This window comes from Streptomyces sp. ISL-100 (assembly GCF_018614615.1).
GTDB lineage: Bacteria > Actinomycetota > Actinomycetes > Streptomycetales > Streptomycetaceae > Streptomyces.
In genome coordinates this window covers 1-56,211 of record NZ_JAGGOK010000031.1, presented here as the reverse complement: position 1 = coordinate 56,211, position 56,211 = coordinate 1, and the positions used below count along the sequence as shown (strand labels likewise).

50 protein-coding genes (1 of these 50 only partly in view) are annotated in these 56,211 nt (G+C 70.8%); 20 read left to right on the top strand and 30 right to left on the bottom strand.

What is annotated here, in order from left to right; translation table 11 throughout:
- Positions 1-351, top strand: the end of a protein-coding gene (locus J7E89_RS14275; protein ID WP_214973450.1) for a class I SAM-dependent methyltransferase. 459 nt of this gene lie to the left of the window's left edge; only the last 351 of its 810 coding nucleotides appear in the window; its start codon lies off the left edge, out of view; it ends in the stop codon at positions 349-351.
- 287 nt (positions 352-638) lie between these two features.
- Positions 639-992: a VOC family protein gene (locus J7E89_RS14270; RefSeq protein WP_214973448.1), complete on the top strand. Its 354-nt coding sequence runs from the start codon at positions 639-641 to the stop codon at positions 990-992.
- Between the two features lie 15 nt (positions 993-1,007).
- Here the strand turns inward: J7E89_RS14270 and J7E89_RS14265 are convergent, their stop codons facing one another.
- The 3 genes from J7E89_RS14265 to J7E89_RS14255 form a co-directional block, all read right to left on the bottom strand.
- Entirely contained in the window at positions 1,008-2,993 is a 1,986-nt protein-coding gene (locus J7E89_RS14265) for a DUF5107 domain-containing protein (RefSeq protein WP_214973446.1), read from the bottom strand.
- 189 nt (positions 2,994-3,182) lie between these two features.
- Positions 3,183-3,725: a GNAT family N-acetyltransferase gene (locus J7E89_RS14260; RefSeq protein ID WP_214973444.1), complete on the bottom strand. Its 543-nt coding sequence runs from the start codon at positions 3,723-3,725 to the stop codon at positions 3,183-3,185.
- 51 nt (positions 3,726-3,776) lie between these two features.
- The gene (locus J7E89_RS14255; protein WP_214973442.1) at positions 3,777-5,591 is read right to left on the bottom strand and encodes an alpha/beta fold hydrolase; all 1,815 of its coding nucleotides are present in this window, start codon (positions 5,589-5,591) and stop codon (positions 3,777-3,779) included.
- 194 nt (positions 5,592-5,785) lie between these two features.
- On the opposite strand from J7E89_RS14255, the gene J7E89_RS14250 reads away from it, so the two are divergent.
- Complete coding sequence (locus J7E89_RS14250) at positions 5,786-6,280, top strand: DinB family protein (protein ID WP_374196819.1); 495 nt, start codon at positions 5,786-5,788, stop codon at positions 6,278-6,280.
- Positions 6,281-6,302: 22 nt separating this feature from the next.
- On the opposite strand, the gene J7E89_RS14245 is transcribed toward J7E89_RS14250, so the two are convergent.
- The 10 genes from J7E89_RS14245 to J7E89_RS14200 all read right to left on the bottom strand — a co-directional run bounded on the left by J7E89_RS14245 (position 6,303) and on the right by J7E89_RS14200 (position 19,498).
- Positions 6,303-7,247, bottom strand: coding sequence for an LD-carboxypeptidase (locus J7E89_RS14245; protein WP_214973438.1), 945 nt, complete (start codon positions 7,245-7,247; stop codon positions 6,303-6,305).
- On the bottom strand, positions 7,244-9,244 hold the full coding sequence (locus J7E89_RS14240; RefSeq protein WP_214973436.1) for an LpqB family beta-propeller domain-containing protein: 2,001 nt from the start codon (positions 9,242-9,244) through the stop codon (positions 7,244-7,246). The genes J7E89_RS14245 and J7E89_RS14240 overlap by 4 nt, the downstream gene beginning before the upstream one ends.
- 37 nt (positions 9,245-9,281) lie before the next feature.
- Complete coding sequence (locus J7E89_RS14235) at positions 9,282-10,646, bottom strand: M20/M25/M40 family metallo-hydrolase (protein WP_214973434.1); 1,365 nt, start codon at positions 10,644-10,646, stop codon at positions 9,282-9,284.
- A complete protein-coding gene (locus J7E89_RS14230; protein ID WP_214973432.1) occupies positions 10,639-11,472 on the bottom strand; it encodes a M55 family metallopeptidase in 834 nt (277 codons plus the stop codon). Before J7E89_RS14230 ends, J7E89_RS14235 begins: the two co-directional genes overlap by 8 nt.
- Before the next feature lie 126 nt (positions 11,473-11,598).
- The gene (locus tag J7E89_RS14225; RefSeq protein ID WP_214973430.1) at positions 11,599-12,273 is read right to left on the bottom strand and encodes a 4'-phosphopantetheinyl transferase superfamily protein; all 675 of its coding nucleotides are present in this window, start codon (positions 12,271-12,273) and stop codon (positions 11,599-11,601) included.
- A gap of 51 nt (positions 12,274-12,324) precedes the next feature.
- The gene (locus J7E89_RS14220; protein ID WP_214973427.1) at positions 12,325-13,002 is read right to left on the bottom strand and encodes a class I SAM-dependent methyltransferase; all 678 of its coding nucleotides are present in this window, start codon (positions 13,000-13,002) and stop codon (positions 12,325-12,327) included.
- Positions 13,003-13,115: 113 nt separating this feature from the next.
- Positions 13,116-13,841, bottom strand: a complete 726-nt coding sequence (locus tag J7E89_RS14215; RefSeq protein WP_214973425.1) for a class I SAM-dependent methyltransferase — start codon at positions 13,839-13,841, stop codon at positions 13,116-13,118.
- A gap of 28 nt (positions 13,842-13,869) precedes the next feature.
- On the bottom strand, positions 13,870-16,320 hold the full coding sequence (locus J7E89_RS14210; protein WP_214973424.1) for a SpoIIE family protein phosphatase: 2,451 nt from the start codon (positions 16,318-16,320) through the stop codon (positions 13,870-13,872).
- 137 nt (positions 16,321-16,457) lie between these two features.
- On the bottom strand, positions 16,458-18,857 hold the full coding sequence (locus J7E89_RS14205; protein ID WP_374196816.1) for an MFS transporter: 2,400 nt from the start codon (positions 18,855-18,857) through the stop codon (positions 16,458-16,460).
- Positions 18,858-19,054: 197 nt separating this feature from the next.
- Complete coding sequence (locus J7E89_RS14200) at positions 19,055-19,498, bottom strand: SRPBCC family protein (protein ID WP_214973423.1); 444 nt, start codon at positions 19,496-19,498, stop codon at positions 19,055-19,057.
- Between the two features lie 154 nt (positions 19,499-19,652).
- Here J7E89_RS14200 and J7E89_RS14195 point away from each other — a divergent pair, with 154 nt between their 5' ends.
- Entirely contained in the window at positions 19,653-20,681 is a 1,029-nt protein-coding gene (locus tag J7E89_RS14195) for an Rv2578c family radical SAM protein (RefSeq protein ID WP_214973422.1), read from the top strand.
- Between the two features lie 33 nt (positions 20,682-20,714).
- On the opposite strand, the gene J7E89_RS14190 is transcribed toward J7E89_RS14195, so the two are convergent.
- Together J7E89_RS14190 and J7E89_RS14185 are read right to left on the bottom strand one after the other, a co-directional pair.
- A complete protein-coding gene (locus tag J7E89_RS14190; protein ID WP_251060538.1) occupies positions 20,715-21,356 on the bottom strand; it encodes a class I SAM-dependent methyltransferase in 642 nt (213 codons plus the stop codon).
- 24 nt (positions 21,357-21,380) lie between these two features.
- Positions 21,381-21,998 (bottom strand): TetR/AcrR family transcriptional regulator, encoded by a 618-nt coding sequence (locus J7E89_RS14185; RefSeq protein WP_214973419.1) that lies wholly within the window; start codon positions 21,996-21,998, stop codon positions 21,381-21,383.
- Between the two features lie 131 nt (positions 21,999-22,129).
- Here J7E89_RS14185 and J7E89_RS14180 point away from each other — a divergent pair, with 131 nt between their 5' ends.
- On the top strand, positions 22,130-22,561 hold the full coding sequence (locus tag J7E89_RS14180) for a GNAT family N-acetyltransferase (protein ID WP_214973418.1): 432 nt from the start codon (positions 22,130-22,132) through the stop codon (positions 22,559-22,561).
- Here the strand turns inward: J7E89_RS14180 and J7E89_RS14175 are convergent.
- Complete coding sequence (locus tag J7E89_RS14175) at positions 22,510-23,076, bottom strand: adenylosuccinate lyase (protein ID WP_214973417.1); 567 nt, start codon at positions 23,074-23,076, stop codon at positions 22,510-22,512. The two genes, J7E89_RS14180 and J7E89_RS14175, sit on opposite strands and share 52 nt — an antisense overlap.
- Before the next feature lie 312 nt (positions 23,077-23,388).
- Here J7E89_RS14175 and J7E89_RS14170 point away from each other — a divergent pair, with 312 nt between their 5' ends.
- From J7E89_RS14170 to pssA, 9 genes are all read left to right on the top strand, one after another.
- Positions 23,389-25,170 carry a 3-hydroxyacyl-CoA dehydrogenase family protein gene (locus J7E89_RS14170; RefSeq protein WP_214973416.1) on the top strand — a complete coding sequence of 594 codons (1,782 nt, stop codon included), beginning with the start codon at positions 23,389-23,391 and terminating at the stop codon, positions 25,168-25,170.
- Positions 25,171-25,249: 79 nt separating this feature from the next.
- The gene (locus tag J7E89_RS14165; protein ID WP_214973652.1) at positions 25,250-26,110 is read left to right on the top strand and encodes a TetR family transcriptional regulator; all 861 of its coding nucleotides are present in this window, start codon (positions 25,250-25,252) and stop codon (positions 26,108-26,110) included.
- A 411-nt stretch (positions 26,111-26,521) separates the two neighbouring features.
- Entirely contained in the window at positions 26,522-27,859 is a 1,338-nt protein-coding gene (gene ccrA, locus J7E89_RS14160; protein WP_214973415.1) for a crotonyl-CoA carboxylase/reductase, read from the top strand.
- Positions 27,859-29,880 (top strand): protein meaA, encoded by a 2,022-nt coding sequence (locus J7E89_RS14155; protein ID WP_214973414.1) that lies wholly within the window; start codon positions 27,859-27,861, stop codon positions 29,878-29,880. The genes ccrA and J7E89_RS14155 overlap by 1 nt, the downstream gene beginning before the upstream one ends.
- Positions 29,877-30,851 carry a CoA ester lyase gene (locus tag J7E89_RS14150; protein ID WP_214973412.1) on the top strand — a complete coding sequence of 325 codons (975 nt, stop codon included), beginning with the start codon at positions 29,877-29,879 and terminating at the stop codon, positions 30,849-30,851. Before J7E89_RS14155 ends, J7E89_RS14150 begins: the two co-directional genes overlap by 4 nt.
- A 2-nt stretch (positions 30,852-30,853) precedes the next feature.
- Positions 30,854-31,366 (top strand): MaoC family dehydratase, encoded by a 513-nt coding sequence (locus J7E89_RS14145; RefSeq protein WP_214973410.1) that lies wholly within the window; start codon positions 30,854-30,856, stop codon positions 31,364-31,366.
- Between the two features lie 2 nt (positions 31,367-31,368).
- Positions 31,369-32,574, top strand: coding sequence for an acyl-CoA dehydrogenase family protein (locus J7E89_RS14140; RefSeq protein WP_214973408.1), 1,206 nt, complete (start codon positions 31,369-31,371; stop codon positions 32,572-32,574).
- Positions 32,575-32,755: 181 nt separating this feature from the next.
- The gene (locus tag J7E89_RS14135) at positions 32,756-33,412 is read left to right on the top strand and encodes a phosphatidylserine decarboxylase (RefSeq protein WP_214973406.1); all 657 of its coding nucleotides are present in this window, start codon (positions 32,756-32,758) and stop codon (positions 33,410-33,412) included.
- Positions 33,399-34,253, top strand: a complete 855-nt coding sequence (pssA, locus tag J7E89_RS14130; RefSeq protein WP_251060537.1) for a CDP-diacylglycerol--serine O-phosphatidyltransferase — start codon at positions 33,399-33,401, stop codon at positions 34,251-34,253. Before J7E89_RS14135 ends, pssA begins: the two co-directional genes overlap by 14 nt.
- 77 nt (positions 34,254-34,330) lie before the next feature.
- Here pssA and J7E89_RS14125 read toward each other — a convergent pair whose 3' ends face one another.
- The 5 genes from J7E89_RS14125 to J7E89_RS14105 are packed head-to-tail and all read right to left on the bottom strand — an operon-like array spanning position 34,331 to position 39,128.
- Positions 34,331-35,602: an ABC transporter substrate-binding protein gene (locus J7E89_RS14125; protein ID WP_214973404.1), complete on the bottom strand. Its 1,272-nt coding sequence runs from the start codon at positions 35,600-35,602 to the stop codon at positions 34,331-34,333.
- Positions 35,603-35,604: 2 nt separating this feature from the next.
- Complete coding sequence (locus J7E89_RS14120) at positions 35,605-36,663, bottom strand: branched-chain amino acid ABC transporter permease (protein WP_308315470.1); 1,059 nt, start codon at positions 36,661-36,663, stop codon at positions 35,605-35,607.
- On the bottom strand, positions 36,656-37,546 hold the full coding sequence (locus tag J7E89_RS14115) for a branched-chain amino acid ABC transporter permease (RefSeq protein WP_214973403.1): 891 nt from the start codon (positions 37,544-37,546) through the stop codon (positions 36,656-36,658). Before J7E89_RS14115 ends, J7E89_RS14120 begins: the two co-directional genes overlap by 8 nt.
- Positions 37,543-38,322, bottom strand: a complete 780-nt coding sequence (locus tag J7E89_RS14110; RefSeq protein WP_214973402.1) for an ABC transporter ATP-binding protein — start codon at positions 38,320-38,322, stop codon at positions 37,543-37,545. The genes J7E89_RS14115 and J7E89_RS14110 overlap by 4 nt, the downstream gene beginning before the upstream one ends.
- The gene (locus tag J7E89_RS14105) at positions 38,319-39,128 is read right to left on the bottom strand and encodes an ABC transporter ATP-binding protein (protein ID WP_214973401.1); all 810 of its coding nucleotides are present in this window, start codon (positions 39,126-39,128) and stop codon (positions 38,319-38,321) included. The genes J7E89_RS14110 and J7E89_RS14105 overlap by 4 nt, the downstream gene beginning before the upstream one ends.
- A gap of 181 nt (positions 39,129-39,309) precedes the next feature.
- Between J7E89_RS14105 and J7E89_RS14100 the strand changes: the two genes are divergently transcribed.
- Complete coding sequence (locus J7E89_RS14100) at positions 39,310-40,539, top strand: CdaR family transcriptional regulator (RefSeq protein ID WP_214973400.1); 1,230 nt, start codon at positions 39,310-39,312, stop codon at positions 40,537-40,539.
- A gap of 381 nt (positions 40,540-40,920) precedes the next feature.
- Here the strand turns inward: J7E89_RS14100 and J7E89_RS14095 are convergent, their stop codons facing one another.
- Entirely contained in the window at positions 40,921-42,054 is a 1,134-nt protein-coding gene (locus J7E89_RS14095; protein WP_308315469.1) for a glycerate kinase, read from the bottom strand.
- Between the two features lie 348 nt (positions 42,055-42,402).
- On the opposite strand from J7E89_RS14095, the gene J7E89_RS14090 reads away from it, so the two are divergent.
- Together J7E89_RS14090 and J7E89_RS14085 are read left to right on the top strand one after the other, a co-directional pair.
- Entirely contained in the window at positions 42,403-43,464 is a 1,062-nt protein-coding gene (locus tag J7E89_RS14090) for an ADP-ribosylglycohydrolase family protein (RefSeq protein WP_214973392.1), read from the top strand.
- Positions 43,465-43,650: 186 nt separating this feature from the next.
- Complete coding sequence (locus tag J7E89_RS14085; RefSeq protein WP_214973390.1) at positions 43,651-44,826, top strand: hypothetical protein; 1,176 nt, start codon at positions 43,651-43,653, stop codon at positions 44,824-44,826.
- 262 nt (positions 44,827-45,088) lie between these two features.
- Here J7E89_RS14085 and J7E89_RS14080 read toward each other — a convergent pair whose 3' ends face one another.
- The 3 genes from J7E89_RS14080 to J7E89_RS14070 are packed head-to-tail and all read right to left on the bottom strand — an operon-like array spanning position 45,089 to position 47,617.
- A complete protein-coding gene (locus J7E89_RS14080; protein ID WP_214973388.1) occupies positions 45,089-45,571 on the bottom strand; it encodes a methylated-DNA--[protein]-cysteine S-methyltransferase in 483 nt (160 codons plus the stop codon).
- A 10-nt stretch (positions 45,572-45,581) separates the two neighbouring features.
- Positions 45,582-47,045: a DNA-3-methyladenine glycosylase 2 gene (locus tag J7E89_RS14075; protein ID WP_214973386.1), complete on the bottom strand. Its 1,464-nt coding sequence runs from the start codon at positions 47,043-47,045 to the stop codon at positions 45,582-45,584.
- Positions 47,046-47,095: 50 nt separating this feature from the next.
- Positions 47,096-47,617: an O-acetyl-ADP-ribose deacetylase gene (locus J7E89_RS14070; RefSeq protein WP_214973384.1), complete on the bottom strand. Its 522-nt coding sequence runs from the start codon at positions 47,615-47,617 to the stop codon at positions 47,096-47,098.
- Between J7E89_RS14070 and J7E89_RS14065 the strand changes: the two genes are divergently transcribed.
- Entirely contained in the window at positions 47,616-47,753 is a 138-nt protein-coding gene (locus J7E89_RS14065; RefSeq protein ID WP_214973382.1) for a hypothetical protein, read from the top strand. The genes J7E89_RS14070 and J7E89_RS14065 overlap by 2 nt on opposite strands.
- Positions 47,754-47,863: 110 nt before the next feature.
- On the opposite strand, the gene J7E89_RS14060 is transcribed toward J7E89_RS14065, so the two are convergent.
- From J7E89_RS14060 to J7E89_RS14040, 5 genes are all read right to left on the bottom strand, one after another.
- Positions 47,864-49,279: an NAD(P)/FAD-dependent oxidoreductase gene (locus J7E89_RS14060; RefSeq protein ID WP_214973380.1), complete on the bottom strand. Its 1,416-nt coding sequence runs from the start codon at positions 49,277-49,279 to the stop codon at positions 47,864-47,866.
- 135 nt (positions 49,280-49,414) lie between these two features.
- Entirely contained in the window at positions 49,415-50,233 is an 819-nt protein-coding gene (locus J7E89_RS14055) for an inositol monophosphatase family protein (RefSeq protein ID WP_214973378.1), read from the bottom strand.
- A 50-nt stretch (positions 50,234-50,283) separates the two neighbouring features.
- Entirely contained in the window at positions 50,284-52,098 is a 1,815-nt protein-coding gene (locus tag J7E89_RS14050) for a gamma-glutamyltransferase family protein (protein WP_214973376.1), read from the bottom strand.
- Positions 52,099-52,150: 52 nt separating this feature from the next.
- Positions 52,151-52,831 carry a response regulator gene (locus J7E89_RS14045; protein WP_374196818.1) on the bottom strand — a complete coding sequence of 227 codons (681 nt, stop codon included), beginning with the start codon at positions 52,829-52,831 and terminating at the stop codon, positions 52,151-52,153.
- A gap of 14 nt (positions 52,832-52,845) precedes the next feature.
- Positions 52,846-53,994 carry a sensor histidine kinase gene (locus tag J7E89_RS14040; protein ID WP_214973368.1) on the bottom strand — a complete coding sequence of 383 codons (1,149 nt, stop codon included), beginning with the start codon at positions 53,992-53,994 and terminating at the stop codon, positions 52,846-52,848.
- A 167-nt stretch (positions 53,995-54,161) separates the two neighbouring features.
- On the opposite strand from J7E89_RS14040, the gene J7E89_RS14035 reads away from it, so the two are divergent.
- Together J7E89_RS14035 and J7E89_RS14030 are read left to right on the top strand one after the other, a co-directional pair.
- Positions 54,162-55,133 carry a carboxymuconolactone decarboxylase family protein gene (locus J7E89_RS14035; protein ID WP_214973366.1) on the top strand — a complete coding sequence of 324 codons (972 nt, stop codon included), beginning with the start codon at positions 54,162-54,164 and terminating at the stop codon, positions 55,131-55,133.
- Positions 55,130-56,211 (top strand): class I SAM-dependent methyltransferase (locus tag J7E89_RS14030; protein WP_308315468.1); only part of this gene is annotated, 1,082 nt, incomplete at its 3' end. The genes J7E89_RS14035 and J7E89_RS14030, both read left to right, overlap by 4 nt.

Genomic DNA, 56,211 nt, shown 5'->3' with positions numbered 1-56,211 from the left:
GAGGTACCGCTCATGGAGCAGTGGCAGCAGCTGTACGGCCGGGTGGCCCGCGCGAACGGCGGGGAACCGGACGCGGGCCGCAGGCTCCTGTCCTGGGCGCGGCGGGCCGGCTTCACGGATGTGCGGGCGTCGGCGGCGGCGTGGTGTTTCGCGACGCCGGACGAGCGGGCGTGGTGGAGCGGCCTCTGGGCGGACCGTACGACGGCATCCGTGTACGCCGAACTGGCAGTGGCCGGCGGCCACGCGACGCCGGACGACCTGTCGGCGATCGCCGGGGCGTGGCGGGAGTGGGGCAGCCGGGAGGACGCGTGGTTCATGGTGCCGCACGGGGAGGTGCTGTGCCGCGCGTGAGGGCGCGGGGTGCGTGACTTTTGCCCTGCGGGGCTGTTCCCCTACCCGCCCCTTCCCGAAGCTGGGGGCAAGCCCCATACCCCGGGACGCCCTTCGGGCGTGGTCCTCAAACGCCGGACGGGCTGAAAGTTGCCGTAACGCGGCACTATCCAGCCGCTCCGGCGTTTGAGGAGCGGGGCCTGGAGCAGCGCCCCTCACGCGGCGCAGCCGCAAAATGTCACAGCGGGAAGGGGCGGGGAGGGGAAAGCCCCGCAGGGCCCGACCGCGCACCAACTACCCTGATCACCATGGAGATCCTCGGAACCACGCTGCGCATCTGCGTCGAAGACCTGGAGGCCACGGTGGCCTTCTACGAAAGCCTCACCGGAACCCGCGCCCTGCGCTTCGAGCGCGGCGGCGTCTCCGTCGCCGCAGTCGGCTGCTTCCTCCTCATGAGCGGCCCCGAGTCCGAACTCGAAGTGCTGCGCAAGGTATCGGCGACCATCGCCGTCAAGGACGTCGACGAGGCCGGCGCAGCCCTGACCGGCGCCGGCGCCCGCATCATCGCCGGCCCCGTCCCGACCCCGGTCGGCCGCAACCTGATCGCCGCGCACCCCGACGGCTCGGTCTTCGAGTACGTCGACCGGCGCGCGGCAACCTGATCAGGCATCAGCGCCCTACTCCACCCCCGGCCGCATCCGGTAGTCGTACGCGTCAGGCAACGGCTCGTCACTGACCGCCGCCCACACCTCGCCCAGAACTTCCGCGCCCTCCCGCAGGTCCGGCACCTCGAACCCGGCGTCGAAGAGGGCGCGGGCGCCCTCCTTGTCGCCCTCGGCGACGAGGAGCTGAGCCTCGACGAGCCGGAAGCGGCCACTCCCCCGCAGGGCGGGAGGCAGCGCGTCCCAGACCGTGCGCGCCGCATCCGCCCGCCCCGCCGCCAGCAGCGCGGCGATCGCCTCGCGCCCCAGAGCAGCCGTCGCCGCCGCCCACGCCTCGCCGTCACGGTCGCGCCGCACCCGGCAGAGCTCTTCGAACGCCTCGGCATAGTGATCGGCGGCGCGCCCCACGTTGCCCGCGTCCCGGTCGGCGACAGCGAGGCAGCGCAGCAACGGCCAGCGCGACCGGCTCACTTGAAGGCCACGCTCCCAACTCCGCACCGCCTGCGCCAGATCACCCGCGTGCCACTGGGCGACGCCCAGGTGGTACTCGGTGAGGGGCTCCGCCGGCGCCGTCTCCAGCATGTCGCGCCAGTGCGGCGCCACCAGGGACGGCCCGGGCGGGGCCGCCTCGCCCGAGGCGTCCGGAAACGTACCGCTGCGCAGCAACTCCACCCAGGGCTCCTGCTGTTCCCCGAGCGTCGCCTCGCCGAAGGGCGTGCCGGGAAGCTTGAATCCGGCGCGCAGAACCTCCAGCGCGCCCCACCCGGAGCCGGTCGCGAGCGACTCCCCCGGCTCGTGGTCGGCGTACGGCCGCCACGCCTCGTACGCCGCGTCCACCCGCGCCCGCGGCAGCGCGTCCTCCAGCCGGCCGTCGGCCTCCGCGCGGGCAGCGGCCCAGTCCTCACCGTGGACCACCCCGGGGTCGGCGGCCATCGGACCGTACGCCTCCAGCCAGCTGAACTCGGCTCCCGCCTCCAGCGGTACGTGCTCAAGCTGCGTACGGGCGAGGCCGGCCTGGATCTCGGCGTACCCCGGGGTGCCCGGCTCGGTCAGCCACTGCTGCCAGCGCCGCCCGCCGCGCCCCGCGCCCCACAGGAACAGCTTGCGGCCGCGCAGTTGGTCGGTGGAGGTCTGGACGAGTCCCCGGCCGTCGGCGTCGAACGCCGCGATCCACTTGCGGGCGTCCTCCGGCACCTCGTAGAAGTAGTCCGCCGGGTAGTCACCGCGCAACGGGTACGTACGGTCGACACCGTCGCCGCCCGACTCCGGGACAGGGACGCGCCGCAGGCTGCGCTCGTACCCGAAGTGCCAGGCTTCGTCAGCCGGGGCGAGGACACGGGTCCCTTCGTCCTCGGGAACCGCGATGTTGGACCACCAGTAAGCAGGGACGGTCCGCTCGTGCGGGTTGCGTATCCGTACGCCGACGTACAGGAAGTCGGAGTCGGCCGGCAGCCACAGGTCGACCTGGAAGGGCAGGTCGCGCAGCCGCTCCCATTCCCAGAGCCTGACCATGTCGCCGCCGTCGGGGGCGGGGACGATCGCGGCGTGCAGCGGGGCGCAGGACAGCGTCGTATGCCCGGTGGCGCCGATGTTCCACTCCAGTCCGCCGGAGAACCAGGCACCGTTGAGCGCGAAGTCGGCGGGCTGGAAGACCGGGTTGCGGTAGAGGAGTTCGCGTCCGGTCGGCTTGTGGAACAGCGAATGCACGCGCCCGCCGAGTCCCGGCAGCACGGTGGCTCGCAGGCGGTCGTTCTCGATGACGATCGCGTCGAGGTCCGTCTGCGTGCGCTCGCGTCCGTAGCCGTCCAGGACGCGTACCGGCAGGAGGGTGCGCAGCGGTTCGTATCCGACCTGACGGGCCATGTCGCGCGGGAGACCTGCGCGGGAGCGCTCGTCGATGAAGTGCTGCTCGTCGAGGGGGCGGAGCCCTGGAAGGGGGTTCTCCGGCCCCAATGGGGCGGCGGGCAGGGTCAGTACGGCACGTCGCACGGTCGTGGCCAAGGCAGCCTCACTCCCTCACAGGGGCCGCCGTCCACCGGCGCCCGATCCCCATCGGATCACGCCGGACGCCACCCTGACCAGGGGGTCCTGCACTGGCCGCGCCCTGCGGGCATGTCCTCAAACTCCGGAGGGGCTGGATTCGGCCGCACCATCCAGCCCCGCAGGGCACGGCCAGAAGGTCGCAGAGGCTCAGTCGCGCATCTCCACCGTGATCGCCCACCGCTCGTGGTCACGCCACGCCCCGTTGATGTGGATGAAGTCCGGCGAGAACCCCTCCAGCCGAAACCCGGCCCTGCGGACGAGCGCAATGGACGCCTCGTTCCCGGGCTGAATGTTGGCCTCCAGCCTGTGCAGCCCCAGGGGCCCGAACGCCTGGTCCAGGACCAGCCCGAGCCCCTCGCTCATCAGCCCCCGCCCCGCCGCGTGCGCGAACGCGCCGTAACCCAGCGCACCGCACAGGAAACCGCCCCCGACGATGTTGTTGATGTTGATGAAGCCCGCGATGCTGCCGTCGGAGCGCTCGCACACCAGGTAGCCGACCCTCGTCGGGTCCTCGATGAGCGGACCCGCGTAGGCGGCGTACGCCGACGGCTGGTCCGGCGGAAAGAGCCACGGGTGGTGCAGGCTCCTGCTCTCGCGCGCCCGCGCGGTGAACTCGTCGGCGTCGGCGTAGCCGAAGTGCCGCAGGGCGACACGCGGCCCCTGGGCAAGGTGGACGACGCTCTCAGACATGCGGCCAGGCTACTTCCGGGCGACGCCCCATGAAGCAGCCGCCGCGCGGCGTCAGCCGAGCGAGCCCCTGATCACCGGGAGCTCCAGGACGCCGGTGTCCTCCGGGGCGCTGGTGACCGTCACCGGCTTGATGCCGCGGTTGCCGTAGTACGCGTCGTCGCTCGCCGCGACGACGAACTCCAGCCGGTGCCCCGCCTCGTACCGGTGCACGATGCCGGGGAGCGAGACCGTGAAGGGGCGGGTCACATCCGGCACCCTGACCGGCGCGACCAGACGCTGCACGAGCGTCTTCGTGCCGTCGGGAGCGACGTCGTACAGCTTGGCGAAGAGGACGAGCTTGTCGGCGGCGTCACCGGAGTTCTGCACGCGCTCGGTCTTCGGCGAGACGACCTTGAGCGTCGCCTTTGGCGCACCGACCACGTCCACCGGGGCCTTGAGCGGCTTCGTGGACCAGCCCAGGTAGGTGCCGGGCGTGTCGCTGGGCTTGCGGTCGGGCAGGCCGAACAGGCCGGACAGGGAGTTATCGGAGTGGCTGGTGGGGTGCGGGTGGTTGCGGTACTCACGCGTACCGCGCACGACCTTCGACCGGTTGTCGACGAGCTTGCCGTCGCCGGAGAGGTAGACCTTCTGCGACAGGGCCGGCGGCGCGGCGGCCGTGCCGTAACCGCTCTGCCAGTCGCGGTAGTACGCGAAGGCGGGGCCGGTGTCGGTGCCCTTCTTGCCGTGCAGGTAGCGGTCGAACCAGGCGAGGATGCGCTTGCCGACGTAACTCGTCTCCAGGTTGCCCTTGGCGAGGTTGAGTTCGCCGGCGGCGGGGTTGGTGAGACCGCCGCTGTGGCCCCAGGACTGCCAGATCATGCGGGTTTCGGTGCCCTGGGCCTTGAGGGTCTTGTACGTCGCCTCCGCCTCGTTGAGGTTGAAGAGGGTGTCGGCCTGGCCCTGGACGATCAGCGTGGGCGCCTTGACCCTGTGGAGGTACGAGGCCGGGGAGACGCTGCGCGCGTAGGCCATCATCGCGGCGGTGCGGTCGGCGGGGTAGCGGCCGGTTGCCAGAAGCCGGGTGGTCTCGCACGCCTTGGCGACGAAGTGCAGGCAGCCTCCGCCGCCGATCCGGGACGGGTCGAGACCGGGGTTGAGCAGGCCCTGCGCCTCGCCCATGAGGAAGAAGCCGGATGTCCACTGGTACTTGTACGCGCCGGGAACGGACCCGTCGTTCGTCGCGTTGTTGGGGCTGAGGGAGTAGGCGAGGTCGTTCCAGGTGATCAGGGGCACGAGGGCGTCGAAGCGGCGGTCGTTCGCGGCCGTGGCCATTTGAATCGTGCCGCCGTACGAGCCGCCGATCATCCCGAGGCGCGGATCGCCCGCGCCGTCCTTGACGACGTAGTCGGCCCGCGTGCCGTCGTCGGCCGCGCGGGTGCCGCCCAGGAAGTCGACCAGGCCCGACGCTGCCCTGCCGTCGATCTCCCGGTCGTTGAGCGAGATGGGACAGCCGGACATGCCGAAGCCGAGGCCGGAGTAGGCGAGGGCGACGTAGCCGCGGGTGGCGAAGGCCTTGGCGATGCCGTCGGTGGAGCCGTCGGCCTTGCTGCCGCCGAAGCCGTTGGTGGTGAGGACGGCGGGCGCGGGGCGGGCCTTGTCGACCCCGGCGGGGCGGTAGAGGTCGGCGTCGACGGTGCACTTCCTGTCGCCCGCCTGCACCGTGAACTTCAGTGGGGTGACGGTGTATTCGCCGGTCGCGGCCGCCTGCCCGGGAGCGGTGAGGGCGAGTGGCGCGGCGAGTGCGGCACCGGCCGCCAGGACGAACGGTCTGCGGGACAAGGACACGGACACGGACACAGGGCGGCGACGGCGACAGCGACGGGACATGCGGACCTCCACACTGAGGGCACCTTACCGACCGGTAAGTATTTGCGCCGGACATGCTGTGACACGTGTCACACCGCTGTCAACCATTCATACACGGGTGGTTGATGGAGAGTCAGTAAAGATGACGGCGGCTGGGCCGGACGGCGGAGCGCAGAAGTGGTGTCAGACCCGGCTGTTAGGTTCCGGGCATGACGATGAAGCGAGTGCCGTTCACCGGCGGCGAGAAGGAAAGTCTCCAGGTCAGCCTGGACCGGCACCGTGATGCCGTGCTGTGGAAGCTGAACGGCCTGGACGACGAGCAGCTGCGCCGGCCCATGACCCCGTCGGGGACGAATCTGCTCGGTCTGGTGAAGCATCTGGCGAGCGTCGAGTACGGGTGGTTCTGTACGACGTTCGGACGCGAGAGCGAACCGCTCTGGTTCGATCCGTTCAAGGAAGAAGACATGACCGTCGCCGACACCGAGTCCACCACGGACATCGTGGAGTTCTACGGCCGTGCGCGCGCCGCCGCAGACCTGGCCATAGCCGAGCTCGACCTCGACACACTGGGCACCTCGTGGTCGGGCAACACCGTGTCGATGCGCTGGGTGCTCATCCACATGCTGGAGGACACCGTGCGGCACGCGGGCCACATGGACATCCTCCGCGAGCTCATCGACGGGGCGACGGGAGACCACCCGCCGGCCTGACCATCCGGCGGCCAGGTGTGTCTCAACGCAGCGCGGGCTCGTCGAGGGTGAGGGTGCGCGTGTCCGTGTCGAGTACGGCCGGCACGCCAAGCGGCACGGTCAGTGCGGTCGCGCAGTGCCCGAAGCCCAGTTCCTCGACGACCGGCACCCCCAGGGCGCCCAGCCGGTCGTACAGCAGCGTCCGCACCTCCTGCTCGTACGGGCCGCACTCCTCCCAGGAGCCGAGGGCGACGCCCGCCACGCCGTCCAGCCAGCCGGACCGCAGCAGCTGGGTCAGGATCCGGTCCAGCCGGTACGCCTCCTCGCCGATGTCCTCGATGAGCAGTAGACCACCGCGGGCGCCGGCCCGTGCGTCCGGCGTGCCCAGGCCTGCGGCGAGCAGGCTGACGCAGCCGCCGAGCGTGACGCCGCGCGCCCGGCCCGGGACCATGACGCGAGCCGTCGCCAGCCCGAGGGTCGTGACCGACTCGGGCTCGAAGAGGGTGGCGCGCAGCGAGTCCTGGGTGCGGGCGTCCTTGAGGAAGGACATGGTGGCGACCATCGGACCGTGCAGGGTGGACAGGCCGAGCCGTACGGCGAACGCCTCGTGCAGTGCGGTGATGTCGCTGTACCCGACGAAGACCTTGGGCCCGGCCGCGCGCATCGCCGCCCAGTCGAGCAGGTCCACCATGCGCTGCACGCCGTAGCCGCCCCGCGCGCAGATCACCGCGTCGACCGACGGGTCGCACCAGGCTTCCTCCAGGTCCCGGGCCCGCGCCTCGTCCGAGCCGGCGAGGTAACCGAACTCCGGGTGTGTGTCCCGCACATGGGCGCCCACCACCGGATCGAGGTCCCAGCCCCGCAGGATGTCGAGTCCCGCTTCGAGCCGCTCCCCGGGTACGGGTCCGCTGGGAGCCACGACGGCGACTCGTGCCCCCGGTCGCAGTCGCGCGGGGCGAGTCAGCGATCCGAGGGGCGCAGAAGTCATTTGGTGAACTCCAGACGGCGCACATCGTCGCGGTCAATGCCGAACACCTGTGCGTACAGCGACAGTTCGGCCTCCAGTGCGCGGGCCACCGTCTCGGCCCTGCGGAAGCCGTGCCCCTCCCCCTCGAAGGCGATGTACGCGTGCGGGATGCCGCGCCCCGCCATGCGCTCCAGGAACCGCTCGCACTGAACGGGCGGGCAGATCACGTCGTCGAGTCCCTGGAGCAGCAGGAAGGGCGCGGTGATCCGCTCGGCCTGGTGGGCGGGCGAACGGTCGCGGTAGCGGTCGGGGTACGCCGCGAGCGGCCCGACGAGGCTCTCCAGGTACCGCGACTCGAAGTCGTGGGTCTCGCCCGTCGCCCAGGCCGCCAGGTCGAGGATCGGGTACATGACGGTGCCGCAGGCGTACACGTCGGTGGCGGTGAGCGAGGCGGCCGCGGTCCAGCCGCCCGCGCTGCCGCCGCGGACCGCGAGCCTGCGCGGATCGGCGGTGCCCTCCTCGGCCAGGGCGACGGCGACCGCGGCGCAGTCCTCGACGTCCACGACGCCCCACTGCTCGCGCAGCCGGTCGCGGTACTCGCGCCCGTACCCCGCCGATCCGCCGTAGTTGACCTCGGCGACCCCGATGCCGCGCGAGGTGAAGTAGGCGATCTCCAGGTCGAGTACGAGCGGGGCGCGCCCGGTCGGTCCGCCGTGCGCCCAGATCACGTACGGCGGCAGTTCGTCGGCGGGCGCGATATGGCCGGGGTTGTGCGGCGGGTAGATGTGGGCGTGGGTGTCGCGGCCGTCGGGCCCGGTGAAGACGCGGATCTGCGGCTCGGGATAGAAGGCGGGGTCCACCGGGTCGTCGTGCGCGGATCCGATGACCCGGGTGTGCCCGGTTCCGGTGTCGAGCTCCATCACCTCGTACGCGCTGCGCGGGCTGGCGGCGACTCCGACGACCCTGTCGCCGTGCACGGCGAGGGTGGGCGCCCATTCGGTCCAGGGACCCGCGGAGTCGACGACCTCGCCCATCTCCGGGTCGAGGATGCCCAGCGCGGTGGTGCCGCTGCCGTGAATGACGGCGACCAGGCCGTTGTCCAGCGGGTGGAACCAGCGCAGTCCGATCTTCCAGAGCGGCCCGCCGAACTCCTCGGGGCGGGAACACAGCGACGCCGCCACGGTCTCCCCGCGCGGGTCCGCGCGGTAGAGGTTCCACCACCCGCTGCGGTCGCCGGCGAAGAGCAGCTGTCCGTCGGCCGTCCAGTCGACTTGGGCGACCGCCTCGTCGACCTCGCCGGCCAGGCGCGAGGGCGCCCGGAAGGTGCCGTCCTCGGCGTCGATGTCCGCGAGGATCACTTCCGTGCCGTCCCAGGGCATCCGGGGATGGTCCCAGGCGATCCAGGCCACCCGCCGCCCGTCGGGTGAGACCTGCGGCCCGGTGACGAAACGGTGCGCGCCGTCGGAGAGTTCGCGTACTGCGGCGCGGTCGCCGGCGGCTGAGCCGTCGAGCGGTACGGCCACGATGACGCGCCGTACGTCGGTGGGGTCCGCGCCCGTGAACTCCTCCAGTACGCACCACACTTCGCCGGCCGCGCCCCGGTCCATGCACAGCTGCGGGTCGACCCAGCGCAGCCCGCCGCCGACCGCCGACACGGGGGTGAGCGGCCGGGGTTCGGCGCCGGGCACGTCGGGTTCGTACGCGTAGAGCCGTTGGTCGGCAAAGTGGACGAAGACGACAAGCGGCCCGCCGGTCTCCCGCTCCGCCCCGGCCCAGGGCTGGCCGCCGTACTCGATCACCCTGCTGCGTACGTTCCAGGGAGCCGGCAGCACCGATTCCTCGCCGCCGTCCGCCCGCCGGCGCATCAGCGCGCGCCGGCCGCCCTCGGCCGGGCGCGGCGCCGTCCACCACACTTCGTCGCCGATCACGCCGACGTACTCCGGGTGCCCGTCGTGCGAGGCGGCGAGGTCGGCGTCGATCGGTGACGGCCAGCTTCCGTACGTCCCTGTGGGCACCATGCCTTCCAACTCCCCTGCTAGGGCCTGCTGGTCACTGCTAGGCGGTCTTCAGGTAATGATCGAGCACCCGCACGCCGAAGTGGAGGGCCTCGACCGGTACACGTTCGTCCACGCCGTGGAAGAGCGCCTGGTAGTCGAAGTCGACGGGCAGCTTGAGCGGGGAGAAGCCGTAGCCGGTGATGCCGAGCCGGGAGAACTGCTTGGCGTCCGTGCCGCCCGACATGCAGTACGGCACGACATGCCCGCCGGGGGCGAAGTGTTCCACCGCCGCCCGCAGTTTCGCGTACGTCGGGGAGTCGGTCGGCGCCTCGAGGGCGGTCTCCCTGTGGTGGAACTCCCAGTCCACCTGGTCCCCGGTGAGCAGGTCCAGGGTCTGCCGGAACTCCTCCTCGCCGCCGGGCAGGAACCGCCCGTCGACGTAGGCGGTTGCCCGGCCCGGAATGACGTTGACCTTGTAACCGGCGTCCAGCATGGTCGGGTTGGCGCTGCCGCGTACGGTCGCCTCGACCAGCGCGGCGGCGGGGCCCAGCTTGTTGAGGAGGGCGTCCACGTCGAAGCCGGGCGCGTCGAAGTCCGGTGCGTCGAGGTGGTGCAGGGCGGCGAGTTCGGTGAGGCTGGCCCGGACGGTCGGGGTGAGCCGCACCGGCCATTCGTACTCGCCGATCCGCGCGATGGCGGCAGCCAGCCTGCTCACCGCGTTGTCCCGGTTGACCTTGGAGCCGTGGCCCGCCGTGCCGATGCCGGTGAGCTTGAGCCAGCCGGTGCCCCGCTCACCGGCGGCGATCGGGTAGATCTCCAGGCCGGGGCCCGCGTGGAAGGTGTAGGCGCCGGATTCGCTGATTCCTTCCGTACAGCCCTCGAAGAGCTCCGGATGGTCTGCGGCGAGGAAGCCCGATCCGTCGACCGCGCTGGCCTCTTCGTCTGCGGTGAAGGCGAGCACGATGTCGCGGCGGGGCCTGGTGCCGGTGCGCGCCCAGGCCCGTACGACCGCGAGGACCATCGCGTCCATGTTCTTCATGTCGATCGCGCCACGGCCCCAGACCACTCCGTCGCGGACCTCCCCGGAGAAGGGGTGCACGCTCCAGTCGGCGGGCTCGGCGGGTACGACGTCGAGGTGACCGTGGACGAGGAGCGCGTCGGCGGACGGGTCGGTGCCGGCGATCCTGGCGACGACGTTGGTCCGGCCGGGGGTACGTTCGAGCAGCACGGGCTCCAGGCCCGCGTCGGTGAGCCGCTCGGCGACGTACTCGGCGGCCGGGCGCTCGCGGCAGTCGCCGCCGCCGCGGTTGGTGGTGTCGATCCGGATGAGATCGGACGTGAAACTCACGACCTCGTCGAGCGCGAGCGCGTCGATCGTTCCCCCGTTGACCGTTCCCCCGTTGACCGGCTGTCTGTCAGCCATACTGCTCCTCCACCGCGGCCGAGACGATCGTCGTGACGGCCTTGAAAGTACGAATGCCCTCATACATCGTTCCGCTGGTGTACTCGACACGCCGTTCTCCGGTCGCCTCCACCCCCGGTACCACGGTGGCGACCCCTGAAAGGTGCTCCGCGTCGAACTCCAGCTCCACGGTGAACGATCCGCCGCGCACCGGCTCGTGACGTACGGCCAGAGCGGTTGCCTCCTTGGCGGCGGCCCTGATGTCCGCGGCGGTACGGGCCGGGGTGCGGCACACCGCGGCGTACCGCGAGACGCAGTCCTTGACCGCGACCTTGCGGGCCTCGGGCGCGTACCCCTTGGCGTCCTCGCAAGTCAGGTCGTCGCCGGTGACGAGCACCACCGGAACCCCGTACTCCGCGACGACGTGGGAGTTGAGCAGGCCCTCGCTGGCGCGCTCGCCGTTGATCCACACCCCCGTGATGGAGTTGGCGAGGTAGGTGTGCGCGAGGACGCCCTCGGTGCCGGCGCCCGTGTGGTAGCCGACGAACGCGATGCCGTCCACGTCCCCGTGCTGCACGCCTTCGACCATGCTGAGTGATTTGTGCCGGCCCGTGAGCATCTCGGCGCGCTCGTCGAGCTGCTCCAGGAACAGGTTGCGCATGGACCAGTGCGCCTCGTTGATGAGCACCTCGTCGGCGCCCCCGTCGAAGAAGCCGAGGACGGCCGCGTTCACGTCCGAGGTGAACAGGGACCGGCAGCGCTCCCACTGCGGCGTGCCCGGCAGCACATCGGCCGGCCAGGTGACACCGGTGGCGCCCTCCATGTCGGCGCTGATGAGGATCTTCATGAATCAGCTGTCCCCTCATCGCGTGCCCTGACGTCCATGCTCATGCCGCGTCACGTTACGCGCCCACGAACGCCCAGGCCAGAACCACAGCAGCAGGCCCACGGTTCCCCTGTTACTGAGGTCCCGTCAGCCGTGCGCCGCGGTCACGGCGGTGGTCACCAGGCCGTGGCGCACGGCCCAGCGACCCTCGAACGAGCGGATGCGGCGGCCCGCGAGCACCGGGCCCGGAACGAGCAGTACGGCTCGGAGGTCGCCCGTGGCCCCGTCGCCAGGGAAGAATTCGATCTCCGCCTCGCTGAAGTCCAGCCACTTCCTGGCCGCCGGAAACCACGCCTTGTAGACGGACTCCTTGGCACTGAACAGCAGCCGGTCCCAGCACACGGTGGGGTCGTCCGAGGCCAGCCGCCGCAGCCGCTCCCGCTCGACCGGCAGCGTGACCGTTTTCTCGACACCCGCGGGCAGCGCCAGATGCGGCTCCGCGTCGATGCCCAGCACCTCGAGATCTCCGGCGGGCGCCAGCGCCGCGGCGCAGTAGCCGTCGCAGTGCGTCATGCTGCCGATCACCCCGGCCGGCCAGAGCGGGGCTCCGCGCTCCCCCGGCAGGACGGCCTGCGGCGGGACGCCGAGCTTCTCCATCGCCCGGCGGGCGCAGCTCCGTACGACGGTGAACTCCCGGCGCCGCTTCTCCACCGCCTTCTCGACGAATGCGTGCTCCCCGGGAAACAGCACGGCGTCCCAGGGCGCGTCGTTCCCGAAGACCTCCACGGTCACGACCGAGTCCGGCAAGATTCCGTCCAACACGTGCGTCCGCCCCCCATCGGCTGAATCTCCGGGCAGTTTATCGTCCACCGCTCACCGCCCTCCCGCGCCCGGCAGCGTCTGGGTGATCCGCCACAGGCGGCGCGGCAGGTCGCCCTCCTCGAAGGCGTGCACCTCGCGGAGCTCCCACCCCTCGGCCAGCGCGTCGACCAGCCCCCGGTCGAAGAAGTGCACCGCGAACCCGCCCTGCTCGAAAATGTCGTCGCCGTGGACGGTGCCCGCCCCGTAGTGGGCGTCGCCGGTGTGGCGGACGGTGTAGACGAAGGTGCCGCCGGGCCGCAGTACCCGCCGTACCTCGCCCACCAGGTCACGGACCTCGGCGGTCGACAGCGCCATGCACATCAGCATGTGGGCGAAGACGGCGTCCACAGAGCGGTCCGGCAGCGGGAGCGGGTTGCGTACATCGTGAACCATGACGCTCACCGAAGAGCCGAGGCCCAACTCCTCTGCCCCCTCAGTCAGTTGATCGAGTCCGGCCGGGCTGAAGTCCGTGGCCCGGACGGTGAAGCCGCAGCCGGCGAAGTACAGGGCGTCGCGCCCGTGCCCCGCCCCGAGTTCCAGTACGTCCTTCGCCCCCGCCACGCAGAACACCGCGGCAGCATGGACTGCGGCGGCGGAAGGAGCATCGCCGTACATCAGCGGATGGTCGGCGTACGTGCGCTGCCAGTGCTCGCGCTGCGCGTCGGCCAGCTCCCGGCCCTGCTCCGGCATCGTTACTCCCTCTGCTCCACCGGCGCCCCGCACCGGGGCCCGGCTCAGCGTAGGGCCCCCGCACCGGCGCCGCCCGGCTCAGCGCGCCAGGACCGGCCCGTGAACCGCCGGCGTCACTCCGAACGGCCGACGACCAGCCACTTCGACGGAAGTTCGATGCGTGTCCCGTCCGTCCCGTACTCCGTTGTCATCAGCGGCAGCTCCCCGCTCGCCAGTACCGCGAGCCCCGCCGCCCGGAAGTGCCCGGCCGCCTCGGCGTCCCGCATCCCGAGCGGCGCGATGCCGTGTGCGAACACCGGCCGCATCTTGGGCGGCGGCCCGTCCGGGCCCTGCGCCAGCCCCATCAGCACCTCCCGCGCCGCCTCCGCCGGTTCCACCACGAACGCCCTGCCCCGCTCCCCCACCAGCCGGGCGACGGCGTCGGCCACCGGCTGCCGGTCGGCCGGCTCGCACTGGTGCAGTACGCCGCGCATGTAGACCTGCGCGTCGCCGAGCTCGGCGTGCAGCCGCCGGACGGCCGGCTCGTCCGACGCGTCGAGCTGCTGGAACCGGATCCGGCCGGTCGGATCGTGGTGCTCGGCGTGCTCGATCGCGGCCGCCGCCAGATCGACACCCGCCACCCGGGGAAACCGGTCGGCGAGGAAGAGCGTCTGAGTGCCGTTTCCGCAGCCGAGGTCGACCACGGGCAGCGCGGACTCTGTCAGGTACGGCTCCAAGAGGGAGAGGTGAAGCCCCACGGTGAGGGCGGGCTCCGCGTCCCAGAAGACCGCGCCCGGCTCGTGCGGAGCCTCCCGCCAGAACCCTTCCCAGGCGTCCCTGTACCGGCTCGTCACACTCATGTTCCAGCTCCCCACCGCACAAGTTGGTCTATCCCAGCGCCAGTTCGAACCACACCGTCTTACCCTCCCCGGTACGGTTCGCGCCCCACTCCCGCGCCACACTGTCGACCACGGCGAGACCGCGCCCCGCCTCGTCGTCCGGTCCCGCACTCGTCAGCGCCGGCAGTGCGTGCCCGTCGTCGTCCGTGACCTCGCAGAGCAGCCCGTCGCCCCGTACGAGCCGGAGGGCACCGCGGCGGCTGTCCGTGTGCGTCTCCCCGTGCCGCACCGCGTTGGTGACGATCTCGCTGACCAGCAACTCCGCACTCTGCGCGGCCTTTTCGAGCCCCCATGCCGCTAACTGTCCCCGCACCAGCCGCCGCGCCCGGCCCACCTCGCGCGGCTCCAGCGTCAGCTCCCACTGGGCCACGTCCCGCTCCGCGATGCCGTTGAGCCGGACCATCAGCAGCGCCACGTCGTCCTTGCGCCCTCCTCGGCCCTCTTTCCAGGCCGACGCGGCCAGGGCCCGGATGACCGTGTCGCAGGCGTCGTCCATCGAGGCCGCCGGATGCGCCGCCGACTCGCACAGCGCCGCCAGTCCTACGCCGATGTCCTCGCCCCGCACCTCCACCAGACCGTCCGTGCACATCACCAGCCGGTCGCCCGGCTCCACAGGCATCCGCACGCACTCGAAGGCCACGCCGCCCACCCCGATCGGGGCCCCCGCCGGAAGGTCCAGCAGCTCGCTGCGCCCGTCGGCGGCCCGCACCAGGACGGGCGGGATGTGGCCGGCGTTCGCGAGGAGCAGATCGCCTCGGACCGGGTCGTAGACGACGTACAGACAGGTCGCCAGATAGTGCGGGCCGAGCCGTTGCGCCAGGTCGTCGAGGTTGCGCAGGAGCTGTTCGGGCGCCAGGTCGAGGGCGGCCATGGTCTGGACGGCCGTACGCAACTGGCCCATCATCGCCGCCGAGTTGAGTCCGTGTCCCATGACGTCGCCCACCACCAGCGCGGTGCGCGAACCGGGCAGTTTGACCGAGTCGAACCAGTCGCCGCCGACCCGCCCGAGCAGCGTGCCCGGCAGATAGCGGGTCGCCGTGTCGCAGCCGGCCATCCGCGGCGCGACACGCGGCAGCATGCTGGTCTGGAGGGAATCGGCGACGCTCTCCTGGTACGTGTACATGCGGGCGTTGTCGAGCACGAGCCCGGCACGCGCGGCCAGTTCGGCGCCGGTGACGCGGTCCATGTCGTTGAAGAGGGCCCGCCCCGGGTGGCGCAGCAGGATCATGAAGCCCAGCACCACATCGCGCGCCTTGAGCGGCACGACGAGCATGGAGCGCCCGTTGATCAGCGGCCTGATGTCGCGCTTCTCGAACTGCGCGGCGATGGCGGTGCCCATCTCCTCGCTGATCCTCGGTACGAGCACCGGATCGCCGGTCGTCATGCACTGGAAGAACGGTGTGTGCACGGGAAAGACCATGGATTCACCGACCGGCACCACATCGTCCCAGCGCCCCGGCGCGTCGACGTGTTCGACGGCGACCCTGTGCCACATCGCGGCGGCGTCCGGCGGCCCGTCGGGGAAGCCCTCGCCCGCGATGACCTGCTCACGCAGGTAGGTGCCCGCGACGTCGGTGAAGCGCGGCACCACGGCGGCGCCGACTTCCCCGATCGTACGGGCGAGGTCGAGCGAGGAACCGATGCGCCCGCTCACCTCGTTGAGGAATTCGAGGTGCTCGCGCACGGCGGCGTACTCAAGGTCGAGATCCTGCTCGGTGGGTACGCCGAGGGGCTCTGCGGCGTCCCGTGTCGCCGATGGCCGCCCGGCCCCGCGCCGCACCCGCCTCGGCACACCCCAGTCGGGCGTGACGGGCACCCGGTCGTGGTGGCTGAACTCCAGGACCGGATAGCCCAGTTCAAGCACCTGCGCGACGATGCGGCCGGACTCGCCGACGCTCATGCTCGGCAGGATCTCGGGCAGCCGCCGGGCCAGTTCGCCGGATCCCGGGAACTCCGTGTGGAGGGCGAATCCGGGGACGATCCGCTCGGTGCCACGCCCCTCGGCCCGGTGCTCGCTCGCCAGCCGGCCCGCGTCCGCCGCGAGTACGAGCAGCCGCTCAGGCCCGGGTACGACCAGCGGATACGCCCACCACAGCACGTCGAGCCGGTCACGCCCCGGCTCGAAGAGCGTGGCGCGGCCGGCGGCGGGACAGGAGGTGAGGCCGCTCAGGGTGTCGTCGAGGCCGGGGCCGAGCCCTTCATAGGACTCGTAGGCCCGGCCCGCCATATGGGCAGCGTCGTCGGCGAGGGCTCCGGAGACCGGCATGAGGTCGGTGGCGAGCCGTCCGACGGCTTCTTCCCTAGCCGGACCGAACAAGCTCCGCGCCCCGGTTGACCAGTGCGACACGAGCCCGTCACCGTCCACCACGACGACGGCAAGCGGAATCCGGCCGGTGGCCGCGCGCTCGCGCGCTGCCGTGGGCCCAGTGCCACTGTCCATGGGTGGGAGGCTCCCTTCCCGCCGAAAGATTCTGTGGCTTCGCCCACCAAGGTAGGGCCCGCGGGCCGCCCCGCGCGGGGCAACAACACAATAGGTCGTGCGCCCGCGCACAAGGGGCGTTGGCATGCGGTGAAAGGTCAGTCCTCGTGGCCGAGTTGGAGATCGCGTTCGGTACGCCCGCCGCCCGCGACCTGAAGCACGGTGGCGACCGGCGGGTAGCCCGCGGCGATCACCGTGTACTCGCCGGACGACAGATCGACGAAGCGGAATGTGCCGTCGAGTCCCGTGGTGAGCGTGTCGACCACATTGCCCCCGGCGTCGAGCAGCGTCACCCGGGCGTCCTCGACGGGCCGGCCACCGGTCGCCCGTACGGTGCCGCGCAGCACCGCGCCGCCCGCCAGCTCGATGTCCTGCCGGGTCTCCCGCGAGGCCTGCACGCTGACCGGAAGCGCGGCGGGCCGGAACGCGGGCGCGCTGCCGGCCAGGGTGTACTCGCCCGCCACCAGTTCCGTGATCACATACCCGCCCTCGCGCCCGCTGCGCGTCGAGGCGACGACCTCTCCCCGTACGTCGGTGAGCGTCACGGCGGCGTCCCGCACCGGCGTCCCGTCCGCGGTGTGCACGGTCCCGGCGAGCCGCCCCGCGCCGCCGAGCACCACGTCGAGCTCGACGGGGCGTTCGCCGACGGTGACGGTGACGGCCTGCGGCTGGTGCCCGCCGGCCGCCGCGATCATCACGTACGACCCGGATCCGGCCACACTCAGCGCGTACCGCCCGTCGTCGCCGCTCGCACCGCGCCCGACCTGCCGTCCGGATACGTCGATGAGGGTGAGGGCGGCGCGCGGCACGACGCTGCCGTCGTGGTGCTGGACGGTGCCGCAGACGGGGACGCCCGACAGGTACGGGGCGGTGGCGGCGGTGCGGGCCGCGGGGATCGCGGAGGTCTCGGCTGCGGGGGCGTTGTAGGACACCAGCGGTTTCTCCTTGAGGAAGCAGGCGATGAGCAGGCCGAGTACGAGCACCGGCACGAGGTAGAGGAAGATCCGCGGCATGGCCACCGCGTACGCCTCGATGTAGGCGTCGCGCAGCGCGGGCTCCATGGCGTGCACGAGCTGCGGGGTGATGGACGCCGGATCGGGGAGGCCCGCGCCCGCGGGCAGCCGTTCGGCGAGCGCGTCCGCGAGCCGGTTCGCGAAGAGGGTGCCGAAGACAGCGGCACCGACGCTGCCGCCGACCTGCCGGAAGTAGTTGTTGGCGCTGGTGGCGGTGCCGAGGTCGGCCGGAGGCACGGAGTTCTGGACGGCGAGGACGAGCACCGGCATGACGAGTCCGATGCCGACGCCGAGCAATCCCATCCAGATGCTGTAGTGCAGTTGGGAGGTGTCGGCCTCCAGGCGGGACAGCAGCCACATGCCGACCACCGAGCACGCGCTGCCGACGACCGGGTAAATGCGGTAGCGGCCGGTGCGGCTGATGAGGTGCCCCGAGACGACCGAGGCGATGACCACCCCGCCCATCATCGGCAGCATCAGCAGTCCGGATTCGGTGGCGCTGACGCCGCCGACCATCTGGAGGAACGTCGGCAGGTAGCCGGCGGCACCAAAAAGCGCGATGCCGACGACCGCGCCGACAAGGCTGGTGATGGTGAAGACGGAGTCGCGGAACAGCCGCAGCGGCATGAGCGGTTCGGACGTGCAGCTTTCGACGACGATGAACAGCAGAGTCGTTCCGGCAGCGCCGGTGGCGAGGCCGAGAATGACCCGCGAGTCCCAGGCGTGCTCCGTACCGCCCCAACTGGTCAGCAGCACAAGGCAGGTGGAGGCGGCGGCGAGCAACAGCGCACCGAGTACGTCCAGTCGCGGCCGTACGTCCGGCTTCGGGAGCTTCAGTACGACGCCGACGACGGCCATGGTGACCAGCCCGAACGGGACGTTGATGTAGAAGCACCAGCGCCAGGACGCGTGGTCGGTGAAGAAGCCGCCGAGTAGCGGTCCCGCCACCGACGCGAGGCCGAAGGCGGCGCCGATGAGGCCCATGAAGCGGCCGCGGTCCCTGGGCGGCACGATGTCGGCGATGATCGCCTGGACGCCGATCATGATCCCGCCGGCGCCGACGCCCTGGAGGGCGCGGAAGGCGATGAGCTGGTCCATGGTGCGGGACCAGCCGGCCAGCGCCGAGCCGGCGACGAATACGACGATCGCGAACTGGAAGATGCCTTTACGGCCGAAGAGGTCGCCCAGTTTCCCGTAGAGGGGAAGGCCGATCGTTGCCGTCAGCAGATAGGCGGTGACCGCCCACGACATCCGGTCCAGGCCCTGGAGTTCACCGACGATCTTCGGGAGGGCGGTGGCGACGATCATCTGCTCCAGCGCCGCGAGGAGCAGCGCGAGCATCAGCCCGAAGAACACCAGCCGGACCCGGCCGGGGCTGAGGGGCCGAGCCTCGGCCCTTCCGGCGGCGGGGAGTTGGACGTGGGGCGGTGGTGCCCCAACGGCGCCGCCTGCCGCGTCCGTCTTCACCAGAGTGATCCCGCCCACGTACCGCTCCCCTCGTCGCCCCGCGCCGCCCATTTCTCGCATTACGCGACAACTGGGAGCAAGCGGGGCGATCGAGTCGAGCGGCGCACGCGGGCGGCTTCACCCCCGGTGGGAGCCCTGCGGCGTACCACCGGCGCGCCGGAAAGACCACTCGAACCAGTGACGGACTACCAAGGACTACTACGGACCGCTTGCGGCTACTTCTCCACCTGGGCGGCGAGGTTGGCGAGCAGGGCGTCGTAGATCCGGCCGAGACCCTTGGGCGCGAAGGTCTTCTCGAAGAAGCCGCCGATGCCCCCGGCGCCGTTCCACACCGTGCTGACGACGGCCTTCGACTTGCCCTCACCGGCCGGGGTGACGGTCCAGGTGGTGACCATGGACGAGTTGCGGTCCTTCTCGACGAGCTGACCGTCGGTCGGCTCGGTCACCTCGAGCAGGCAGTCGCGGACGCGCTTGCTGGTGGCCTGGAGCTTCCAGTGGACGAGGGTGCCCTCACCGTCGCCGCCCTCGCGCACCTCGTACTCGGAGAAGTGCTCGGGCAGGAGCTTTTCGCGCGCGCCGCTGTAGTCGGCCAGCGTGTCGAACACCGTCTCCGCATCCGCCGCGATGATCCGCTCCGTGGTGGCCTCGACCTGCGCCATGCGTGTTCCTCCAGCACTTGGGTTTTCAAGGGTGCGGCTTACCCAACCACCTCGGGTACGGCCGCCCAAAATCGGGGTTGCGAGAAAGAAGGGGCTGCGACAATGAAGGGAACGTGTGTTCTATTCTGTGGTCAGTGCTACCGAGGAGGCGCACATGCGCTGGAACAATCTGGCCGAAAACCCCGCCGCTACCGGGGAAGCCGCGCTCTTCGGAACGGACGCGGTGACCACTCGCACCTTCGACACCCCCGAGTTCCGGGGGATCACCTTCCACGAGGTGCGCGCCCGCTCGATCGTGAACCGGGTGCCGGGCGCTTCACGCATGCCGTTCGAATGGACGGTCAATCCCTACCGGGGCTGCACGCACGCGTGCGTCTACTGTTTCGCGCGCAAGACCCACACCTATCTGGACCTCGACACCGGCCTGGACTTCGACTCGCAGATCATCGTCAAGATCAACGCGCCGGAGCTCCTGCGCGGTCAGCTCGCCTCCAGCCGCTGGCAGGGCGCGCACATCGCGATGGGCACGAACGTCGACTGCTACCAGCGGGCGGAAGGCCGCTACCGCCTCATGCCCGGCATCATCACGGCCCTGCGCGACCGCGCCAACCCCTTCTCGATCCTGACCAAGGGCACGCTGATCCTGCGCGACCTCGACCTGCTGGTGCAGGCCGCTGAGGTCACCGACGTCGGCATCTCGGTGTCCGTCGGCTTCACCGACCAGGAGCTGTGGCGCACGGTCGAGCCCGGTACGCCGTCCCCCGAGCGCCGTCTGGACGTCGTACGCACCCTCACCGACCACGGCATCGGCTGCGGCGTGCTGATGGCCCCCGTCATCCCCTTCCTCGGGGACTCCCCCGACCAACTGCGCGCCACCGTCCGCGCGATCGCCGCCTCGGGCGCGACTTCGGTCACCCCGCTCGTGCTGCATCTGCGGCCGGGGGCGCGGGAGTGGTTCATGGCGTGGCTCGGGGAGCGCCATCCGCACCTGGTCCGCCGGTACGAGCGGCTGTACGCGGAAGGTGCGTACGCGCCGAAGTGGTACCAGCGCCGCATCACCCGCCAGGTGCACGACCTGGCCACGGAATTCGGCATAGGCCCGTCGGGACCTCGCAGCTTCCGGCGCACCGCGACGGCCGTCGAACCGGATCCCCCCGGCCCGACGCAGCTCACGCTCCTCTGACGCGACAGTGACGTCAGGCGGCGTCAGGCGGCGTCAGGTGCGGCGGGCCAGGAGATAGGCCCGGCGGGTCCGGGCCTCGTGGGCGTAGTGGGTGCGTTCCATGCGCATCTCCACGGTGAAGCCGGCCACTTCGAGGAGTCCGGTGATGTGCGCGGGATCGAGGAAGCGGAAGTCGACGTCCACGTCATGCCCCCACCACTCGTCCAGGTGCCGGACCTCCTCACCGATGTGGAAGGAGAGGAGGAGAAGCCCGGCGGGGCGCAGCACCCGCCGCGCTTCCTCGAAGGCGCGTTGCAGGTCATCGGGATCGAGGTGGATGATCGTGTAGAAGGCTACGGCGGAGCCGAACTCGCCGTCCTTGGCGGGAAGTTCCAGCAGGTCACCTTCCCGGAACTCCACCTGTGCGAACCGGCGCCGGCCGGCCTCGACCATGCCTGCGGACAGATCGATCCCGACCGTACGCGCGCCCTTCTCGGCGAGCCAGGCCGCCACGTGCCCGGGGCCACAGCCGAGGTCGGCGATCGCGGTCCCTGATTTTGTCTGCTCCAGGAGCGAGGCAAGGAGCGCCCGGTCGAGCGGCTTCCCGGCGAGCTCGTCGTGCAACCGGGCCGCGTACTCCTCGGCCACGGTGTCATAGCTGCGCCGTACAGAGTTGTGCTGCGCATGATCACCCATAGAGGCCAGCATGCCACGGGGGCATCAAGCCCCGGCGCGCACCGCCGAATCGGGCAGATCCGACAGCAGCAAGGCCGTACTGTCCGCGGCCAGTTGTTCCGCGTGTGCGGGCAGGCCCTCACCGCCGCGCACATGACGGCGTACCAGCGCGAGTGGCAGGTCGATGAGCGCGAGGGCGATGCGCTCGGTCTCGGCAGGGCGGGATGCGCCCAGAGCGGCCCCGAGAGCGGCGATCTCCCCGAAGACCCGGCGGTTGCCGGCGTCAGCGCGATCCGTCTGCTCCGGGGCCCAGTCGTCCTTGCCGAAGGCCTCGGGGCCGTGCAACAGCAGCGCGGTCTCGTCCCGGTTGGTACGGCTCCACGCCACCACATGGCGCGAGGCGGCGACGGCGGCTGCCCTGGGGTCGTCGCCGGACGCGGTGAGCACCGCGACGTATCCCTCCTGGAATCTCTCGACCGTACGCAGCCACACCTCGGCCAGCAGCGCGGTCCGGGACGGGAAGCGGTGATAGACGGAGCCGCTCGGGGCGCCGACGGCCTTGGCCACCGCGGCCATGGTGACGGCGGAAGGGCCGCCCTCCGCCGCGAGGCGCACGGCAGCGTCGAGAAGCAGTGGAGTGTCGTACCGGGTTGGCCTGGCCATGTTCTGGAGAGTACCCTCCAATTTATTAGAGAGGTCCCTCCAAAACCGGACTCCGGGAGTTCCCATGGCAGCGCTGATGTCGGCCTTCAACGTCCACGAGCGCCTCCTGCCCGTCAGGGCACCTCGACGCGATGAGCGTCGAGGAGGACGCCGCCCGGCGCCGCGCGTGTCTCGCCCAGGGCGACGGCGCGGGCCGCGACGTCGTCGCCGAGCGCGACGGGCAGGTCATCGGCTGGGGCTGCTACGGGGCGTACCGCGAGGAGGACAGCCCGACCGCCGACGCCGAGCTCTACGCCCTCTACGTCCTGCCGGAGCACCACCGCACCGGCGCCGGCCGCGCCCTCACCGCCGAGCTCCTGGCCCGCGCCGCCGCCGACGGCCACCCGCGCATGCTCCTGTGGGTCCTCACCGAAAATGCCCGCGCCCGCCGCTTCTACGAGAAGGCCGGTTTCGCGCCCGACGGAGCCGAGGCGCCCTTCGACGTGCACGGCGTCGCCGTCCCCGAGACGCGCTACGCGAGGCGGCTGAGCGCGGCGGACGCGGCGGCGACCAGCCGCGGATGATCCAGCGCCGCTTCCAGCACCGGCCGCGCCCGCGCGTCCCGCAGCTGCCCCAGACCCTCGACGCACGCGAGCGCCACCCGCCAGTGGGGGTTCGTCGGGGCAAGCAGGCCGCGCAGTGTGGTGATCAGCGCCGGTACGGTCTCCGGCGCCCGGAGCTCGGTGAGCAGCCGCACCGGGTGCAGCGCGTACGCCGTGCGAAGGGAGTTTGTGGCGAGCGCCGCCGCGGCGCGGGCCGTGCGCGGGTCGCGCAGCCGCGCCAGCGCGTACGCCGCGGTGACGCACCGCTGTGGATCGCGGTGGTTCAGCAGCAGCACCAGCGTCTCGAATGCCCGCCGGTCCCCCGCGCAGCCCAGGCGGAAGGCGGCCATCTCCCGCGCCCACAGGGGCCGTTCGGTCTCGGTGAGGACCCGGGCCAGTTCGTCCCGGTCCTCGGTGGCGAGCAGCCGCTCGTACGCCACCGGATCCTCCGCCTCTCCCCGCACCCGGCCGGCGAGTGACCGCAGCTCCTCATCCATGCGGCAAGGGTATGCACCGCACAGGCGTCCTAGATCACATCCCGCCAGGGCTGGCGCGCTCGTTACTCGCCGGTTAACCTCAAGTGAGCGGGCTACCCCCCGCTGAATGATCACCTCTTGGCGGCCTGGTGACGCAGCCGCCCCGAGTGCTTTGTCGGTTCGGTGTTTTCTTCCGCGACGTGACTCCGGGACAGAGTCCGTCGGCCCCGCCCCCGCAGCTCGACCTGCTCTGCGTATTTCGTACGCACTCCGCACGCGACTTCTTTGCGCCGTGCGCCCCTCAGTCGTCACCTCATTCTCTGGAGTCCCGTGATGGACACCCCTCTCAGTACCGTCGCCGTCGTCGGTCTCGGCACCATGGGCACCGGCATAGCCGAGGTCCTGGCCCGCGCCGGCCGTGAAGTCATCGGCATCGACATCAGCGAGGAGGCCGCCAGGCTGGCCGTCGCCTCGCTCGAAGCCTCCACCGCCCGAGCAGTGGAGCGGGAGCGGATCACCGCCGAGGAGCGGCGCGACATCCTCGCCCGTTTCCGTACCTTCTCCGACCTCCAGGCGGCAGCCGACGCCGATCTCGTGATCGAGGTCGTTCACGAGTCGTACGAGGCCAAGCAGCAGGTCTTCCGCGCCCTCGACACCATCGTGCGCCCCACCACGGTCCTGGCGACCGGCACGAACGCGCTGTCCGTGACCCGCCTCGCCGCCGACTCCGCGCACCCCGAGCGCGTCCTCGGCATGCACTTCTTCAACCCGGCGCCCGCGATGAAGCTGGTCGAGATCGTCTCCTCGGTGCTCACCGCGCCGCAGGCCGTCGAGGCCGTCACCACGCTCGCCCGCGACCTCGGCAAGGAGCCGGTCGCGGTCGGCGACCGGCCCGGTTTCGTCGCCGACGGCCTGCTCTTCGGCTACCTCAACCAGGCCGCCGCGATGTACGAGGCGAAGTACGCCTCCCGCGAGGACATCGACGCCGCGATGCGGCTGGGATGCGGTCTGCCGATGGGCCCGCTCGCCCTGCTCGACCTGATCGGCATCGACACGGCCCGTACCGTCCTGGACGCGATGTACGCCGAGTCCCACGACCGGCTGCACGCCCCCGCCCCCATCCTGAAGCAGCTCAGCGAGGCGGGCCTGAGCGGCCACAAGTCGGGCCGCGGCTTCTACACGTACGAGGCGCCCGGCAGCCACACCGTGGTGCGCGACGCGCTCACCCCGCTGGAGAGCGCCGGCGTGACCGCTGGGCTGCCGGTGCGGTCCGTGGGCGTCGCCGGATCCGGGACCATGGCGTCCGGCATCGCGGAGGTCTTCGCGAAGGCCGGTTACGACGTGGTGCTCGCGGCCCGGAGCCAGGAGAAGGCGGACAAGGCGAAGGCCCGTATCGCCAAGTCCCTTTCCCGCTCTGTCGACAAGGGCCGGATGACGGCCGAGGCGCGCGACGAGACGCTGGCAAGGGTCAGCCCCGCCGGCTCGCTCGACGCGTTCGCCGACGTCGACCTGGCGGTCGAGGCGGTCGCGGAGGACCTGGAGGTCAAGCAGCAGCTCTTCGCGACGCTCGACAAGGTCTGCAAGCCGGGCGCGGTGCTCGCCACGACCACGTCCTCGCTGCCCGTCGTCGCCTGCGCCCGCGCCACCTCGCGCCCGCAGGACGTCATCGGGATGCACTTCTTCAACCCGGCGCCCGCGATGAAGCTGGTCGAGGTCGTCCGTACCGTCCTCACCTCGGACGCCGTCCACGCGACCGTCCGCGAGGTGTGCGTCAAGATCCGCAAGCACCCCGTGGACTGCGGCGACCGCGCCGGATTCATCGTGAACGCGCTGCTCTTCCCGTACCTGAACAACGCGGTCAAGATGGTCGAGCAGCACTACGCGTCGCTCGACGACATCGACGCCGCGATGAAGCTGGGCGGCGGCTACCCGATGGGTCCCTTCCAGCTCCTCGACGTCGTGGGCCTGGATGTCTCCCTCGCCATCCAGAAGGTTCTGCACAGCGAGTTCCGCGACCCGGGCCTGGCGCCGGCCCCGCTGCTCGAACACCTGGTGGCCGCGGGGTGCCTCGGCCGCAAGACGGGACGCGGCTTCCGGGAGTATGCCGGGCGCTGAGCAGGAGGGTGTGACCGGATGGGGCGGGCTGCTGGAGCCGGACGGCAGCCCGCACCCACAGGCGCGCTCTCCTGCGGGGATGCAGTACGTTCGGGGCATGTCCCAGCCCGCTGACTCCCCCCGACGACCGTCCCGTACCAGCTCCGCTTCCGAAGCCCCTGAAAGCGCGGCAGGCAGCCGCGCAGCCGCTCAGCGGCTCAAGATGCGCCGTGAACTGTCGGCCGCGGCGATGGAGCTGTTCGCGACCAAGGGGTACGAAGCGACGACGGTCGACGAGATCGCCGCCGCGGGCGGGGTCGCGCGGCGGACCTTCTTCCGGCACTTCCGTTCCAAGGAAGAGGCGATCTTCCCGGACCACGACGACACGCTCGTGCGCGCGGAAGCGGTGCTGAACGCCGCGTCCCCGCACGAGCACCCGCTGGACACCGTCTGCCGGGGCATCAAGGAAGTCATGCGGATGTACGCGGCCTCCCCCGCGGTCTCCGTCGCCCGCTACAAGCTCACCCGCGAGGTCCCGACCCTCCGCGAGGCGGAGATCGCCTCCGTGGCCCGCTACGAGCGGCTGTTCACGCGCTATCTGCTGGGCCATTTCGACGAGCACGACCACCATGACGACAACGACGACCCGCTGCTGGCGGAGGTGGCCGCGTCGGCCGTCGTGACGGCGCACAACCATGTACTGCGGCGCTGGCTGCGGGCGGGCGGCCAGGGCGACGTGGAGGCACAGCTGGACCACGCGTTCGCGATCGTCCGCGACACCTTCGGTACGGGCATCGGGGCGGGCCGCTCGGCGGACCGCCAGAAGCCGGCGCCGTCGGGTTCGAGTTCAGCCTCGGCCTCGGCCTCGGTGAGCGGCGACGTGCTGGTGACCGTGGCCCGCACGGACGCGCCCCTGGACGAGGTCATGCGTACGATCGAGCGAGCACTCAAGCAGAGCTGACCAGGCCGCTTTTCCGCCGGTCCCAGACGCCGCCCGCCCCCGGACTTCCGGGAGGCGGGCGGCGTCTTTGCGTGCTCTGATGAATCCAAATCGATCGATCATCGCTCACATGTGACGGCGAGGTGACAACTGAGAGAAATTGTTGGCACTCAGTGTCTTGTCACGTGGCACGGGGTGTCATACGTTGATGTTGTCCGGGCGGCCGGCGTGCAGAGACCTCTCGTACGCCGGCTGTCCCCGCAAACCACGTGTTTGTGCGCCCGGGCGCCTGCGTCACAGGCAACCTCCCGCGCTACCCGCGCTGCCAGAACACTCGCAACACCGCCGAACCGACGGCACCCCTCCACAGCAGCACCCCGACGTTCCCCTCAAAAGCGTTCCCCTCGGAACGCGCTTCGCCGGAGGCACCCCGTGAAGGAAATCCTGGACGCGATCCAGTCGCAGGACAGTACGGCCGCAGACATCGCAGCCCTGTCCATCCCCGAGTCGTACCGCGCGGTGACCGTGCACAAGGACGAGGCCGAGATGTTCTCCGGCGTCGCCAGCCGGGACAAGGACCCGCGCAAGTCCCTCCACGTGGAGGACGTGCCGGTGCCCGAGCTCGGGCCGGGCGAGGCCCTCGTGGCGGTCATGGCCAGCTCGGTCAACTACAACTCCGTCTGGACCTCGATCTTCGAGCCGGTCTCGACCTTCGGCTTCCTGGAGCGGTACGGCAAGCTCAGCGACCTCAGCAAGCGCCACGACCTCCCGTACCACGTCATCGGCTCCGACCTCGCGGGCGTCGTCCTGCGCACCGGCCCCGGCGTGAATGCCTGGAAGCCCGGTGACGAGGTCGTCGCGCACTGCCTGTCCGTCGAGCTGGAGTCGTCCGACGGCCACAACGACACGATGCTCGACCCCGAGCAGCGCATCTGGGGCTTCGAGACGAACTTCGGCGGTCTCGCCGAGATCGCGCTCGTCAAGTCCAACCAGCTGATGCCGAAGCCCGACCACCTCAGCTGGGAGGAGGCCGCGGCCCCCGGCCTGGTCAACTCGACGGCGTACCGCCAGCTCGTCTCGCGCAACGGCGCCGGCATGAAGCAGGGCGACAACGTCCTGATCTGGGGCGCGAGCGGCGGACTCGGTTCGTACGCCACCCAGTTCGCGCTCGCCGGTGGCGCAAACCCGATCTGTGTCGTCTCCAGCGACCAGAAGGCGGACATCTGCCGCGCGATGGGCGCCGAGGCGATCATCGACCGCAACGCCGAGGGCTACAAGTTCTGGAAGGACGAGCACACCCAGGACCCCAAGGAGTGGAAGCGCTTCGGCAAGCGCATCCGCGAACTCACCGGCGGCGAGGACATCGACATCGTCTTCGAGCACCCCGGCCGCGAGACCTTCGGCGCGAGCGTCTACGTCACCCGCAAGGGCGGCACCATCACCACCTGCGCCTCGACCTCGGGCTACATGCACGAGTACGACAACCGCTACCTGTGGATGTCGCTCAAGCGGATCATCGGCTCGCACTTCGCGAACTACCGCGAGGCGTGGGAGGCCAACCGCCTGATCGCCAAGGGCAAGATCCACCCGACGCTCTCGAAGGTGTACTCGCTGGAGGACACCGGGCAGGCCGCGTACGACGTGCACCGCAACCTCCACCAGGGCAAGGTCGGCGTGCTGGCGCTGGCGCCCCGCGAGGGCCTCGGTGTGCGTAACCACGAGCTTCGTGAGCAGCACATCGACGCGATCAACCGCTTCCGGAACATCTGATGGGTGAGCGTCGGAAGGACCGGCCCTGGCTCATGCGGACGTACGCCGGTCACTCGACCGCCGAGGCGTCCAACGAGCTGTACCGCAACAACCTCGCCAAGGGCCAGACCGGCCTGTCGGTCGCGTTCGACCTTCCGACGCAGACCGGCTACGACCCCGACCACATCCTCGCCCGCGGCGAGGTCGGCCGGGTCGGGGTCCCGGTGTCCCATCTCGGTGACATGCGGCGGCTGTTCCAGGACATCCCCCTGGAGCAGATGAACACCTCGATGACCATCAACGCGACGGCCATGTGGCTGCTGGCGATGTACCAGGTGGTCGCGGAGGAGCAAGGTCTCGACAAGGAGGCCATCACCAAGCTCCAGGGGACGACGCAGAACGACATCGTCAAGGAGTACCTGTCGCGCGGGACGCACGTCTTCCCGCCGGTGCCCAGCCTGCGCCTGACGACGGACATGATCACCTACACGGTGAACCACATCCCCAAGTGGAACCCGATCAACATCTGCAGCTACCACCTCCAGGAAGCCGGCGCCACGCCGGTCCAGGAGATCGCGTACGCGATGAGCACGGCCATCGCCGTCCTCGACGCCGTACGGGACAGCGGTCAGGTTCTGCCGGAGAAGTTCGGGGACGTCGTCGCCCGTATCTCCTTCTTCGTCAACGCGGGCGTCCGCTTCGTCGAGGAGATGTGCAAGATGCGCGCCTTCGGCCGCATCTGGGACAAGGTCACCCGCGAGCGGTACGGCATCGAAAGCGAGAAGCAGCGCCGCTTCCGCTACGGCGTGCAGGTCAACTCGCTCGGGCTGACCGAGGCGCAGCCGGAGAACAACGTCCAGCGCATCGTCCTCGAAATGCTGGCCGTCACCCTCTCCAAGGACGCCCGCGCCCGCGCCGTGCAGCTCCCCGCCTGGAACGAGGCGCTGGGTCTGCCCCGCCCCTGGGACCAGCAGTGGTCGCTGCGCATACAGCAGGTGCTCGCACTGGAGAGTGATCTGCTGGAGTACGAGGACATCTTCGCCGGGTCGCACGTCATCGAGGCCAAGGTGGAGGCGCTGGTCGCCGAGTCCTTCGCCGAGATGGATCGCATCGAGGAGATGGGCGGCGCGATGGCCGCCGTCGAGTCCGGCTACCTCAAGTCGCAGCTGGTCTCCTCGCACGCGGAGCGCCGCGCCCGCATCGAGTCCGGCGACGAGAAGATCGTCGGCGTCAACTGCTACGAGTCGACCGCGCCCAGCCCGCTCACCGCGGACCTCGACGGCGCGATCATGACGGTCGACCCTGCCAACGAGGCCCGCGTCGTCGCCAAGCTCCACGAGTGGCGCGACAACCGCGACGAGGCCCGCGCGTCCGAGGCCCTGGCGGCCCTCAAGAAGGCCGCGGCGGGCACCGAGAACCTGATGAGCCCCACCGTCGAGTGCGCCCGTGCGGGCGTCACCACCGGCGAGTGGTCCTGGGCGCTGCGGGACGTCTTCGGCGAGTTCCGCGCGCCGACGGGCGTGAGCAGTGCCCCGGTCGCGGTCACCGCCGAGGCGGGTACGCCGCTCGCGTACGTACGGGAGAAGGTGTCCCGTACGGCCGACGAGCTCGGCTCGGGGCGGCTGCGCCTGCTGGTCGGCAAGCCGGGCCTGGACGGGCATTCCAACGGCGCCGAGCAGATCGCTGTACGAGCACGCGATGCGGGCTTCGAGGTGGTCTATCAGGGCATCAGGCTGACGCCCGAGCAGATCGTGAGCGCCGCCCTCGCGGAGGACGTGCACTGCGTCGGTCTGTCGATCCTGTCCGGCTCGCACGCCGAGCTGGTGCCGGACGTTCTCGTACGCCTTCGAGACGCCGGCGCAGCCGACATTCCGGTGATCGCGGGCGGGATCATTCCGCCGGCGGACGCCGAGCAGCTGCGGGCTGCCGGAGTGGCCGCAGTTTTCACCCCTAAGGACTTCGGTATCACGGAGATCATCGGCCGTATCGTCGACGAGATCCGGAAAGCGAACAAGCTCGACCCTCTGGAGGTCTCCGCATGACCACGCCCACGCCCGCCGTGAACCGGCTGCGCCCGCGCCGCTCCTGCCTCGCAGTTCCTGGCTCGAACCCGCGCTTTCTGGAGAAGGCCCAGGGCCTGCCGGCCGATCAGGTCTTCCTGGACCTGGAGGACGCGTGCGCGCCGCTCGCCAAGGAAGGCGCCCGGCACACCATCGTCGACGCGCTGAACAACGGTGACTGGACGGGCAAGACCCGGGTCGTGCGGGTCAACGACTGGACGACTCGCTGGACGTACCGCGATGTCATCACGGTCGTCGAGGGCGCGGGACCGAACCTCGACTGCATCATGCTGCCGAAGGTCCAGGACGCCCAGCAGGTCGTCGCGCTCGACCTCCTCCTCACCCAGATCGAGAAGACGATGGGCTTCGAGGTCGGCAAGATCGGCATCGAGGCGCAGATCGAGAACGCGAAGGGCCTGGTGAACGTCGACGAGATCGCCGCCGCCTCCCCCCGCCTTGAGACGATCATCTTCGGCCCGGCGGACTTCATGGCCTCCATCAACATGAAGACCCTGGTCGTCGGCATGCAGCCCCCCGGCTACGGCGCCGACGCGTACCACTACATCCTGATGCGCATCCTGATGGCGGCCCGTACGCACGACCTCCAGGCGATCGACGGTCCCTTCCTCCAGATCCGTGACGTGGACGCGTACCGCGAGGTCGCGGGCCGTGCGGCGGCGCTGGGCTTCGACGGCAAGTGGGTGCTGCACCCCGGTCAGGTCGACGCGGCCAACGAGGTGTTCTCGCCCTCTCAGGAGGACTACGACCACGCGGAGATGATTCTCGACGCGTACGAGTGGTGCACGTCCGAGGCCGGCGGCAAGAAGGGCTCCGCGATGCTCGGTGACGAGATGATCGACGAGGCCAGCCGCAAGATGGCGCTCGTCATCTCCGGCAAGGGACGCGCGGCCGGTATGCAGCGCACCTCCAAGTTCGAAGCCCCGGAGGCCTGATCATGCAGTTCGGACGCACTTACGAAGAGTTCGAGATCGGCGCGGTCTACAAGCACTGGCCCGGAAAGACGGTCACGGAGTACGACGACCACCTCTTCTGCCTGCTGACCATGAACCACCACCCGCTGCACATGGACAGCAACTACGCCGAGAAGACGACCGACTTCGGCAAGAACGTCGTCGTCGGCAACTACATCTACTCGCTGCTGCTGGGCATGTCCGTGCCGGACGTGTCCGGGAAGGCCATCGCCAACCTGGAGGTCGAGTCGCTCAAGCACATCGCGCCGACCTTCCACGGCGACACGATCTACGGCGAGACCACCGTCCTCGACAAGACGCCGTCGAAGTCCAAGAACGACCGCGGGATCGTCTACGTCGAGACCAAGGGCTACAAGCAGGACGGCACCGTCGTCTGCGTGTTCCGGCGCAAGGTGATGGTCCCGACCGAGACGTACATCAAGGAGCGCGGCGGCGAGCAGCCCGGCCGCCCGGAGCCGAAGGTGCAGGGGAAGTAATCATGGCCCGTCTCGCCCAGACCGCCGGTCTGACCGACATCCAGCAGGAAATCCTGGCCACGGTCAGGAACTTCGTCGACAAGGAGATTCTCCCCGTCGCGACCGAGCTGGAGCACCGCGACGAGTACCCGACGGAGATCGTCGAGGGCCTCAAGGAGCTCGGACTCTTCGGGCTGATGATCCCCGAGGAGTACGGCGGCCTGGGTGAGTCCCTTCTCACATACGCGCTGTGTGTCGAAGAGATAGCTCGTGGCTGGATGAGCGTCTCCGGGATCATCAACACCCACTTCATCGTGGCGTACATGCTCAAGCAGCACGGCACCCAGGAGCAGAAGGACACCTTCCTGCCGCGCATGGCGCTGGGCGAGGTGCGGGGCGCGTTCTCGATGTCGGAGCCGGCGCTCGGTTCCGACGTGTCGGCGATCACGTCCAAGGGCGTGAAGGACGGCGACGAGTACGTCCTGAACGGCCAGAAGATGTGGCTGACGAACGGCGGCTCGTCCACGCTCGTCGCGGTCCTGTGCCGCAGTGACGAGGGTCTCCCCGAGGGCTCGCCCCCGCACAAGCAGATGACGACCTTCCTGGTGGAGAAGGAGCCGGGCTTCGGTGAGGTGCGTCCCGGCCTGACCATCCCCGGGAAGATCGACAAGATGGGCTACAAGGGCGTCGACACCACCGAACTGATCATGGACGGACTGCGCATTCCGGCCAATCGTGTACTCGGTGGGACAACCGGCCGAGGGTTTTACCAAATGATGGACGGCGTCGAGGTCGGCCGCGTCAATGTGGCGGCGCGTGGCTGCGGCGTAGCACAGCGTGCGTTCGAATTGGGTGTCTCGTATGCCCAGCAACGTCACACTTTCGGCAAGCCGATCGCTCAGCACCAGGCGATTCAGTTCAAGCTGGCCGACATGGCTACCAAGGTCGAGGCCGCGCATGCGATGATGGTTAACGCAGCACGCAAAAAGGACTCCGGGGAACGAAACGACCTAGAGGCAGGGATGGCGAAGTACCTCGCCTCCGAATACTGCAAGGAAGTCGTCGAGGACGCCTTCCGTATCCATGGTGGTTACGGGTTCTCGAAGGAGTACGAGATCGAGCGTCTCTACCGCGAGGCGCCGATGCTGCTCATCGGTGAAGGTACCGCCGAGATCCAGAAAATGATCATCGGCCGGCGACTCCTCGAGGAGTACCGATTCCAGGGCTGATTGCACCTTTTGCGGTTAAATCACCGCGAAAAAGATCACACCCTGGCAGCTTTTGCCGTCGGCTTCCGGCCGTCCGACTCGGCTTCTGGCTTGCCCAGTTGCGCCCCGCAACCGCTACCATCGCCGATAAGCCGCCGTCCCCCTGTTGCCAGCGCGGCATCATCCGCTACGAAGGTCATCCATGCCCCACAGCCAAACCTCTGCACCACGCGACGGCCTCCTCAATGGACGCCTTGCTCGCGGAGCATCGCCGTGGCTTCTGCCGACCGTCGCCACTGCGGCGCTCAGCCTCGTCCGGGCTCGCAAGTCCGGCCGCTGGGCTGCCGTCGCCGTGCCCACCACCGCGCTCGCGGCGGGCATGCTGTGGTTCTTCCGCGACCCCGAGCGCGAGATCACTCAGGGCCGGGTCATCTCCCCGGCCGACGGAGTGGTGCAGAGCATCATGCCGTGGAAGGACGGACGTACCCGCGTCGCGATCTTCATGAGCCCGCTGAACGTCCACGTCAACCGTGCCCCGCTCGCGGGCACGGTGACGTCGGTCGAGCACATCCCCGGTGGGTTCGTTCCGGCGTTCAACAAGGAGAGCGAGAACAACGAGCGCGTTGTCTGGCACTTCGACACCGAGCTCGGTGACATCGAGATGATCCAGATCGCCGGCGCCGTCGCCCGCCGCATCGTCCCGTACATCCCGCAGGGTACGAAGGTCGAGCAGGGCGAGCGCATCGGCCTGATCCGGTTCGGTTCGCGCGTCGACATCTACCTCCCCGAGGGTGTCGAGGTCGATGTCGAGGTCGGCCAGGTCACCACCGCGGGGGTGACTCGAATTGACCGTGACTGATCCTGAGACTCAGGCCGGCTGGGTGCCGGACGTCGAGGAAGAGGCCGACGCCGAGGACATGCCGCTCTCTCTGCGGCTGTCAATAGCGGACACCCTCACTCTCGGCAACGCCACCTGCGGATTCATGGCGGTGTACTTCACCACCACCGGAATCCTCATCCCGCACCTCCAGGGCAGCGCGGAGACCGGCATGGCGCGGCACAGCGCCGCGACCGCCGTGATCCTGATGCTCCTCGCGGCGATCTTCGACCTCTGCGACGGGCTCGTGGCGCGCAAGCTGCGCAGCTCGCCGATGGGTGCGGAGCTGGACAACCTCTCCGACCTGATCAGCTTCGGGCTCGCCCCGGCCTACTTCGTGCTGGTGTACGGAATGGTCGCGGACGACGCCCACCAGCGCGTTTCGGCGCTGGCGGCGATCGTGGTGCTGCTGGCGGTGGTCCTGAGGCTCGCCAGATTCTCCTGCGTGACGCTGAAGGACGGCATGTTCCAGGGCATGCCGAGCCCCTTCGGTGCGCTGACGGTCGTCTCGATCGTCCTGCTCGAGCTCCCCTTCATCCCCACCCTGCTCGCCATCATCGGCGTCGCGTGGCTGATGGTGAGCCGGGTCGAGTACCCGAAACCGCGGGGTGTCCTCGCGGTGGCCATGCTCGCCTGGATCGTGGGCGCGATGGGGCTGCTGGCTGCGTGGGCGTTCGACGCTCCCGGCGGCCAGGTCCTCCTCGCCACCGGCTGTGCGCTCCAGGTGGTCATGGGCGCGGTCATCCCGCTCTTCGCGACCGCGCGGCGCGTGAACACGTTCCGCGACAACCGGCGCGAGGCGCGCGCGGCGCAGCTGCCGTAAGCGTCCGGCGTACGTACGAGTGAGGGCCCCGGGGCAGCTGCCCCGGGGCCCTCACTCGTTTCCCTGTGCCGTGCCTGTCAGCCGCCGACGGTGAAGCTCTTGGCGGCTTCCGAGATCTCCGCTTCCCGCACCACCTTCGTGCCGCCGGTCACCTTCTCGTCCGGCCGCAGGATGACCGTCTGGCGCGAGGAGGGCGCCTTCGGGTCGGTGAAGTCGTGCGTGGTGCCGAAGCCCGAGTCGTACGCGTTGATGGTCAGCAGGGCCTTGTCGACGCCCTCCCGGGTCAGATCCTTCGACGTACACGCCTTCTTCAGCGCCTCGCCGAAGACCGAGACGGCCGTCCAGCCGGCCACCACGCCGTTGTCGAGCGCGTCCGAGGGGTACGCCGCCTTGTAGTCGGCGACGAGCTTCTTGGCGGCCGGGGTGTCCGTGCCGATGGGCTCGGTGGGGTTGGCGACGTAGTAGTTCTTCGTCAGCGCCGGTCCGGCCTGGGTGGCGAGCAGCTGCGGGGAGAAGGCCGAGTTGTTGCCGATGATCGGCACCTGGAGCTTGACCGCCGCCGCGACCCCGACGAACGAGGCCGCCTGGCGCGGTCCCGCGCTGATGACAACCCCCTTGACGCCGGCCTTCTTGAGCGCCGCGACCTGGGCCGTCATGTCGTTGTCGGTCGGCTTGATCTTCTGCTCGACGACGGTGAGCCCCGCCTTCTCGGCCGCGTACTTCGCCCCGGCCAGCGCGTTCTCGCCGTAGTCGCCCTCGAAGTAGACGTGGCCGATCTTGTCGCCCTTCTTGAGGCCCTTGTCCTTCGTCAGGAAGTCGATGGCGTTGATGGTCTCGACGTCGTACGTATTGCCTATGACGCGGATGTACGGGCTGCCCAGCAGCGAGGCCGACCAGGCCTGCGGGATGACCAGGCCCTTGTCCTGGCCGTCGATGCGCTGCTTGACGGCGGCCACGAAGGGCGAGCCGATGAACTGGGCGAAGCCGAGGACCTGCGGCGACAGCTCGGTGTAGCCGGAGACGGCCTTCTGCGGGTCGTAGCCGTGGTCGCGCACCACGAGTTCGACCTTCCGGCCGCAGATGCCGCCGTCGGCGTTGGTCTGCTTGGCGTACAGCTGCTGGGCCTGGGTGACGCTCTTGCCGAGTGAGGCGTAGACGCCGGTCATGTCGGTCAGTACACCGAGCTTGATTGTCTTGTCCGTGACGCCCTGACCGGTCTTGACACCGCCGGCCCCCGCCTCGTCGTCCTTCTTCTCCTTCGCCTTCGAGCTGCACCCGGCCGCGGTCAGCGCGAGCAGCGCCGCGAGCGTGGCGGCGGTGGTCCTGGTGATCTGGTTGCGCGTAGTCATCGTTACTTCCCTGAGGTTGTTGTCTTGCGCCGGAAGACTGGCCGCACCAGGCCGCCCGGCAGGAAAAGCACCACCGCGACAATGGCGGCGCCGTAGAGGTACCGGGACGCCTCGCCCGGAGCGACCCCACCCGTACCGGGGGCGGAGACGAGGGGCAGGGCGTCGCTGTACCGGGTGAGGAGCTGCGGCAGCAGGGAGACGAAGACGGCTCCCACCACCGCTCCCGCGACCGAGCCGAGACCGCCGATGACGATCATGGCGAGATATTCGAGGGACAGGATCATGCCGAAGTACTCCGGCACGGTCCGCTGGAAGACCAGCGCGAGCAGCACGCCCGCAAGCCCCGCGTACATGGAGGACAGGACGAACACCGCGGCCCGGTAGCGGGCGACGGGCACCCCGATGACCCCCGCGGCGATGCGGTGGTCGCGGATGGCGTTCATGGCCCGCCCGGGGCGGCCGCGCAGCACGCCGCGGGCGAAGAGCGCGCAGCCGGCCAGGGCGAGCAGGGCGACGTACCAGAGCTTCTCGGCGGATCCGAAGGGCACGGCGGCCACCAGCAGCTCGCTCTCGTCGAAGGTGATTCCGAAGAGGCTGAGCGGGGGGACGTCGCGGCCGTTGAAGCCGCCGGTCAGGTCGTGCGCGTTGAACAGCACGTGCTGGCCGATGAAGATCAGCGCGAGGGTGGCGATACCGAGGTACGCCCCTTGGAGGCGTCCGGCGATGGGGCTGAAGAGGCCGCCCGCGAGCCCGGCCAACGCCACCGCGAGCACTGCCGCGAGCCAGCTGGGCAGGTTCAGGCCGGTCAGGGCCCCCGTGCCGTCCCCGGCGAAGACGCAGTAGCCGTACGCGCCGACGGCCAGGAAGAAGGCGTGGCCCATGGAGAGCTGGCCGGTGGCGCCGGTGAGGAGATTGAGGCCGATGGCGCCGATGGCGGCGGCCATCGCGAAGAGCCCGGCCTGGAGCCAGAAGCGGTCGAGGTAGAAGGGCAGTGCGAGGAGCAGTACGGCTCCGGCGGTCCACAGCGCCAGGCGGCGGGTCCGCTTGTTCGGTTCAGACACGGGCCAGCTCCTTCGTACCGAAGAGGCCGGCCGGGCGTACCAGCAGGACGGCGACCATCACGAGGTACGGAGCCAGGTCGCCGATGCCACGGCCAAGGAAGGTGAGATCGCTCTGGTAGCCGGTCGCCAGTGACTCGGTGATGCCGACGAGGAAGCCGCCGACGAGGGCCCCGGTCGTGGAGTCGAGCCCGCCGAGGATCGCGGCGGGGAAGGCCTTCAGCGCGGCGAGGGAAGTGGAGCGTTCGAGTCCCGGCGTCGGGAAGACGGTCAGGAAGAGCGCGGCGACGGCGGCGAGGCCGCCCGCCACGGCCCAGGCGCCGAGGGAGACCCTGCCCAGGCGTACGCCCATCAGCGCGGCGGTCTCGGAGTTCTCGGCGGCGGCGCGCATCGCCACCCCCCAGGAGGTGAAGCGGAAGGAGAGCAGGAAGACCGTGATGAGCAGGCCCGCGGCGACGAACGCGGCGATACGGGTGTGCGCGACGCTCACGCCCCCGATGGTCAGCACCGAGTCGCCCCAGGGGTCGCCGAGGGCGAGCACATCAGTGCCGATGCGCCGGGTCAGCTCGGTGGTGAGGAGGATGTCGACGCCGATGGTGACGATGGCGAGCACGCTGTGGTTGGAGCCCCGGTAGCGGCGCATCACCAGGAACTCGACCCCGGCGCCGACGGCGGCGGCGCCGCCGATCCCGGCGAGCAGCGCGAGCCAGAAGCCGATGTCGTCGTGCAGGACGGCGGTGACGTAGCCGCCGGCGAGCAGCAGCGAGGCGTGGGCGAAATTGACGACCTCGGTGGCACGGAAGATCACCACGAAGCCGAGGGCGATAAGGGCGTAGACGGAACCGATCGATATCCCGTTGAGGAGAAGCTCGGCGAAGGTGGTCATGAGGTGGCCTCCTCTCCCAGGTAGGCGCGGACGACGGCGGGGTCGGACTGGACGGACGCGGGTGTCCCGTCGGCGATCAGCCGCCCGAAGTCGAGGACGGTCACGGAGTCGGCGAGCCGCATCACGACCCCCATGTCGTGCTCGACCAGCACGATGGAAATGCCGAGGCTGTCCCGTACGCCCGCGACGATGGAGGCGGTGACGCGTCGTTCGTCGGCGGTCATGCCGGCGACCGGCTCGTCGAGGAGCAGCAGTTTGGGCTCCATGCACAGGGCACGGGCCAGCTCGGCGAGCTTCTGCTGCCCGTACGGCAAGGTGCCCGCGGGACGACTGAGTTGATCTTCGAGCCCCACGAACGCGGCGATTTCCCGGACGCGTTGGCGGTGCCGCGCCTCCTCCCGTACGGCGGAAGGCAGCCTCAGCCCCGCCGCGACGAAGCCGGTACGGGTGAGCCGGTGACGGCCGAGCATCAGGCTGTCCTCGACGGTGGCGCCGGGCGGCAGGGCGAGGTTCTGGAAGATCCTGGCGATGCCGAGATCCGCGATGCGGTGGGGCGCGAGACCGGTCAGCTCGTCGTCGCCGAAGCGGACGCTGCCCGAGGTCGCCCGGTACACGCCCGAAAGAACGTTGAAGCAGGTCGACTTGCCGGCGCCGTTGGGACCGATGACGGCGTGGACGGTTCCGGGCCGTACGGTGAAACTGATCGCGTCCAGCGCGGTGAGACCGGCGAACCGGACCGTCAGATCCTTTACTTCCAGCGTCGCTTCGGTGCTCATCGCCCCTCCCAGACACTGAGGGTGCGGTGGGCCGCCACGGCCTCGGAGGCGTCGGCTGCGGCTTCCTCGTCGACGACGCCCAGGTAGCGGCGGCGTACCTCGTCGGACGCGGCGAGCTCATCGGCGGGCCCGGACAGCACGACCTCTCCCACATCGAGCACGTACGCGTGCGAGGCGAGGCGCAGCGCGATGGCCGCGTTCTGTTCGACGAGGAGTACGGCCGTGCCCTGTTCGTTGATCTCGGTGATCGTCTCGGCGATCCGCTGCGCCATCAGCGGGGCGAGCCCGAGTGAGGGCTCGTCGAGCAGGAGCAGTTTCGGTCCGGCCATCAGGGCTCTGGCGACCGCGAGCATCTGCTGCTCGCCGCCGGAGAGCAGCCCGGCGCGCTGCCCGGCGCGTTCGGCCAGGACCGGGAACAGTTCGTGGACCCGTCGCAGTGCGGCGGCCTGGGCGGCGCGGTTGCCGGTGGAGCCGAGTGCGCCGGCGCGCAGGTTGTCGGCGACCGTCATCCGCGCGAACACCTGGCGCCCTTCCGGCACCTGGCACAGCCCGGCGGCCACCACCCGGTCCGGTGAGAGTCCGGTCAGCGGCCGGCCTCCGAAGGCGACGCTGCCTCCGGTGACCGCTCCGCCGTGAAACGACAGCGTGCGGGAGATGGCGCGCAGGAGCGTGGACTTGCCCGCTCCGTTGCTGCCCAGTACGGCGACCACGGCCCCCTCGGGCAACGTCAGCGACACGTGTCGCAGCGCCCTCACGGGTCCGTATCCCGCCGACAGATCCCGTATTTCCAATGCGGCGCCAGCCATGGCACCCCTTCCTCGGGCCGTTCGGTGGCGCTCACCTCAACACCGGCGGGGCCCGCCCGTCCACGGTTGGCGGCACAACCGCTGCCGGTGACCAGCCGCGCGTACGGCCGGTTGTGCACGCGCACAACACCGCGTGTCAGGGGGCTGTCAGACAGGCCCGGGTCGTGACACGCTCCGGCCCATGAGTGGCCGCAGAGCACGGACGGGGCACGACTGGGCGGTGCTGACCGAGGCGGGTACGGCGCTGCTCGACCGGCTGCCGGAGCTGGTGGACCAGCACGTGCGCGAGCTGCACGCGCACTCGCCGCTGTACGCGCAGGTCCTGTCCCAGGACCAGCACTGGCAGGAAATCGAGCAGGCGATGCGGATCGGCATCGAGGCGATCTCGGCCCCGAAGTCGCAGCCGCGCCGCGACCTGGAGTACGCGGAGTGGACAGGCCGGCGCCGGGCGCAGCAGGGCTTCCCGCTGGAGCTGCTGGTGCACTCCTACCGGCAGGCGGGCTATCTGATCTGGGACGCGCTGCTGGAGGGCGCGGCGGGGGCGGAGGGAGCGGAGGGATCGAGGGGCGGCGATCCGGAGAAACTGGCGGTGCTGATGCGGGCGGCGACGACGGTGTTCGCGGCGGTGGACGCGGAGACGGCGACCGCGTCGGAGGCGTACCGGGCGACCGAGGCCGAGCTGCGCCACCGTACGGACGAACGGCTCCAGGCGCTGCTCGACGCGCTGCTGGAGGGCAAGGAGTCCCCTCCTGGCCTGGCGGCCCGCGCGGCGGCCGGGCTGGACCTGCCGGAGCAGGGACGGTATGCGGTGGTGGTGCTGCGGCTGGAGCGGCGGGACGGGCGCGAGCCCTTTCACCGGCGTATTCAGGGCGCGGGGATGCGGTTCATCTGGCGGATGCGTACGGACTGCGAGGTGGGCGTGGTCTCGCTCGGCGAGGAGACGACGCTGGCCGCCCTGTCGGAGCTCCTTGCCGGGCGGTGTCCCGGCCCCGGCGGCATCAGTCCGGTGGTGGACGGCCTCGCCGGCCTGGGCGCGGCCCGTCGGCTGGCGGACCTGGCGCTGCGGACGTGTGCGCCGGACGCGACCGGGATCGTACGGCTCGACGAGCGGATGCCGACGGCGCTGGTGGTGAGCCAGCCGGAGCTGGCGGGGCGGCTGGTGGCCGACGTGTTCGGCGCCGTGCTGGAGCTGGACCCGGCGGACCGGGTGGTGCTGCTGGAGACGCTGGACGCGTGGCTGGCGTGCGAGGGGTCGGCGGGGCGGACGGCTGGCCGGCTGTACTGCCACCGGAATACGGTGTTCAACCGGTTGCGGCGGCTGGAGCAGTTGACGTCCCGTTCGCTGTCGCGGCCGCGGGATCTGATCGAGATGACGCTGGCGTTGGACGCGTTTCGGTTGTCCGGGGCGTGAGGTGGATTTGGCACGGGCGGGCGCCGGACCTTGCGGGCTCTGTTCCCGGCCCTGGGCCTTCCCGCTGCGGCATTCTTGCGGCTCGGCCGCGTGCGGGAGCCTGGGCCCCGCGGCGGCTGGTGTTCGGGGGGCCGGGTACGGGCCGGGGGGCCGCTGCGCGGGGCTTTTCCCCTACCCGCCCCTTCCCGGGCTGGGGCAAGCCCCAGCCCCCAGACCACGCAGACGCCCTCCGGGCGTGTCCTCAAACGCCGGACGGGCTGGATTCGGCCGCTCGGTGGGCACATCCAGCCCCTCCGGCGTTTGAGGAGCGGGGTCTGGGGCAGCGCCGGGGGCGGGGTGGGGAACAGAGCCGCAGGGCCCGCCGCCCACCCGCGCGGACCGTCAGGTCAGGAAGTCGCGGGCGATGTTCTCCGCCACTCGTTCCAGCAGCGGACCCGCCTCCGCCATCGAGCGGGCCGGATCCGGCTCCAGGTCCGCCAGGGCATACGCACGGCGGATGCCCGCCGCGCCCAGCACCTCCGGGGGCAACGCGAGCCGCCCGCACACCGCGATGACCTCGACATTCTTCGCGCGCGCCGCCGCCGCCACACCCGCCGGCGCCTTCCCGTGCAGGGTCTGCGCGTCGAGCGAGCCCTCACCGGTGATGACCAGGGTCGCCCGGGACAGCGCCGAGGCGAAGCCCAGCACGTCCAGCATGACCTCGATGCCGGGGCGGAAGCTCGCCCCGAGCGCGATCAGCGCGCCGTAGCCGATGCCGCCCGCCGCACCCGCGCCGGGCGAGTCCTCGTACTGCGGGCCGAGTACGGACGCGTAGTGCGCGAGGGCCGCGTCGAGGGTGGCCACGTCCTCCTCGGTGGCACCCTTCTGGGGGCCGTACACCGCCGCCGCGCCCTTCGGGCCCGTCAACGGGTTGTCGACATCACTGGCCAGGACGAGGTCCACGTCGGCCAGACGCGGGTCCAGGCCCGACAGGTCGGCCGTGGCCAGGTCACGCAGACCCCCGCCACCAGGACCGACCGGCTCGCCCGCCGCGTCCAGGAAGCGCGCGCCGAGCGCGGCCAGCATGCCCGCGCCGCCGTCGGTGGAGGCGCTGCCGCCGACGCCGAAGACGATCGTGCGGGCACCCGCGTCGAGCGCGGCGCGCAGCAGTTCGCCGGAGCCGTACGTCGTCGCGGTGAGCGGCGCGAATACGCCCTCGGGGAGGTGCTGGAGGCCCGAGGCCTCCGCCATTTCGACCACTGCGGTGCCGTCGCGCAGGGCGAACGCCGCCGTGAGCTGCTCGCCGAGCGGTCCGGTGACCCGTACCTCCCGGCGTTCGAACCCGGCCGCGACCGCCGCGGCCACCGTGCCGTCGCCGCCGTCGGCCACAGGCAGAGCCTCGACGACAACGTCGGGGACAACCCGCCGCAGCCCGGCCGTCACCCGCTCCGCGACCTGCACGGCCGTGAGCGAGCCCTTGAACTTGTCCGCCGCGACGAGCACGCGGGCGGTCTCAGTTACTGCTCCGTCCGTCACCTTGCTATCCCTTGCTTTCGAACAGGCAGTCGCGCCGCCCCGACCATATCCGCAGATAGGCCCCCCTGCCCATGGGTGTCCACCGTGGCCCGGCGCCCCGGACGGCGTGCCAACCCGACTAATCATCTTTTGGCGCCCATAGTGGGTCGTCATGCGTACCGAGATGATCGAACAACGTCACTCAATCGGCGGCGGCCCCGCCGCCCGCCGCGACGGCGACTCCGGCCACCAGGGCGACCGCCAGTGCACGCGTACAGCACCTCATTGCGCGTTCCACCTCTCTCGCATACCAGTGAAAATCACACAAACCTCCCATGTTCGACCACCGGAAGTGGGTAGACCCGACGCATGACTCCACACAGCACGCACACGGCCGACCGGATTCTCGGCGGCTGGCTGGGCAGAATCGCCGGCAACATGCTCGGCAAGCCCGTGGAGCGCGGCGACTACTGGACGCGGGCACGCATCGACCGCTATCTGCGGCTGACCGGCGCCCTCCCCCTCACCGACTACCTGCCCGAGCCCCCGCCCGGCACCCCCGGCTTCGAACTGCGCCCCGAATGGCCGCATTGTGTACGCGGCAGGATCAGCGGCAGTTGCCGGGACGACGACGTCGACTACGCGATCCTCGGTCTGCACCTGCTGGAGACCCACGGCTTCGCCTTCACCACCGAGGAGGTCGGCGAACTGTGGCTGCTGCGCCTGCCGTACCTGCAGACCTTCACCGCCGAGCGGGCGACGTACCGCAATCTCGCCAACGGCCTCAAGCCGCCACTGACGGCCACCTACGAGAACCCCTACCAGGAGTGGATCGGCGCCCTCATCCGCGCCGACATCTTCGGCTGGACCAACCCCGGCGCCCCGCAACGGGCAGCCGCGCTGGCGCGCCGCGACGCCGTGCTGTCGCACACCGGCAATGGTGTGTACGGCGCGATGTGGGCGGCCGCACTGATCGCCGCCGCGTTCACCGCGTCCGGGCCGCGCGCCGCGCTGGAGATTGCGCTGGAGCGCGTACCCGCGAGCAGCCGCCTCGCCCGTGCGGTCCGCCACACGCTCGCCCTGCACGCGGCCGGAGCGGCCTGGGAGGACACGCTCACCGCGATGGAGGAGGAGACGGGCCGGCTCGGCTGGATCCACGCCGTGCCGAACGCCGCCGTCATCACGGCCGGACTGCTGTACGGCGACGGCGACTTCACCCGGACCATCGCACTCACCGTGCGCGGCGGCCTGGACACCGACTCCAACGGCGCGACGGCGGGCTCGGTGGCCGGTGTGCTGTATGGGGCGGGCGGGATCGGGCCGCAGTGGACGGGGCCGCTGGAGGACACCGTGCGCAGTGCGGTGTTCGGCTTCGACGGCGTACGGATCACCGAACTGGCCCACCGTACGGCGCGGCTGGCGCTCGGCTGAATCAAGCCTGTCCGCCAACCGGCGCGCCGCCTACGGTCTGTTGACTCAGTGCCTTCACCCGGTGTTGCACCGGAGTGCACCGAGCGGACCACAGCGCGTTCTAACGTGCCCGGCATCCCCTACGCCTTAGTCACTCCTTCGTTCGCTTCCGTTCCGCTTCGTTCCTCGACGAAACCTGGAGAGCCCATGCGACGCATCTTCGCCGGCGGAGTCCTGACTGCCCTTGCCACAGGGGCCCTTGTGGCTCAGGGCACTATCGCGGCCGGAGCGGCAGAACCCGCCGCGGTGTCCAAGGCACGACACCTGCCCACCGAGATAAAGGGCGGCGCGTGGAGGGCAGGGCATGTGCAGGGTGTGGCGGTGGACCGTCGCAAGGGATTCATGTACTTCTCCTTCACCAACCTCCTCGTCAAGACTGATTTGCGCGGCAATCCGGTCGGTTCCGTATCCGGATTTACCGGGCATCTCGGCGACTTGGACTTCAACGCGAAGGACGGGCGGGTCTACGGCTCGCTGGAGTACAAGGCGGCGAAGGCGTTCTACATCGCGATTCTGGATGTGGACCGGATCGACCGCATGGGCATGGACGCGCGGACCAGCAACGTCGTGTCGACGGTCCACCTCCAGGAGGTCGTGGACGACTACACGGCCGACATGAACGGCGACGGGAAGTTCGACGGCGACACCGCGAACACCCCCGACCACCGGTACGGCTGCAGCGGGATCGACGGAGTGGCCTTCGGCCCGGAACTCGACCGCAGCGGCCGCACCAAGCGCGGCAGGCAGGTCCTGACGGTCGCTTACGGCATCTACTCGAACGTCAAGCGGCAGGACAACGACCACCAGGTCCTGCTCCAGTACGACGTGCGCAAGTGGCACAAGTACGAGCGCCCGCTGCCGGAGAGCGCGCCGCACACCAGTGGTCCGGACGACGTCGACGGGAAGTACTTCGTCCGCACCGGCAACACGCGGTACGGCGTGCAGAATCTGGAGTACGACGAGTACACGGGCAACTGGCTGATGGCCGTCTACAAGGGCGCGAAGCCGCAGTTCCCCAACTACTCGCTCTTCATCGCCGACGGTTCGAAGCGGCCGGTCACCGGTCCGGTCACGGGGCAGCCGGAGCCGGAGCGGGGGGAGCTGCTGCCGTTGCTGCGGGCGGGGCTGCACCATGAGGCGTCGGGGACGTACGGGTGGGAGTCCGGTGGGCAGTACGGTCTGATCTCGCACGGCGACGGTCGCTACTACCTGGTTGAGGCGGGCACGGTGGTCGAGGACGGGGTCACGAAGCAAACCGCACGGGCGGTCCTGCACCGCTGGACGGGGCATACCCCGACCCCGTTCACCCCGGTGGCTGAATAGGCCGCCTGCGGCGGCTGTTCCCCTACCCGCCCCTTCCCGACTTGGGCAAGCCCCCAGCCCCCAGACAACACAGACGCCCTCCGGGCGTGTCCTCAAACGCCGGACGGGCTGGATTTGCCGCTTGCGGCAACTTTCAGCCCCTCCGGCGTTTGAGGAGCGGGGTCCGGGGCGGAGCCCCCACGCGGCGGAGCCGCAAAATGTCACAGCGGGAAGGGGCGGGTAGGGGAAAGCCCCGCCGGGCACCCGCCCGCACCCCCCGCCCCTAGAACAGCAGGCCACCCGCCTCGAACGCCAGCAGCCTCCGCTTCCGGTCCAAGCCACCCCCGTACCCGGTAAGGCTGCCCGCAGCGCCAATGACCCGATGGCACGGCACGACAATCCCGACCGGGTTCTTGCCATTGGCGAGACCCACCGCCCGGGACGCCGCCGGATTGCCGAGCCGCTCGGCCAGCTCGCCGTACGTCCACGTCTCGCCGTACGGAATCCGCTGGAGCTGCGCCCAGACGCTCCGCTGGAACGGCGTGCCGTCCAGGCGCAACTCCAGGTCGAACTCCTTCAGCTCCCCCGCGAAGTACGCGTCGAGCTGACGGACGACCTCCCCCAGGATCCCCGGCTCCCGTTCCCCGAAGGACTCCTCCGGCGGCCGGTGGCGCTGGTTCGTCATGTACAGGCCCGACAGCCTGCCGTCCGTCGCGACCAGCGTCAGCGGACCGTACGGACTGTCAACAACACTGTGCTGCTTCATGTTCACGCCCTCAAACCGGCAGGTTGTTGATCGGGTGGTCGTCGGTGGCCCACAGGTACTGGACGGCGTACGCCCGCCACGGCCGCCAGGCTGCCGCCCGGGCCGTGAACGCCGCCGGGGTGGACGGCAGCCCCAGCTCCTGCGCCGCCCGCCGGATCCCCAGGTCGGTCGGCAGGAACGCGTCCGGGTCCCCGAGTGCGCGCATCGCGATCACCTCGACCGTCCAGGGCCCGAAGCCGGGCAGCGCCATCAGCTGGGCGCGGGCCCGCTCCCAGTCGCTGTCGACGCCGAGCTTCAGGCTGCCGTCGGCGAGCGAGGCGACCAGCGTCGTCAAAGTGGTGCGGCGGCTGCGCGGCAGGGCCAGCGATTCGGGGTCGAGCGCGGCCAGGCCGGCCGGGTCCGGGAAGAGGTGGGTGAGCCCGCCGGCCGGATCGTCGACGGGCGTGCCGTGGGCGGTGACCAGGCGGGCCGCGTGGATGCGGGCGGCGGCGGTCGAGACCTGCTGGCCGAGCACCGCGCGTACCGCGAACTCGGCCGTATCGGTCGTACGCGGCACCCGGCGCCCCGGGGCTTTGTCGACGAGCGGGGCGAGCAGCGGGTCGGTGCGCAGTTGGTCGTCGATGGCGACCGGGTCGGCGTCGAGGTCGAGCAGTCGGCGGCAGCGGCTGATGGCGATGGTCAGATCGCGCAGGTCGGTGAGCGAGAGCAGGCAGCCGACGTGGTCCGGCTGCGGGGTGAGGGTCGCGATGCCGTGACCGTACGGAAGGGTGAGCGTGCGCCGGTAGGCCCCGTCGCGCCATTCCTCGACACCGGGCACTGCCGTCGCGGCGAGGTGGCCGAAGAGGTTGGTGGGGTTGAGCGGGGCGCGGAACGGCAGCCGCAGGGAGATCACGCCGGGGGTCCGCGGGGCCTTCTTGCCGCGGCTGCGCAGTTCACTGGGCGACAGCGCGAAGACCTCACGCACCGTGTCGTTGAACGTACGCACCGACGAGAATCCGGCGGCGAAGGCCACGTCCGCCATGGCCAGCGGGGTCGTCTCGATCAGCAGCCGGGCGGTCTGGGCGCGCTGGGCGCGGGCGAGGGCGAGCGGTCCCGCGCCGAGTTCGGCCAGCAGCTGGCGCTCGATCTGCCGGGTGCTGTATCCGAGGCGCGCCGCGAGTCCGGGCACGCCCTCGCGGTCGACGACACCGTCGCTGATCAGGCGCATCGCGCGGGCGACGACGTCGGCGCGGGCGTTCCACTGGGGGGAGCCGGGGCTGGTGTCGGGCCGGCAGCGCTTGCAGGCCCGGAACCCGGCCTGCTGGCAGGCGGCCGCGCTGGGGTAGAAGGTCATGTTCTCGACCTTGGGCGGCACGACCGGGCAGCTGGGACGGCAGTAGATCCGGGTGGTGAGGACCGCGGTGAAGAACCAGCCGTCGAAGCGCGAGTCCTTGGACCGCACGGCGCGTACGCAACGCTCTGTGTCGGTGTGCATGGCTCAAGCATCGGGCACGGCGGCGCACCCGGGCTGGCGAGAATCCGACATCAAGGTGCGGCGGCCAGCGCCGTTTCGAACGCCTTGTACGCCGTCTCGTCGAAGAGCACGAACCGCACGTCGGTGACCGATCCGCCGGCCGCCTCCCGGACCGTACGGACGGCGATGCGCGCGCCGTCATCCATCGGCCACCGGAAGACACCGGTGGAGATGGCGGGGAACGCGATGCTCTCCGCGCCCAGGTCCCGTGCCACCCGCAGCGACTCGCGGTAGCAGGACGCGAGGAGCTCGGACTGGTCCTGGTCGGGCTGCCACACCGGGCCGACCGTGTGGATCACCCACTGAGCGTCCAGCCGTCCCGCCGTCGTCGCGACCGCCCGGCCTGTCGACAGGCCCTTGCCGTACTGGGAGGCACGCAGGCGGCGGCAGTCGGCCAGGATCGCGGGACCGCCCTTGCGGTGAATCGCGCCGTCGACGCCGCCGCCACCCAGCAAAGAGGAGTTGGCGGCGTTCACGATGGCGTCGACGTGCTGCTCGGTGATGTCACCGCGGACGAGGGTGATGGCGGTCATGGAGCCATTCTCCCCCACCCTCTACCGCTACCGCTGGGGATATACCGCAGTGACCGCGACCTCGCCGCCCACGGCAACCCCGGTCGCGATGTTGGGAGTCGTCGCACCCTCCGGCGGCATGACGCGCACCGCCTGAGCACGCGATATCCAGCCGCGGCCGTCAGTGACAGCGCCACCGCCCCGCCCCGCCCACCACCACCAGCGTTTCGTCGATTCATGAACGCGAGCATTCGCAACGGCGGTGTTTCAGGCCGCGCGCAGCCGCCGCCAGACTGCCTTCGCCGCGTTGTGTCCCGACATGCCGTGCACGCCCGGCCCCGGCGGAGTCGCGGACGAGCAGATGAAGACCGCCGGGTGAGGTGTCGCGTACGGGAAGAGAGAGACCTTCGGCCGCAGCAGCAGTTGAAGTCCCGACGCCGCGCCGCACGCGATGTCGCCGCCGATGTAATTGGCGTTGCGGGCGGCCAGTTGCGGCGGTCCCGCGGTCGCCCTGGCCAGCACCCGGTCGCGGAAGCCGGGCGCGAAGCGTTCGATCTGCCGCTCGATCGCCTCCGTGAGGTCGCCTTCCCAGGCGTGCGGGACGTGCCCGTACGCCCAGAAAACGTGCTTGCCCTCGGGGGCGCGGGACGGGTCCACCAGGCTCGGCTGAGCAGTGATCAGGAACGGCGTCTGGGGGGCCGTACCCCCCGAGGCCTGCTTCAGCGCGGTGCCGATCTCGCCACTGGTCGGGCCGACTTGGACGGTGCCGGCCCGCCGGGCCTCCTCGGCCGTCCAGGGCACCGGCCCGTCCAGCGCGTAATCAATCTTGAACACGCTCGCGCCGTACCGGTAGTTCTCGTACGCCCGGCCCAGACCGGCGATCCGCGCCAGCGCCGTGGGCGACGTGTCGAAGACGTACGCGCGGGCGGGCGGCAGGTCGTCCAGCCGCTTGACCTCGAACCCGGTGTGCACCACGCCGCCGAGGTCACGCAGATACGCCGCGAGCGCGTCCGAGATCGACTGCGACCCGCCCCGCGGCATCGGCCAGCCGCCGGCATGCGCGGCAAGGGCGAAGACCAGCCCGATGGCGCTCGTCGCGAGACCGCCGAGGGGCGCGATGACATGCGCGACGAGTCCGGCGAACAGCGCCCGCGCCTTCTCGTCCCGGAACCGGCGCATCAGCCACGTGCTGGGCGGCAGCCCGTCAATGCCGAAGCGGGCCAGGGTGAGTGGGTCGCGGGGCAGCGCGGTGTAGGGCAGCGACATGAAGTCCCGGGCCAGGGTGTCCCACTTCGCCACGTAGGGCGCGACGAGCCGCCGGTACGTCCCGGCATCCCGCGCGCCGAACGAGGCGGCGGTCTCGGCGACCGACCGGGACAGCACAGCGGCGGTGCCGTCGTCCCAGGGATGGGCCATGGGCAGCTCGGGGTGCAGCCACTCCAGCCCGTACCGGGTCAGCGGCATGGCCTTGAAGGCCGGCGACCCCACACCCAGCGGGTGTACGGCGGAACAGGGGTCGTGCCGGAATCCGGGCAGCGTGAGCTCCTCGGTCCTGGCGCCGCCCCCCACGGTGTCCAGCGCCTCGAACACCTCCACCGAGAAGCCCCTGCGGGCAAGTTCGACAGCGGCGGTCAGTCCGTTGGGCCCCGCCCCTACGACGACTGCATCGAGCATCGACGGCACCTTCGGACTCCTTCGTCAGCCGATGGCCAGGAGCCCCAGGATATTCCTGGCCCCGGTGGCGCGGACGGCGGGAGGGTGGTGGGGCGGTGGGTTGGCCGGAAGTACACGCCCACGCGCCGTTACGCCATCCCGCCGTTACGCCGCCCCGCCACCCAGCAGCCCCACCAGCCGCGCGACCGTGGCCGCGTCCCGGGCGGCCGTGAACGGCAGAGCGTTGCCGCCCGTCAGCCGGAACCGCTCCCCCGCGACGGTCGCGTGCGAGCCGCCCGCCTCCTCCACCAGCAGCAGCCCCGCCGCGTGATCCCAGGCCAGCTCCCACGAGAACGCCACCGCGTCCAGGTCTCCCCGGGCGACGGCCAGGTACTCAAGACCGGCCGAGCCGCAGGGGCGGGCGTCGACGCCCTTCACATTCAGCCCGAGCAGCGCCGTCTTCTGCTGCTCCGTCGTGAAGTCCGGATGGGACGTGGCTACGTGCAGCGTCGCGCCCGTGCCCGGGATCCCCGCCCGCAGCACCTCACCGTTCAGCCGGGCCCCGCCGCCCCGCACCGCCACGGCCATCTCGTCGAGCGCGGGCGCGTACGTCCACGAGGCGAGCACTTCGCCCCGGTGCGCGAGGGCGACCAGCGTGCAGAAGCCCGGTTCGCCGCGCACGAACTGCCGGGTCCCGTCCACCGGGTCCACGATCCACACCGGCGCGTCGCCGCCCAGCGCCTCGTACACCGCCGGATCCTCGTGGACCGCTTCCTCCCCCACGACCACTGATCCCGGCAGCAGCCGGGTCAGGGACGCGGTGAGGTGCTCCTCGGCCCGCCGGTCGGCAATGGTGACCAGGTCGTGCGGCCCGGTCTTCTCGACGATCTCGTGCGCGGCGAGCTGCCGGTACCGCGGCACGATCTCGGCGGCGGCCGCCTTGCGCACGGCCTCTTCGACGTCGGACAACTTGTCATCGATCATGCATCCAGCAAAGCACGCCCCGCTGACAATGCCCGCAACTCGCAGTGCCGTCAGCGCCCGACCGCGTAACCGTGCATTCCTCTGGGGTTCGCCGCGGCGGACAGCACTCCGGTCTCCGGATCGCGCGCGACCGCGCACAGACGCCCTTGCGACCACGGCCCGCCGACCGTCACATCGTGGCCCCGGCGCCGCAGCTCCTCGACGACGCCCGCGTCCATGCGCGACTCGACGGTTACGCTCCCCGGCCGCATCCCGCGCGGATAGAAGGACCCGGGGAAGGAGTCGGTGTGCCAGTTGGGGGCGTCGATGGCCCCCTGGAGATCGAACCCGCCCCGCGACGCCGAGGGTCCGGCGAGCGCGACCGCGAGGAAGAAGTGCAGCTGCCACTGATCCTGCTGGTCACCACCGGGCGTCCCGAAGGCCATCACGCCCACCCCGTCCCGCAGCGCCAGCGAGGGCGTCAGCGTGGTGCGCGGCCGCCGGCCCGGCGTGAGCGTGTTCGGCAGCCCCTCGTCCAGCCAGGCCATCTGGAGCCGCGTGCCGAGCGGGAAGCCGAGCTCGGGAACCACCGGGTTCGACTGGAGCCAGCCGCCGCTGGGCGTGGCCGCCACCATGTTGCCCCAGCGGTCGACGACGTCCAGGTGGCAGGTGTCGGCGCGGGTGGAGCCGTTGCTGGCGACGGTCGGCTCACCGGCACCGGCGGCGGCCACAGTGTCCACGGCGTCGAACCCGGGCTCCCCGGCGGCGACGGCCCGCGCGTGCGCGCTCAGCACGGGCGTACGCCCACCGGGACTCCCGGGCCGCAGCTCCAGCGACGCCTTGTCCTCCACCAGAGCGCGCCGCTCAGCGTTGTACGAGGCTGAAAGCAGTGCGTCGACCGGCACCTCGGCGGCGTCGCCGTACCAGGCCTCCCGGTCGGCCATCGCCAGCTTGCACCCCTCGATCAGCAGGTGGACGTACGCTGCGGAGCCGTAGGCCGGCAGTTCCGGCGGCAGTAGCGCGAGCTGCTGGAGGAAGGCGGGCCCCTGGCTCCAGCCGCCCGCCTTGCACAGCGTCCAGCCGTTCCAGTCGTACGTCGCGGGCTCCTCGTACGTCGCGGACCAGCCGGCCAGGTCGGCGGCGGTCAGCGTCCCGGTGTGCCGGGCGCCGCTGGTGTCCATGGTGGGGCGCGCGGCCTGTCGTACGATCGCCTCGGCTATGAACCCCTCGCGCCACACCGCCCGAGCCGCGTCGATCTGCCTCACCCGGTTTTCGCCGCCCGCCGCCTCGGCTTCGGTGATCACGCGGCGCCAGGTCGCGGCGAGAGCGGGGTTACGGAACAGCTCGCCCGGAGCGGGCGCCCTGCCACCCGGCAGGTACACCTCGGCGGACGAGGTCCACTCCTCCTCGAACAGGGCGCGTACGGTCTCCACCGTCTCGCCGACCCGCTCGACGGGCGGGTGCCCGTCCTGCGCGTACCCGATGGCGTACCGCAGCACCTCGCGGAGCGACTTGGTGCCGTAGTCCCGCAGCAGAAGCATCCACGCGTCGAACGCGCCCGGCACGGCAGCAGCCAGCGGGCCGGTCCCGGGGACGAGGCCGAGCCCCAGCGCCCGGTAGCGACCGGCGCTCGCGCCTGCCGGCGCGGGCCCCTGCCCGCAGAGCACCCGTACCTGCCCACCCGCGGGCGCGAGAAGGATCGGTACCTCGCCGGCGGGCCCGTTGAGGTGCGGCTCGACGACGTGCAGGACGAAGCCGGCGGCGACGGCGGCGTCGAAGGCGTTGCCGCCGTCCTCCAGTACGGCCATGGCCGACTGGGAGGCGAGCCAGTGGGTGGAGGACACCATGCCGAAGGTGCCCTGGAGAGTCGGCCGGGTGGTGAACATGTGATGCGGCTCCGTCTTCGTAGGCTTGAGCGTTCAGGCGGCCCGTGAGGGTTCAGGCCTGTGCCCCCTTGGGCGTTACCAGCCCCGACTCGTAGGCGAAGACGACAAGCTGGGCGCGGTCGCGAGCTCCCAGCTTGATCATCGCGCGGCTCACGTGGGTCTTGGCGGTGAAGGGGCTGATCACCATGTGCTCCGCGATCTCTTCGTTCGTCAGGCCGTGCGCGACCAGCGCCGCGACCTGGCATTCGCGTTTGGTGAGCGTCTCGAAGCCGGGAGCGGTGCGGCGGTCCGGTGGGCGGGCGACGAACTCGGTGATGAGACGGCGAGTCACGGACGGTGAGAGCAGTGCGTCGCCACGGGCCGCGGTGCGGATCGCCTGGAGCAGGTCGGCCGGTTCGGTGTCCTTGAGGAGGAACCCGGCGGCCCCGGCGCGCAGCGCGTCGAAGACGTACTCGTCCAGGCCGTAGTTGGTGAGGATGACGACGTGCACCCCGGCCAGTGCCGGGTCGGCGGCGATGTGGCGGGTCGTCTCGATACCCGTCATCACCGGCATCTGTACGTCGACGAGTGCGACGTCGGGGACGTGCCGGCGGGCCAGTTCGAGGCCCTGACGGCCGTCGGCGGCCTCGGCGACGACCTCGATGTCGTCCTCGGCGGCCAGCAGGGCGCGGAATCCGGCGCGCATGAGCGCCTGGTCGTCGACGATCAGGACCCGGATCGCGTCACCACTCACACCGCTCACACCACTCACCGTATCTCCAGGGGAAGTTCGGCGCGTACGGAGAAGCCGCCGCCGGGGCGCGGGGCCGCGTGCAGGGTGCCGCCGAGGGCGGTGACGCGCTCGCGCATGCCGGTCAGGCCGGTGCCGGGCAGCGGAGGCTGCCCTCCCGGCGCGGCCGAGCCCTCGTCCTCGACGCGGATGGAGAAGTGGTCGGGGGCGTAGGCGAGTTCCACGGTGGTCTTCGCCCGGCCCGCGTGCCGGGCGACATTGGTGAGCGCCTCCTGGACGATGCGGTACGCCGCCCGGTCGACGTCGTCGGGCAGCGCGCGCTCGGGCCCGGTGACGGTCACCGACGCCGCGAGTCCGGCCGTACGGGCCCGCTCGACCAGCTCGCCGAGCCTGGCGAGACCGCTGCCCGGCGCTACGGCGTCCGTACGCAGCACCTCCAGCGTCGCCCGCAGCTCGCGCATCGCCTCCCCGCTCGCCTCCTGGATGGCGAGCAGCGCCTCCGGCACGTCCTCGCCCCGCTTGCGCGCGAGATGTACGGCAACTCCCGCCTGGAGCTTGACGATCGAGATGGAGTGGGTGAGCGAGTCGTGCAGCTCGCGCGCGATCCGCAGCCGCTCCTCCCCCGCCCTGCGCAGCGCCGCTTCCTCCTTCGTCCGTTCGGCCTCTGCGGCGCGCTGTTCGCTCTGGTGGAGGTACGCCTGCCAGTTCTTGTCGATGAGTCCCGTCACGCCGGCGCAGATGAACCAGCCGTGCAGCAGCAGCGTCCGCTCGATCCCGCCCCCCGACGGGCTCGCGAGGAAGAAACCCACGAGGAAGACGACGCTCACCGCGATCGCCGCCGCCCGGTGTCCGGCCCTGATCACGGCGTGCACCCCGGCGACGACCGGGAAGGCCGCCGAAGTCCCCGGGTTCGCGTGTACGACGTAACCGAGCATGCAGGCGGCGGTGAAGACCAGCAACGGCACCGGGGCCAGGCGGTGGGCGGCGAGTGCCAGGGAGCCTGCGGTGATCAGGACGACGTCGGCGGGAGCCGGTCCGGGACCGGACGTGGCGAAGGCGGCGATGAGGACCGCGCCGCCGATGACGGCAGCGAATGCCGCGTCGATGAGCCCAGTCCGCCAGCCTTGCTGATCCTGCTGCTCCCGCTGCTCCCCATCCGCGCGCATGAACCGCACCCTAGACGCCGCTTCCGCCCCACGCGTCCTCCCCGCAGAGGGCTTTGGGACTACTTCCGGGGAAGTAGTCCGGCGGCGTCGCCGCATGCCGGGCGCAGTCGGCAATGCCTCCCGGCGTACGACGACGGGGACCGGGCCGACGGGGGAGCATCGTCCCCATGACCGGACCTTTCCGCTTCACTTCGCCCGCAACGCCCGACTCCGCGACCGGAGTTGCCGCTGACGTCTACGCCCAGCTGGTCACCGATTTCGGTGTCCCTGGCGCATCGACCTTCGCCGTGCTGTCACCCTCCACCCCGCTGATGACCGGATTCTGGGCGCTGCTGCGCGAATCCCTGCTGGCGGGACAGGCGTCCCGTACGAACAAGGAGCTCGTGGCCACAGGAGTCTCGCTGGCCAACAACTGCCACTTCTGCATCAACGCGCACACCCTGCTGCTGTACGCGGGTGGCGACCACGCCCTCGCGGAGACGATCGGGCGCGGCGACACACCGGCCGATCGGGCGCACGCCGGGCTGCTTCAATGGGGGAAGGCGATCGGCGCGGACGCGGGGCCGCCGCCGTTCCCCCCGGAGCAGGCCGCCGAGTACATCGGCACCGCCCTCACCTTCCACTTCATCAACCGGATCGCGTCCGCGCTGCTCTGCGACAACTCCCTGCCGAGCCACGAGCACAAGCTCCGCTTCCTCGACACCGCGGCGGGCCGCCACCTCGCCGACACCATCCAGCGCGAGCTGAGCCCCGGCGACAGCCTGTCGCTGCTGGAGACGTCCGGACCGGAGCCGTCATGGGCCGCGCCCGGGTCGCCCATCGCGGTGGCGTACGGCGCGCTGCGCGAGGCGGCGCTGATGGGCGCGGGGCTGCTGTCCGAGGACGACCAGGCGTACGTACGAAAGACGGTGTCCGACTGGGACGGCGTCACCCCTCTGCCGGTGACCGGTGACTGGCTGCCCGGCCGGGACGACCGTCCGGGCGCGCGGCTCGCCCTGCTGGCCGCGCTCGCGCCGAACGACATCACGGGGGACGACGTCACGGCGTGGCGGACGCCGCAGCACTCCGACCACTGTCTGGTGCATCTGGTCGCGTACGGCGCGATCATCGCCGTCGAGCGCGTCGAGGAGACCCTGTGAGCACCATCGCCCAAGCGTGGGACGGACCGGTCGGCGCGCACTGGGCCGAGCACCAGGACCGCTACGACGCCATGGTGTCCGGCTTCAACGACGCCCTCTTCGCCGCCGCCGCGATCGGCGAGCACGATCGCGTACTGGACATCGGCTGCGGCAGCGGCCAGACCACCCGGCTCGCCGCGCGCCTCGCCGCGCACGGCAGCGTCGTGGGCGTGGACATCTCGCGGCCGCTGATCGAGCGGGCGCGCGCCTCGACGGACAGTGAGCGGATCGTGTACGAACTGGGGGACGCCCAGAGTCATCCGTTCCCGCCGGCGGCCTACGACGTGGCGATCAGCCGGGGCGGGGTGATGTTCTTCGCGGACCACGCGGCGGCCTTCACGCACATCGGCGGAGCGCTGCGTCCCGGCGGGCGGCTCGTCTTCATCTGCCCGCAGCCGCCGGAACCGGACGGCGAGGAGGCGCGGACGCTGGGCCTGCTCGGCTCCCTGACCGGGCAACCAGAGCACAGCCAGGTCGAGTTGCGGCGGGCGATGGGCTCGCTGTCCGAACCCGCCCGCGTCCATGAGGTCCTGGGCGAGGCGGGCTTCGGGAAGGTGACGGTGACGCCGGTGGTGGGGTCGACGGTGTGGGGGCGGGACGCGGCCGACGCGGTGGACTTCCTCGTTTCCCGCGCGGGTACGGGGGATTCGGTTCCAGCATCGACGCGCGCCGCGATGGAGGACGTGCTCCGGCCTTACGAGACGGGGCGGGGGGTGGTGATGCGGGCCGGGGTGTGGGTGGGGTCGCGGCGGTACGCCCGTAGGGGTGCCTGCGGCTCTTTTCCCCAGCCCCGCCCCTTCCCGGCTGTGACATTTTGCGGCTCCGCCGCGTGGGGGCTCCGCCCCAGACCCCGCTCCTCAAACGCCGGAGGGGCTGAACGGGTGCGGCAGCACATCCAGCCCGTCCGGCGCTTGAGGACACGCCCGAAGGGCGTCCCGGGGGTCTGGGGCTTGCCCCAGTTTCGGGAAGGGGCGGGTAGGGGAAAGCGCCGCAGGCCACCCGCACCGTGGAGCGCTCCCCCTAGAAGACTCATGAAGAT

Excerpts from the sequence above, each read along its gene's own strand:
- J7E89_RS14190 (WP_251060538.1), bottom strand. The coding sequence starts at position 21,356 with ATGGGTGATCATGCGCAGCACAACTCTGTACGGCGCAGCTATGACACC.
- J7E89_RS14185 (WP_214973419.1), bottom strand. The coding sequence starts at position 21,998 with ATGGCCAGGCCAACCCGGTACGACACTCCACTGCTTCTCGACGCTGCC.
- J7E89_RS14230 (WP_214973432.1), bottom strand. The coding sequence starts at position 11,472 with ATGAAGATCCTCATCAGCGCCGACATGGAGGGCGCCACCGGTGTCACC.
- J7E89_RS14110 (WP_214973402.1), bottom strand. The coding sequence starts at position 38,322 with ATGAGCACCGAAGCGACGCTGGAAGTAAAGGATCTGACGGTCCGGTTC.
- J7E89_RS14040 (WP_214973368.1), bottom strand. The coding sequence starts at position 53,994 with ATGCGCGCGGATGGGGAGCAGCGGGAGCAGCAGGATCAGCAAGGCTGG.
- J7E89_RS14235 (WP_214973434.1), bottom strand. The coding sequence starts at position 10,646 with ATGGCTGACAGACAGCCGGTCAACGGGGGAACGGTCAACGGGGGAACG.
- J7E89_RS14215 (WP_214973425.1), bottom strand. The coding sequence starts at position 13,841 with ATGAGTGTGACGAGCCGGTACAGGGACGCCTGGGAAGGGTTCTGGCGG.
- J7E89_RS14035 (WP_214973366.1), top strand. The coding sequence starts at position 54,162 with ATGACCGGACCTTTCCGCTTCACTTCGCCCGCAACGCCCGACTCCGCG.
- J7E89_RS14200 (WP_214973423.1), bottom strand. The coding sequence starts at position 19,498 with ATGGCGCAGGTCGAGGCCACCACGGAGCGGATCATCGCGGCGGATGCG.
- J7E89_RS14175 (WP_214973417.1), bottom strand. The coding sequence starts at position 23,076 with ATGGATGAGGAGCTGCGGTCACTCGCCGGCCGGGTGCGGGGAGAGGCG.
- J7E89_RS14270 (WP_214973448.1), top strand. The coding sequence starts at position 639 with ATGGAGATCCTCGGAACCACGCTGCGCATCTGCGTCGAAGACCTGGAG.
- J7E89_RS14125 (WP_214973404.1), bottom strand. The coding sequence starts at position 35,602 with ATGACTACGCGCAACCAGATCACCAGGACCACCGCCGCCACGCTCGCG.
- J7E89_RS14165 (WP_214973652.1), top strand. The coding sequence starts at position 25,250 with ATGCAGTACGTTCGGGGCATGTCCCAGCCCGCTGACTCCCCCCGACGA.
- J7E89_RS14150 (WP_214973412.1), top strand. The coding sequence starts at position 29,877 with ATGACCACGCCCACGCCCGCCGTGAACCGGCTGCGCCCGCGCCGCTCC.
- J7E89_RS14155 (WP_214973414.1), top strand. The coding sequence starts at position 27,859 with ATGGGTGAGCGTCGGAAGGACCGGCCCTGGCTCATGCGGACGTACGCC.
- J7E89_RS14140 (WP_214973408.1), top strand. The coding sequence starts at position 31,369 with ATGGCCCGTCTCGCCCAGACCGCCGGTCTGACCGACATCCAGCAGGAA.
- J7E89_RS14085 (WP_214973390.1), top strand. The coding sequence starts at position 43,651 with ATGCGACGCATCTTCGCCGGCGGAGTCCTGACTGCCCTTGCCACAGGG.
- J7E89_RS14255 (WP_214973442.1), bottom strand. The coding sequence starts at position 5,591 with ATGTCCCGTCGCTGTCGCCGTCGCCGCCCTGTGTCCGTGTCCGTGTCC.
- J7E89_RS14195 (WP_214973422.1), top strand. The coding sequence starts at position 19,653 with ATGCGCTGGAACAATCTGGCCGAAAACCCCGCCGCTACCGGGGAAGCC.
- J7E89_RS14210 (WP_214973424.1), bottom strand. The coding sequence starts at position 16,320 with ATGGACAGTGGCACTGGGCCCACGGCAGCGCGCGAGCGCGCGGCCACC.
- J7E89_RS14105 (WP_214973401.1), bottom strand. The coding sequence starts at position 39,128 with ATGGCTGGCGCCGCATTGGAAATACGGGATCTGTCGGCGGGATACGGA.
- J7E89_RS14260 (WP_214973444.1), bottom strand. The coding sequence starts at position 3,725 with ATGTCTGAGAGCGTCGTCCACCTTGCCCAGGGGCCGCGTGTCGCCCTG.
- J7E89_RS14050 (WP_214973376.1), bottom strand. The coding sequence starts at position 52,098 with ATGTTCACCACCCGGCCGACTCTCCAGGGCACCTTCGGCATGGTGTCC.
- J7E89_RS14115 (WP_214973403.1), bottom strand. The coding sequence starts at position 37,546 with ATGACCACCTTCGCCGAGCTTCTCCTCAACGGGATATCGATCGGTTCC.
- J7E89_RS14075 (WP_214973386.1), bottom strand. The coding sequence starts at position 47,045 with ATGCACACCGACACAGAGCGTTGCGTACGCGCCGTGCGGTCCAAGGAC.
- J7E89_RS14135 (WP_214973406.1), top strand. The coding sequence starts at position 32,756 with ATGCCCCACAGCCAAACCTCTGCACCACGCGACGGCCTCCTCAATGGA.
- J7E89_RS14070 (WP_214973384.1), bottom strand. The coding sequence starts at position 47,617 with ATGACCGCCATCACCCTCGTCCGCGGTGACATCACCGAGCAGCACGTC.
- J7E89_RS14145 (WP_214973410.1), top strand. The coding sequence starts at position 30,854 with ATGCAGTTCGGACGCACTTACGAAGAGTTCGAGATCGGCGCGGTCTAC.
- J7E89_RS14090 (WP_214973392.1), top strand. The coding sequence starts at position 42,403 with ATGACTCCACACAGCACGCACACGGCCGACCGGATTCTCGGCGGCTGG.
- J7E89_RS14220 (WP_214973427.1), bottom strand. The coding sequence starts at position 13,002 with ATGCCGGAGCAGGGCCGGGAGCTGGCCGACGCGCAGCGCGAGCACTGG.
- J7E89_RS14100 (WP_214973400.1), top strand. The coding sequence starts at position 39,310 with ATGAGTGGCCGCAGAGCACGGACGGGGCACGACTGGGCGGTGCTGACC.
- J7E89_RS14065 (WP_214973382.1), top strand. The coding sequence starts at position 47,616 with ATGGAGCCATTCTCCCCCACCCTCTACCGCTACCGCTGGGGATATACC.
- J7E89_RS14055 (WP_214973378.1), bottom strand. The coding sequence starts at position 50,233 with ATGATCGATGACAAGTTGTCCGACGTCGAAGAGGCCGTGCGCAAGGCG.
- J7E89_RS14080 (WP_214973388.1), bottom strand. The coding sequence starts at position 45,571 with ATGAAGCAGCACAGTGTTGTTGACAGTCCGTACGGTCCGCTGACGCTG.
- J7E89_RS14240 (WP_214973436.1), bottom strand. The coding sequence starts at position 9,244 with ATGGTGCCCACAGGGACGTACGGAAGCTGGCCGTCACCGATCGACGCC.
- J7E89_RS14170 (WP_214973416.1), top strand. The coding sequence starts at position 23,389 with ATGGACACCCCTCTCAGTACCGTCGCCGTCGTCGGTCTCGGCACCATG.
- J7E89_RS14250 (WP_374196819.1), top strand. The coding sequence starts at position 5,786 with ATGAAGCGAGTGCCGTTCACCGGCGGCGAGAAGGAAAGTCTCCAGGTC.
- J7E89_RS14180 (WP_214973418.1), top strand. The coding sequence starts at position 22,130 with ATGAGCGTCGAGGAGGACGCCGCCCGGCGCCGCGCGTGTCTCGCCCAG.
- J7E89_RS14245 (WP_214973438.1), bottom strand. The coding sequence starts at position 7,247 with ATGACTTCTGCGCCCCTCGGATCGCTGACTCGCCCCGCGCGACTGCGA.